General features: G+C 63.7%; 49 protein-coding genes, 1 other RNA gene and 1 riboswitch (1 of these 51 running past the window's edge). Of the genes, 31 read left to right on the forward strand and 19 right to left on the reverse strand.

The window, feature by feature from the left end; all coding sequences use genetic code 11:
* Positions 1-126 precede the first annotated feature (126 nt).
* The 4 genes from LMJ30_RS16615 to LMJ30_RS16630 all read right to left on the reverse strand — a co-directional run bounded on the left by LMJ30_RS16615 (position 127) and on the right by LMJ30_RS16630 (position 4,246).
* On the reverse strand, positions 127-1,260 hold the full coding sequence (locus tag LMJ30_RS16615; RefSeq protein ID WP_229433525.1) for a HupE/UreJ family protein: 1,134 nt from the start codon (positions 1,258-1,260) through the stop codon (positions 127-129).
* Positions 1,257-2,429, reverse strand: a complete 1,173-nt coding sequence (locus tag LMJ30_RS16620; protein ID WP_229433527.1) for a tetratricopeptide repeat protein — start codon at positions 2,427-2,429, stop codon at positions 1,257-1,259. The genes LMJ30_RS16615 and LMJ30_RS16620 overlap by 4 nt, the downstream gene beginning before the upstream one ends.
* A 67-nt stretch (positions 2,430-2,496) precedes the next feature.
* Positions 2,497-2,736: a hypothetical protein gene (locus tag LMJ30_RS16625; RefSeq protein ID WP_229433528.1), complete on the reverse strand. Its 240-nt coding sequence runs from the start codon at positions 2,734-2,736 to the stop codon at positions 2,497-2,499.
* Between the two features lie 10 nt (positions 2,737-2,746).
* Complete coding sequence (locus LMJ30_RS16630; RefSeq protein ID WP_371873035.1) at positions 2,747-4,246, reverse strand: DUF4331 domain-containing protein; 1,500 nt, start codon at positions 4,244-4,246, stop codon at positions 2,747-2,749.
* A gap of 185 nt (positions 4,247-4,431) precedes the next feature.
* On the opposite strand from LMJ30_RS16630, the gene LMJ30_RS16635 reads away from it, so the two are divergent.
* Together LMJ30_RS16635 and LMJ30_RS16640 are read left to right on the forward strand one after the other, a co-directional pair.
* Positions 4,432-5,586 carry a pyridoxal phosphate-dependent aminotransferase gene (locus LMJ30_RS16635; RefSeq protein WP_229433530.1) on the forward strand — a complete coding sequence of 385 codons (1,155 nt, stop codon included), beginning with the start codon at positions 4,432-4,434 and terminating at the stop codon, positions 5,584-5,586.
* 4 nt (positions 5,587-5,590) lie between these two features.
* Complete coding sequence (locus LMJ30_RS16640; protein ID WP_229433532.1) at positions 5,591-7,825, forward strand: ATP-binding protein; 2,235 nt, start codon at positions 5,591-5,593, stop codon at positions 7,823-7,825.
* Here the strand turns inward: LMJ30_RS16640 and LMJ30_RS16645 are convergent.
* The 3 genes from LMJ30_RS16645 to ssrA all read right to left on the reverse strand — a co-directional run bounded on the left by LMJ30_RS16645 (position 7,770) and on the right by ssrA (position 11,280).
* Entirely contained in the window at positions 7,770-9,485 is a 1,716-nt protein-coding gene (locus tag LMJ30_RS16645) for an asparagine synthase-related protein (protein ID WP_229433534.1), read from the reverse strand. The genes LMJ30_RS16640 and LMJ30_RS16645 overlap by 56 nt on opposite strands.
* Before the next feature lie 18 nt (positions 9,486-9,503).
* The gene (locus LMJ30_RS16650) at positions 9,504-10,472 is read right to left on the reverse strand and encodes a cyanophycinase (protein ID WP_229433536.1); all 969 of its coding nucleotides are present in this window, start codon (positions 10,470-10,472) and stop codon (positions 9,504-9,506) included.
* A 448-nt stretch (positions 10,473-10,920) separates the two neighbouring features.
* Positions 10,921-11,280, reverse strand: a transfer-messenger RNA (tmRNA) gene (ssrA, locus tag LMJ30_RS16655).
* Positions 11,281-11,460: 180 nt separating this feature from the next.
* Between ssrA and LMJ30_RS16660 the strand changes: the two genes are divergently transcribed.
* Positions 11,461-12,312: a class I SAM-dependent methyltransferase gene (locus LMJ30_RS16660; protein WP_229433537.1), complete on the forward strand. Its 852-nt coding sequence runs from the start codon at positions 11,461-11,463 to the stop codon at positions 12,310-12,312.
* A 21-nt stretch (positions 12,313-12,333) separates the two neighbouring features.
* On the opposite strand, the gene LMJ30_RS16665 is transcribed toward LMJ30_RS16660, so the two are convergent.
* From LMJ30_RS16665 to ompA, 4 genes are all read right to left on the reverse strand, one after another.
* Positions 12,334-12,915 (reverse strand): glycine zipper 2TM domain-containing protein, encoded by a 582-nt coding sequence (locus tag LMJ30_RS16665; protein WP_229433539.1) that lies wholly within the window; start codon positions 12,913-12,915, stop codon positions 12,334-12,336.
* A 144-nt stretch (positions 12,916-13,059) separates the two neighbouring features.
* Positions 13,060-13,746: an HAD family hydrolase gene (locus LMJ30_RS16670; protein WP_371873037.1), complete on the reverse strand. Its 687-nt coding sequence runs from the start codon at positions 13,744-13,746 to the stop codon at positions 13,060-13,062.
* Positions 13,747-13,785: 39 nt separating this feature from the next.
* On the reverse strand, positions 13,786-14,481 hold the full coding sequence (gene ubiG / locus LMJ30_RS16675) for a bifunctional 2-polyprenyl-6-hydroxyphenol methylase/3-demethylubiquinol 3-O-methyltransferase UbiG (protein WP_229433543.1): 696 nt from the start codon (positions 14,479-14,481) through the stop codon (positions 13,786-13,788).
* Between the two features lie 90 nt (positions 14,482-14,571).
* A complete protein-coding gene (gene ompA / locus LMJ30_RS16680; protein WP_229433545.1) occupies positions 14,572-15,282 on the reverse strand; it encodes an outer membrane protein OmpA in 711 nt (236 codons plus the stop codon).
* 393 nt (positions 15,283-15,675) lie between these two features.
* Here ompA and gyrA point away from each other — a divergent pair, with 393 nt between their 5' ends.
* The 15 genes from gyrA (at position 15,676) to cysM (ending at position 33,082) form a co-directional block, all read left to right on the forward strand.
* On the forward strand, positions 15,676-18,342 hold the full coding sequence (gene gyrA / locus LMJ30_RS16685) for a DNA gyrase subunit A (RefSeq protein WP_229433547.1): 2,667 nt from the start codon (positions 15,676-15,678) through the stop codon (positions 18,340-18,342).
* Between the two features lie 178 nt (positions 18,343-18,520).
* On the forward strand, positions 18,521-19,609 hold the full coding sequence (gene serC, locus LMJ30_RS16690) for a 3-phosphoserine/phosphohydroxythreonine transaminase (protein WP_229433549.1): 1,089 nt from the start codon (positions 18,521-18,523) through the stop codon (positions 19,607-19,609).
* 113 nt (positions 19,610-19,722) lie between these two features.
* Positions 19,723-20,793, forward strand: a complete 1,071-nt coding sequence (gene pheA, locus LMJ30_RS16695; protein WP_229433551.1) for a prephenate dehydratase — start codon at positions 19,723-19,725, stop codon at positions 20,791-20,793.
* A 21-nt stretch (positions 20,794-20,814) separates the two neighbouring features.
* Entirely contained in the window at positions 20,815-21,921 is a 1,107-nt protein-coding gene (gene hisC, locus LMJ30_RS16700) for a histidinol-phosphate transaminase (protein ID WP_229433553.1), read from the forward strand.
* A 1-nt stretch (position 21,922) separates the two neighbouring features.
* Positions 21,923-22,825, forward strand: a complete 903-nt coding sequence (locus tag LMJ30_RS16705; RefSeq protein ID WP_229433555.1) for a prephenate dehydrogenase — start codon at positions 21,923-21,925, stop codon at positions 22,823-22,825.
* 17 nt (positions 22,826-22,842) lie between these two features.
* Entirely contained in the window at positions 22,843-24,177 is a 1,335-nt protein-coding gene (gene aroA / locus LMJ30_RS16710; protein ID WP_229433557.1) for a 3-phosphoshikimate 1-carboxyvinyltransferase, read from the forward strand.
* Positions 24,178-24,213: 36 nt separating this feature from the next.
* The gene (cmk, locus tag LMJ30_RS16715; protein ID WP_229433559.1) at positions 24,214-24,879 is read left to right on the forward strand and encodes a (d)CMP kinase; all 666 of its coding nucleotides are present in this window, start codon (positions 24,214-24,216) and stop codon (positions 24,877-24,879) included.
* Between the two features lie 153 nt (positions 24,880-25,032).
* A complete protein-coding gene (gene rpsA / locus LMJ30_RS16720; RefSeq protein ID WP_229433561.1) occupies positions 25,033-26,715 on the forward strand; it encodes a 30S ribosomal protein S1 in 1,683 nt (560 codons plus the stop codon).
* Positions 26,716-26,733: 18 nt separating this feature from the next.
* Complete coding sequence (locus LMJ30_RS16725) at positions 26,734-27,039, forward strand: integration host factor subunit beta (protein ID WP_008446215.1); 306 nt, start codon at positions 26,734-26,736, stop codon at positions 27,037-27,039.
* 245 nt (positions 27,040-27,284) lie between these two features.
* Positions 27,285-27,590, forward strand: a complete 306-nt coding sequence (locus LMJ30_RS16730; RefSeq protein ID WP_229433563.1) for a LapA family protein — start codon at positions 27,285-27,287, stop codon at positions 27,588-27,590.
* A 36-nt stretch (positions 27,591-27,626) separates the two neighbouring features.
* Positions 27,627-28,802 (forward strand): lipopolysaccharide assembly protein LapB, encoded by a 1,176-nt coding sequence (gene lapB, locus LMJ30_RS16735; RefSeq protein WP_229433565.1) that lies wholly within the window; start codon positions 27,627-27,629, stop codon positions 28,800-28,802.
* 71 nt (positions 28,803-28,873) lie between these two features.
* The gene (gene rfaE1 / locus LMJ30_RS16740) at positions 28,874-29,839 is read left to right on the forward strand and encodes a D-glycero-beta-D-manno-heptose-7-phosphate kinase (RefSeq protein ID WP_267869702.1); all 966 of its coding nucleotides are present in this window, start codon (positions 28,874-28,876) and stop codon (positions 29,837-29,839) included.
* 337 nt (positions 29,840-30,176) lie between these two features.
* A complete protein-coding gene (locus LMJ30_RS16745) occupies positions 30,177-30,527 on the forward strand; it encodes a ComEA family DNA-binding protein (RefSeq protein WP_229433567.1) in 351 nt (116 codons plus the stop codon).
* A 148-nt stretch (positions 30,528-30,675) separates the two neighbouring features.
* The gene (locus LMJ30_RS16750) at positions 30,676-32,058 is read left to right on the forward strand and encodes a M28 family peptidase (protein WP_229433570.1); all 1,383 of its coding nucleotides are present in this window, start codon (positions 30,676-30,678) and stop codon (positions 32,056-32,058) included.
* Between the two features lie 121 nt (positions 32,059-32,179).
* Positions 32,180-33,082 (forward strand): cysteine synthase CysM, encoded by a 903-nt coding sequence (gene cysM, locus LMJ30_RS16755; RefSeq protein ID WP_229433571.1) that lies wholly within the window; start codon positions 32,180-32,182, stop codon positions 33,080-33,082.
* Positions 33,083-33,142: 60 nt separating this feature from the next.
* Here the strand turns inward: cysM and LMJ30_RS16760 are convergent, their stop codons facing one another.
* The 5 genes from LMJ30_RS16760 to LMJ30_RS16780 all read right to left on the reverse strand — a co-directional run bounded on the left by LMJ30_RS16760 (position 33,143) and on the right by LMJ30_RS16780 (position 39,103).
* Positions 33,143-33,469, reverse strand: a complete 327-nt coding sequence (locus LMJ30_RS16760; RefSeq protein WP_229433572.1) for a hypothetical protein — start codon at positions 33,467-33,469, stop codon at positions 33,143-33,145.
* Positions 33,470-33,979: 510 nt separating this feature from the next.
* Positions 33,980-35,191, reverse strand: coding sequence for a lytic murein transglycosylase B (gene mltB / locus LMJ30_RS16765; RefSeq protein ID WP_229433573.1), 1,212 nt, complete (start codon positions 35,189-35,191; stop codon positions 33,980-33,982).
* Entirely contained in the window at positions 35,188-37,182 is a 1,995-nt protein-coding gene (locus LMJ30_RS16770; protein ID WP_229433574.1) for a transglutaminase TgpA family protein, read from the reverse strand. Before LMJ30_RS16770 ends, mltB begins: the two co-directional genes overlap by 4 nt.
* Positions 37,179-38,174, reverse strand: coding sequence for a DUF58 domain-containing protein (locus LMJ30_RS16775; protein ID WP_229433575.1), 996 nt, complete (start codon positions 38,172-38,174; stop codon positions 37,179-37,181). The genes LMJ30_RS16770 and LMJ30_RS16775 overlap by 4 nt, the downstream gene beginning before the upstream one ends.
* Before the next feature lie 8 nt (positions 38,175-38,182).
* The gene (locus LMJ30_RS16780; RefSeq protein ID WP_229433576.1) at positions 38,183-39,103 is read right to left on the reverse strand and encodes an AAA family ATPase; all 921 of its coding nucleotides are present in this window, start codon (positions 39,101-39,103) and stop codon (positions 38,183-38,185) included.
* Between the two features lie 148 nt (positions 39,104-39,251).
* Between LMJ30_RS16780 and LMJ30_RS16785 the strand changes: the two genes are divergently transcribed.
* The 4 genes from LMJ30_RS16785 (at position 39,252) to ylqF (ending at position 43,467) form a co-directional block, all read left to right on the forward strand.
* Complete coding sequence (locus LMJ30_RS16785) at positions 39,252-40,184, forward strand: histone deacetylase family protein (RefSeq protein ID WP_229433577.1); 933 nt, start codon at positions 39,252-39,254, stop codon at positions 40,182-40,184.
* 183 nt (positions 40,185-40,367) lie between these two features.
* Positions 40,368-41,255: a hypothetical protein gene (locus LMJ30_RS16790; RefSeq protein WP_229433578.1), complete on the forward strand. Its 888-nt coding sequence runs from the start codon at positions 40,368-40,370 to the stop codon at positions 41,253-41,255.
* The gene (locus LMJ30_RS16795) at positions 41,245-42,489 is read left to right on the forward strand and encodes a hypothetical protein (RefSeq protein WP_229433579.1); all 1,245 of its coding nucleotides are present in this window, start codon (positions 41,245-41,247) and stop codon (positions 42,487-42,489) included. The genes LMJ30_RS16790 and LMJ30_RS16795 overlap by 11 nt, the downstream gene beginning before the upstream one ends.
* A 57-nt stretch (positions 42,490-42,546) precedes the next feature.
* Positions 42,547-43,467 carry a ribosome biogenesis GTPase YlqF gene (ylqF, locus tag LMJ30_RS16800; RefSeq protein ID WP_229434014.1) on the forward strand — a complete coding sequence of 307 codons (921 nt, stop codon included), beginning with the start codon at positions 42,547-42,549 and terminating at the stop codon, positions 43,465-43,467.
* Between the two features lie 81 nt (positions 43,468-43,548).
* Here ylqF and LMJ30_RS16805 read toward each other — a convergent pair whose 3' ends face one another.
* Positions 43,549-43,968, reverse strand: a complete 420-nt coding sequence (locus LMJ30_RS16805; RefSeq protein ID WP_229433580.1) for a hypothetical protein — start codon at positions 43,966-43,968, stop codon at positions 43,549-43,551.
* A 437-nt stretch (positions 43,969-44,405) separates the two neighbouring features.
* On the opposite strand from LMJ30_RS16805, the gene LMJ30_RS16810 reads away from it, so the two are divergent.
* The gene (locus LMJ30_RS16810; protein WP_229433581.1) at positions 44,406-46,391 is read left to right on the forward strand and encodes an alpha/beta hydrolase family protein; all 1,986 of its coding nucleotides are present in this window, start codon (positions 44,406-44,408) and stop codon (positions 46,389-46,391) included.
* Positions 46,392-46,421: 30 nt separating this feature from the next.
* Here the strand turns inward: LMJ30_RS16810 and LMJ30_RS16815 are convergent, their stop codons facing one another.
* The gene (locus LMJ30_RS16815) at positions 46,422-47,240 is read right to left on the reverse strand and encodes a DODA-type extradiol aromatic ring-opening family dioxygenase (protein WP_229433585.1); all 819 of its coding nucleotides are present in this window, start codon (positions 47,238-47,240) and stop codon (positions 46,422-46,424) included.
* A 55-nt stretch (positions 47,241-47,295) separates the two neighbouring features.
* Positions 47,296-47,528: riboswitch (cobalamin riboswitch) on the forward strand.
* 74 nt (positions 47,529-47,602) lie between these two features.
* On the opposite strand from LMJ30_RS16815, the gene LMJ30_RS16820 reads away from it, so the two are divergent.
* The 6 genes from LMJ30_RS16820 (at position 47,603) to LMJ30_RS16845 (ending at position 53,555) form a co-directional block, all read left to right on the forward strand.
* Entirely contained in the window at positions 47,603-49,579 is a 1,977-nt protein-coding gene (locus LMJ30_RS16820) for a TonB-dependent receptor (RefSeq protein ID WP_229433586.1), read from the forward strand.
* Between the two features lie 9 nt (positions 49,580-49,588).
* The gene (locus tag LMJ30_RS16825; RefSeq protein WP_229433587.1) at positions 49,589-50,614 is read left to right on the forward strand and encodes a FecCD family ABC transporter permease; all 1,026 of its coding nucleotides are present in this window, start codon (positions 49,589-49,591) and stop codon (positions 50,612-50,614) included.
* The gene (locus LMJ30_RS16830; RefSeq protein ID WP_229433588.1) at positions 50,611-51,387 is read left to right on the forward strand and encodes an ABC transporter ATP-binding protein; all 777 of its coding nucleotides are present in this window, start codon (positions 50,611-50,613) and stop codon (positions 51,385-51,387) included. Before LMJ30_RS16825 ends, LMJ30_RS16830 begins: the two co-directional genes overlap by 4 nt.
* A gap of 7 nt (positions 51,388-51,394) precedes the next feature.
* Positions 51,395-52,282 (forward strand): cobalamin-binding protein, encoded by an 888-nt coding sequence (locus LMJ30_RS16835; RefSeq protein WP_229433589.1) that lies wholly within the window; start codon positions 51,395-51,397, stop codon positions 52,280-52,282.
* A 131-nt stretch (positions 52,283-52,413) separates the two neighbouring features.
* Positions 52,414-53,100: a thiol:disulfide interchange protein DsbA/DsbL gene (locus LMJ30_RS16840; protein ID WP_229433590.1), complete on the forward strand. Its 687-nt coding sequence runs from the start codon at positions 52,414-52,416 to the stop codon at positions 53,098-53,100.
* Between the two features lie 137 nt (positions 53,101-53,237).
* Positions 53,238-53,555: a hypothetical protein gene (locus LMJ30_RS16845; RefSeq protein WP_229433591.1), complete on the forward strand. Its 318-nt coding sequence runs from the start codon at positions 53,238-53,240 to the stop codon at positions 53,553-53,555.
* Positions 53,556-53,703: 148 nt separating this feature from the next.
* On the opposite strand, the gene LMJ30_RS16850 is transcribed toward LMJ30_RS16845, so the two are convergent.
* Positions 53,704-55,014, reverse strand: a complete 1,311-nt coding sequence (locus tag LMJ30_RS16850) for an ATP-binding protein (protein ID WP_229433592.1) — start codon at positions 55,012-55,014, stop codon at positions 53,704-53,706.
* A gap of 289 nt (positions 55,015-55,303) precedes the next feature.
* Here LMJ30_RS16850 and LMJ30_RS16855 point away from each other — a divergent pair, with 289 nt between their 5' ends.
* Together LMJ30_RS16855 and LMJ30_RS16860 are read left to right on the forward strand one after the other, a co-directional pair.
* Positions 55,304-56,539: a protease complex subunit PrcB family protein gene (locus LMJ30_RS16855; protein WP_229433593.1), complete on the forward strand. Its 1,236-nt coding sequence runs from the start codon at positions 55,304-55,306 to the stop codon at positions 56,537-56,539.
* 67 nt (positions 56,540-56,606) lie between these two features.
* Positions 56,607-57,173: the 5' portion of a MipA/OmpV family protein gene (locus LMJ30_RS16860; RefSeq protein ID WP_229433594.1), read on the forward strand. It continues 300 nt past the right edge of the window; only the first 567 of its 867 coding nucleotides appear in the window; it begins with the start codon at positions 56,607-56,609; its stop codon lies off the right edge, out of view.

The following is a 57,173-nucleotide window of genomic DNA, read 5'->3' on the forward strand; positions in this document are numbered from 1 at the left end:
CTACATTGCAAGGTCAAGCCTTCAGGGCGGATCCAAGCTGGTCCTCACCTCAGTTAGTAGTAGCTAACCACTAACTCGAACAAGATACAAGGGCGGATAAGCGAAGCGCATCCGCCGAATTGGCATTTACAGCTGCGCGAGCAGTTCGACATCCAGTGCGCGCTCGCCCAGCCACACGACCGCCAGCGCGGCGATTGCCACTGACCCGCCGACCAGCACCACCCTCCGGTAGAACCAGCTCGCCCTGACAACATAAGCGAGCGGCAGGAACGCGGCCACGATGGCGACCTGCCCCAGTTCGACGCCAACGTTAAACCCGACCAGCGCCAATGCCAGCGACCCTTGCGGCAGCCCCAGGTCGGCCAGCACGCTGGCAAAGCCAAACCCGTGAATCAGCCCGAACACAAACGCGGCAACCCAGCGCCTGCCCTGGACGATTGGCACGATGTTGTTGAGCGCAGCGATGACGACCGACGCCGCAATCGCACTTTCGACCCAGCGCGATGGCAGTGAAACCAGTCCCAGCGCGGCCAGGCTCAGTGTCACCGAATGCGCCAGCGTGAATGCGCTGATAATTTTCAGCACATCGATTGCCGCGCTGCGAAAGTCCGGCGCCTTCTCCCAGCCCGCACCCGCGCCGCGCCAGACCAGCACCGCAGGCAGCAGCAGCGACAGCAGGAACAGGATGTGGTCGAAACCGATCCAGATATGCCACACGCCGTGCTTGACGTAGTCGACAAATTCACCCAGCCGGCTTGTCGATGCGCCCGCGACAGCAAACGATTGGACGGGCTGGTCGACCCCGAAAATGGCCGTCATGGTCGCGCCGTTCGCGCTGATCTTCACGAGTCCCTTGTGCTGGGGATCGGTATCGGCGAACAGGCGGTAATCTACGTCGAGCTGTTTCGGCGCCGTGCCGCAAGCGGCCGTAAAGCGCAGCACCGTGTACGCGCCGTCGGTATGCTTGTCGATCAGTTGTTCGCCGGCCGTGACGGGACAGCCAGCGATCGTGAGGCGGGCCAGCGCATAGGCCGCAATGGCCTGGTGCCGCGCGCGGATTTCATCCCATGTCAGCTGGCCATCGCCGTTACCGTCGACACCGATGGCAAATTCGAGGTCGCGCAGGGCGATGTCCCATTGCCCACGGACGGTTTCGCCTTCGACTGCCAGCGCCAGGTAGCTGTCGCTTGGCTTGTGTGCGGACGCGGGCAGGGCCGCGCCGAACATCAGCGCCAGCAAAAACAGCAGGCGGCCGGTCATGACGGCGTCCTCAGGCGCTGGATCAAGCCGGCGATCGCCACGTCCTCGAGCCGGTTCTTCTCAACCCATCGCACTATCGGCTCCGCAGCGGCGCGGTTGCCTGCGGCGAGCGCCGCTTCCAGCACCAGCCGCGTGTCGGCAGGCTCCTTCTGCACCAGCCAGTTCTGTTGTGCGAGGGCCAGCGCCGCTTTCGGATCGCGGCGCAGGTGCAGCGTGTAGCGCGCGTGTTCGCGCTCATGCACGCTGTCGCCGCGCTGAAGTGCCGCGCCGAAGCGGGCGTCAAGCTCCTTCATCGCCGCGCCGAACTGGTCTTTGCTTGCCGGCTGCTGTTGCAGTGCCAGCGCGTAGCGCAACAGCAGTGCGTCGATGCGCTGGTGCTCGCGCAGCAGGCCCGCAGCCTCGCGCGGGCGCTTCTGGTCGAGCAGGAAGTCGGCGTAAGCGCCTAACAGATAGCTGTCGCGCGGGCTGGCGGCAAGTGCGCGGCGGTAGCGGGCTTCTGCGCTTGCGGCGTCGCCTCGCCTGGTCGCCATTTCGGCGAGCAAGGTCAGCACCCACGCCTGTTCCTCGCGCGGCGCGTCGGCGTTGCGCGCGAGCGTTTGCGCGAGCAGCTGTTCGCCGGCGGCGGCGCGGCCGGTGACGCCGGCCACGTTGCCAAGGCAGGCGAAGCTGGCAAGTTGGGACGCCAGCGAGGATAGCCGCGCGCAGCTGGCGGTGGCCCCCTCGTAATCGCCGCGCACGGTCTGCACCGTTGCGCGGGTCAGCCAGGCCTGGGCGTTGGCAGGATCGGCGGCGGTGATCGCGTCGAGGTCCGCCATCGCCTCGGCAAAGTGATGGGTCGACTGCATCAGGGTCGCGCGCAGCAGGCGCACTTCATGCGGGGGCGCCTTGGCATGCCACCACGGCGCAAGCGCGGCCTGTGCGTAGCCGAAGTAGCGCGGATCGGTTTCGCTGCGTCCGATCTCGATGTAGCGGCGCGCCAGCGCGGTCGCCAGTGTTACGTCGTTGGGGGATGAGCGGACCTGCTTGCGCAACCGTCCGATGTCTTGTTGCGCAGGGTCGGAACGGCGCGGCATGGTCTCGATGACCTGCGCGCCGGAAGCCGGCAGGTAGGGCGCTGCCTGGGCGGAAAGCGCGGACAGGCACAGCGCAATGAGCAAGGGTATTTTCATGATATTCAAGCCTGGTGATGAACGAAAAAGCCGGGCCAGGCATGCGCCATGGCCCGGCTTTGACGGGTTACTGCACCGGTTCCGTATTGTCCGGCGCGGTAGCGGCGACGGAGTCGATGGCGACCGGCTCCGCATCCTCAGGCGATGACGCCACCAGCGACTGCACCGCTGCGAAGAACGAGTCAATCATCGACACCGGTGGCGGCGTCGGCGTTGGCGCAGGGGGCGGCGAGCTTTCTGTGTGGCTGCTGCCGCCGCACGCCGTGAGCGTCAGCGCGACTGCGGCTGTGAGTAGGAGCTTTTTCATGGCTTTCTCCTTATTGCTGCGGCGAGCCAGGCAGCGGCGTCTTCAGGTAGGGGAAGCCCGCTGTGAAGAAGGTCTCGTCCAGGTAGGCGCCGTCGGTAAAGCGGATGGTGCCGGCAGGTGCATCGGAAGGTGCGCAGCCCAGGTTCAGCGTGCACAGCTTGCCCATGACAACGCGCAGCGCGATATCGACCACGTCGTCGCCCGGACGGCGGCCGTTAGGGAAGCCTGCGTTATCGCCGTCGATGACGCCGAGGCGCTTTTGCGCGCCCGGTGCGGTCGGCGCGATCGAGGTATTCAGGCGCAGCATCTCCGAAGGCGTCACGGTGGCAGGCTGGTTGACGCCCTTGACGCCGGTGAGGAAGGCGGCAATGAGGTCGTTACGCGGGAAGTTGGTCGGGGCCTTGGCGCCGGCACTGCCGTAGAGGACTTCGATCAGTGCAGGAAGCGTCGGGTTGGTGACGTAGTCGGCAAACTGGCCGTCGGCCGATGGCTTGCTGTGGTTGAACTTGTCCTTGTCCTTCAGGCCGATCACGACTTCATTCACGAGTGGCATGCCGAGGCGCGAGACCTGGGTCCATGCGCCGCCTTCTTTCGATGGCGCGCCGGCGCCCGGGGCAGGGTTGAGCAAGCGGCCCTGGCGCATGCTGGCGGTGGTCCAGCCGCCGATGACCGGGTCGCCGCCCGTGGCGGCGGTCAGGCACGATGCCGCCACTTCCATCTCGATCGAGGTGACGTTTTTGCCGGCCAGGTCGTCGCGCGCGTTACGTTCGGCGTTGGCAAGGAACTCGACCGCAGGGGCCTTGATGTTGATCAGGTCGAAGGTCTCGCCGAGGTTGACCACGAACGGGTCCTTGCGCTGGCCGACGAACATGCGGGCAGGCGTCGAGCAGCCAGGGATGTTGACCGCGTAGACGTGCTTGGCCGCGTAGGCCTGGTAGTCGGGGATCGACTTCTTGCCGATGTTGTCGATCGGCTTGTCGAAGGTGGTGCCGCCGCCGGTGGCGTTGGTGACGGCCGCGCGGGTGCCGGAACGGCGGTCGCCGCGGACCACGGACACGGTGTAGGTCTCGCGCACATTGGTGCCAGCCGCGTTGACCTCGGAGATCGGGCCGCCGTTGATCACCAGCGGGATCGACACTTTTTTGCCGCCGACGGTGAACTGCGCGTCTTTCCCGGTATTGGTGAAGCGGAACTGGAAGGTCAGGTCTTCCTTGGCGTCGCCATTATTGTCGACGTGGATCTCGTACAGCGCGTCCGGGTCCATCTGGAAGTAGTTTGGTCCTGCGACCGGGTCTTGCAGCGGAATGTAGTTGGCGATCAGGGTCACGAACTTGTCGCGGCCGGTTTCATAGCTGCGGAACATGTAGAAGTCGGTGGCATCGATCTTCGGGCTCTTGGTGATAAACGGCGCTTCGCGGTGGCTCGAGGCCATCGCGCCCGGCGCCGCCACGGCGGCCAGCGCTACCCCGGCAAGCATTGCCCGCAAAGACTGCTTCATTATGTGTGACATGGTATCTCCCCCAAAAAAGGTTTATTTGCATATGCAAGGCCTTGTACGGGGGAGCCTGGCGTTCGGATTCATGCTTTTTTGGATTTTTTTTAAGCATGTTGCACGAGGGGGGCACACGATTCGACGGTGCGCCCCCGATAATGTTTCCCAAGTAAAATAAGGATCGCACTTCGAAGGCAAAACGCATGCGCATATCCAAACGAATCGCTTCGGCTTCCCCGCTCGCCACCACCGCGATGCACGGACGTGTCGACCAGATGAAGCTGAACGGTGAAGAGGTCATCGACTTCTCCATCGCCATCTCGCATTTCGCTGCGCCTGAGTCGGTACGCCGGGATGTGGCGGACATGGCCCTCAGGCAGGTGCTGCCCTATACGGCCGTGGGCGGCGCCCATGGCCTGCGCGCCAGGCTAGGCGAAAAGTTGCTAGCTGAAAACGGGATTGATGCTAGCCCTGCGGAAATCATCGTCACGAACGGGGCAAAGCAAGCGCTGTACGAGGCGATGTACGCGATGACCGATCCGGGCGATACGATCATTGTGTTCCGTCCGTATTGGCCGGCCTACCTTGCCACGTCGCGCCTGCTTGGACTTGAGGTCGTGCTGGTGGACCTGCCCGATGTGCTGGCCCGGGATGTGCTCGACGCGCTTCCCCCGGCCCGGCTGCTCATCTTGAACAACCCGCACAATCCGACGGGCAAGGTGTTCACCCGCGACGAGCTCGATGTGCTCGAAGATTGGCTGGCGCGTACCGGTTGCGGCGCCATTGTTGACGAAAGCTATGAAAAACTGTTGTTCGACCGGACTCACCACAGCCTGTCCGGCTCCGCGCACTGGCGCAAGTTGGGCATCGTGACGCTGTTTTCTGCCTCGCAAAGTTACGCCATGATGGGCTGGCGCTGCGGTTTCGCGGTGGGGCCCGCCGAGGTGGTCAGCGCGATGGAAACCCTGCAGGGCCCGATTACCGCCGCGCCATCGGCGCTGACCCAGGCAGCCTGCGAAGCGGCATTCTTCTCAGACGAACCCGGCCATCTGGTGGCCGACTACAGGGCCAGGCGCGACCTGCTCATGGACATGCTCTCGCCCGTCAAGTGGATGAAAGTGCGCAGCCCGGAATCGGGCCCGTATATCTGGGTCGACGTGAGCGCGCTTGGCTGCGATACCGTGCAGTTCGCCGAACGGCTGCTGGCTGAAAAAAAGGTTGCCATCATGCCGGGCGATGCGCTGGGCATGCCGGGCTTTATCCGCATGGGATTCATTTCTGATGACATCGCCACGCTGCGCAAAGGCATCGCTGCCATTGTCGCGTTCGGCAAGCAAATGTCAGAGAGCGGCGGGTAACAAAGTGCCAGCGTTCCGATGGTCCTTCCCAAGCTTTGACCCGGCGCGGCTGAACAGCCTGCGCTGGCGCCTGCTGCTGCTGGTCGGCCTGGCGATTGCGCCAATGGTCGCGATGACGGTGGCCGCCGGCATCCAGGAGCGCCAGAACGCGTTGGCCAACGCGCGACAGAACTTGCAGCGGCTGGCCAACCTTGCCGCGGCGAACGAGGCTCAGTCGCTGCAAGGCGCGCGGCAAATTTTGCGCGACTTGTCCAGCGTATCGGACGTGACTGCCGATCCGGCCAAGTGCAATGAGCTGATGGCGGACATCCTCTCCAAGAACACGATCTACGTCAACTTCGGCCTGATCGAAATGGACGGCAATGTCAGCTGCAGCGCCGTCCCCCTCGCGGCGCCCGTGAACCTGGGCGACCGCCGGCATTTCAAGCGCGCGGTCGCCGAAAGGCGCTTCATCGCCAGCCGCTACGTGTTCGGGCGCGTGATTCAAAAACACACGATCAACCTGACCTACCCGGTCATCAAGCGGGGCAAGGTCGTGGCGGTGCTGTTCGCGGCGATTGACCTCACTGAGCTCGACAGGTTTGTTGCCGATGTCAAGCTGCCGCCAGGTACGCTGATGTGGACACTGGATGACCAGGGAACAGTCATCAGCCGGCGTCCGGATTCTGCCGCCTGGCTGGGAAAGAAGACCACCCCGACGCTGCACCATGTGGCCCTCACGGGGCGTCCGCCCGTGATCGTGCGCGACTTCGACGGCGTCGAACGCCTGTATGCCTCGGCTGGCGTGGGGCAGGGCGACCTGGGCGAGTACCGGGTGCTGATCGGCGTGCCTGAAATCGATTTTCTTGCCGCGGCCGAACGCGACCAGCGTTTCGTGATCCTGGGGCTGGTGACAACGGTGCTGCTTGCCGGGCTTGCCGCCTGGTTCGGCGGCAATATCCTGATCGTGCAACGCATGCGCCGGCTTGCCGTGACCGCAAACCTGATTGCGTCGGGCTCGCTGGCCACGCGCACGGGCATGCGCTACGGGAATGAGGAGATCAGTGAACTGGCCCGTTCGCTCGACGAGATGGCCGCCGCGCTGCAGAAGAAAGACGCGCAGCGCGATCACAGCGAGGCGATGCTGGTGGCGGCCGACCGCCGCAAGGACGAGTTCCTGGCAATGCTGGCGCATGAACTGCGCAATCCGCTGGCGCCGATTTCGGCCGGCGCGGAGATTTTGAAGCGGACCGCCACCGATAATCCATCGATCTCCCAGGCCGCGCTGATCATCGCGCGGCAGGCCGAGCACATGACGCGGCTGATCGACGACCTGCTTGATGTGTCGCGCGTGAATCGCGGCTTCATCGAGCTGCATACCGAAGCGCTTGAACTGGGCGACATCGTCAATGACGCGGTCGAGCAGGTCAGGCCGCTGATCACGCGCAAAACCCAGCAGCTGGCGCTGGACGTCTCGCCTGCCGCATGTCCTGTGCAAGGTGACCGCAAGCGGCTGGTTCAGGTGGTGGCAAATTTGCTCACCAACGCGGCCAAATACACGCCGGTGGGGGGCCGGATCGAGGTCGGCGTGTCGTGCGCGCGAGATGTTGTCAGGCTCACGGTGGCCGACAACGGCATCGGCATGGCGCCTGACCTGCTGGCACGGGCGTTTGACCTTTTCGCGCAGGGCGAGCGGGCGTCGGACCGGTCGGACGGCGGCCTGGGACTGGGCCTGGCGCTGGTGAAGAAACTGGTCGGTTTGCACGGCGGTACGGTTTTCGCCGAGAGCGAGGGGCTGGGGCATGGCAGCACCCTGACGGTTGAATTGCCGCGCATTGCCGTTGATGCCCAGCGGCGTGACGAGGTGCATGCCGCAAGCATCGTGCCCATCGCGGCCGGAGCACGTTGCCTGCTGGTGGATGACAACAAGGATGCCGCGCAGATGCTATCCATGTACCTGGACGCCCATGGGTTCGAGGTGACGGTGGCGTATGGCGGCGAGCAGGGATTGCTGGCCGCGTGCGAGAAGCCGCCGGCGTTCTGCCTGCTCGATATCGGGCTGCCGGATATCGACGGCAACGAGCTGGTGAAAAGGCTGAGGGCGCTGCCTGAGGCGGCGTCAGCCGTGATGATTGCGATCAGCGGGTATGGCAGGGCGGAGGACCGGGAGCGGTCGTTGGCCGCCGGGTTTGATCACTATTTTGTTAAGCCGGTAGATGTTGAGGCGCTGTTGGCGTTGTTGACGTCGAAGGACCAGTGATCGTTGAAAGAACTATTTTTGCAAGCGACCAGCGCCAAAGGAAGAACAGCGTGCGAGCGGCCGCGTCATCGCCCGCGCGGCAGCGCTGGATCAAGCGCCCGACCTGTGGAAGATCGAGCGCACCGGTTGCTTCATTAAACTCATGGAACATTGACTCAGGCCCACCGGCGATGCTTGCCAGCCAGGTGGAAAAGTTCTGGTGGTCGAAACAGCGGTAATGCGGGCGGACAAGTGCGGTCGCGTAATCGTAAGCATGCGTCAATTGCCTGCGCAAGCGCGAGGCACCGATGCGTACACCGGTGTTCGAATCCGGGTAGCGACCGAGTTGACTGTTCGTCCGTGCAAGAAGATGGGCCACAAACCGGTTCGTCGTTTTTTGCTGCGGACGGACACGCAATATCAGGTCGATCAAGGGTGGGTAGGCGAACGGGAACGCGATAGGCGTGCTTTGCCGCCACATCTGGCCGCTCGACTTCACCACTTTCCCGATAAACTCATCAATGTAAAACATCTGGAGTACGCCAGCCGTGTCGAGCCCGCGCGCGTACTGCTTCACCTTATCGCTGAGGTGCTGCCGAGCAAAGTCGCCGATCCGTGATTGATAGGTTTCGTTGAATCCACTTTTGCGCAGCTGATAGGTTTTCCCGAAGCGCTGCCACAGCTGATCCGTGAGTGCTTCTCCTTTTTTCGACGCAGTCGCGGCATCGAAGGGATATTGATGCATCTGTCCAATCTTGTAGAGTTCGCCAAAAGCCCCGTGCAAAAGGATGCCACCGGGCTCCAGCTTTTGGCGCAGCCATAAGGCTTCAACTTCTGACGACAGGCTCATGCCCTGTGTAGCTTTGCTGCACTGAAGCATCAGTGCAGGCAGCTGATCAACAAAACTGTTGTCCAGTGGCCGAACGACGTGGGGAACGCCGCATCTGGCCGCCATATCGCTGGCATAGGACAAGGCGCGGCTGCCCGCGATACCGGTACTGTATGCCGTCGTTTCTTTTCCCAAGTGCAGGCTTGCGGCGAGCAGGCAACGCGAATCGGCACCGCCAGATAAGGTTATACGTACAGGGGTGGATCCCACGGCAAGTTCCACGCCCTCCAGATACAGGTCTACCAGCGCGTCTTTCACTTGGTCGAAATGTAGATCGGCATTTGCAAGCAGGGTCGCCGGATGCCAGGTCTTGCGTGTTTGCAAAGATAAGGTGTCGAGGTCGATCGTCAGTTCGACGCCCCCGCCCAGCGCTTCAACGGCGCTCAACGGTGTCCGGCGATCATACGGCACGTTGAATGCCAGAAAATCGCTCAGCGCTTCGTAGTTGCTTGCGGGCTTTCCGTTGAGCTGGTTTGCTATGTGGTGGAATTCAAAGCCAAGGTAGAGCCGGGTGTCCTCGCGCGCGATATACAGCGGATACAGGCCGAAGCGGTCGTTCAGGATCGTTAATGTGCGTGTGCGGAGGTTATGGCGCAGCACGACGAACTGGCCGAACAGGTCCGAGACGTTGGAAGTGTTAACGGCCGGTGGGGGGATCGGCTGGGCATAGGTCCCGGCGAGATAGCAAGCGACATCGGGGTCATCTGTTGGGCAATAGGCAAATGCGTCGTGTCCGCGGACCAGGACAACTTCTTTAAGCCCTTTAAAAGTTATTCCCGAAATGGAGTCCACAGCTGGCTTAAGGCGACTTTAATAGATCGCGCCGCCCGGCTGAGTCGACACAAGTGTGCCCTTCATGGCCGAGATTGCGTAGTTAACGGTGGATCCGTATCCCGCCCAGTTGCCCAGGTCGAACGATCCTCCGCCTGATAGCCGCTGGACGCCGACGTTTTCGTAGGTCAGTGGCGTTTTCGGCGCGCACACTTGCGGCAGGCCGACCGACCGAAGGAAGTACACGGACCCGAGGCCAACCCGCACAGCCTGGGCATTCTCGACGAGCAGCGCGGTCTCGACATCGATACCGATGCCGAGTGCTGAACTCGTCCACCCGTCGTTGACGACACGTGCCATGAACGTGATCAGGCGTCCCATCCGGTCGCGCGAGTCAAGGTGCGAATCGGTGATTGCCCTGGCCAATGGTGGCAAGGCCAGGAAATCGCGGTCGAGCGTGACGTTTTTATCGTAGGGATTGGCGAGCGCGGCCGCGGACGTCACCGACTGGTTCATGCCGGAGTAGATGAATTGTCCGAGCACGGCAAGGCCAGCGCTGGTGCCCCCCAGCGGAACGTTGCGGTTCGCCAGTTCCTGCAGGGCGCTTTCGAGCGGGGTGTCTTTCCAGTATTTCAGGTAGTCGCTTTGGTCTCCACCGGCGATAAACAGTGCGTCCGCGCCGCGGATGCGGCGCAGCACGAATGGGTCGCTTGCTGCCGTCCGGCCTGAGATCACGATGGTTTCGACTGAGCGCACGCCTCCCATCGCCAGGATATACGGATTGTAGGCGTCCGTTCCGCTGGCACGGATGACGACGAAGTTTCCGCCGCCACCCTTGCTGATCATCCATTTGAAGGCGGCGTCGACGTCGGGACCACCGCCCATCAGGACAAGTGCTGGATTGGCGGGCCGGGGCAGGGCGACGTCGGTGGTGTCGCCTACCGCGTAATACCTGTAGGGCTTTTCGGCATGGGCCAGCTGTGCAGCGCAGAGGGCGAGGGAAACCATTCCGAGCCGCCAGCTGCGGGAGATGAGCTGGCGAGCGGGTGTTAATGATTTCATGGACGTCCTCCTTGCGGGCAGCGTGGATGGGTCAGCGTTGTTGAATTATTAATTGAACAGCGTACTACAAAGATGGGGTGGGTTGGAGGTTGCGACGCAACACTTGTGGGGGATTTAATGGCGGCGTTGAAGGGCGGAAAGATTTTGGTGGAGTGAAATCGCCTTCGGCGATTTGAAGGAAAGGCGGGGGAGGCGAAGAGCAAGAAATCGCTTTCGCGATTTCCCTTTAGTCAGACGAATCGGAGAGCCTTGCGCTTGCAAGCGCAAGTCGCTCCGGCGGCGCCGAGCGGTGCTCGACGAAACCCCGCCTACGCCCCGCGGACGCGGGTTCGCTTCCCGCCGCCTGTTGGCGCAGACGAAAAAAAACCGCCGAAGGCGGTTTTTTAGCAAGCGGTGGTGGAGGCGGCGGGAATCGAACCCGCGTCCGCAAGCACTCTACAGACAGTTCTACATACTTAGCACTGCCATTTAATTTAACCCTGACAACGCGGACGTGCACGCTGTGCCAAGGCGAGTTACCTATTATTTAGTCTGAGGCTAAGTAACCCAACATCAGACGAGTCCCTGTAAATGACTCTAGAGCTTTTGACGGCCCACCCCAGGGACGAGGTGTTCTAGAGCTAGCAGCAATTAAGCTGCGAGTGCGTACGAGTTATCGTTTGCAGTTATTGATTTCTGGATGTATTTACGAGGTAACCAGTCCTCGGTATGCCCTGTTCTGCTTTGCAACCCACGTCGAAACCAGGTCGCCCCCAAACAGTTCGTATTGTAGCAAACTCCGGGCCCGCGCGCCGGTTTGCTACAGAGACTTACAAAGTTCCGCAAGCCCCATTGATCGCAGACAATGCTGTCATTCTGTAAATAATTAAGCTTCAACGCTGGCGCGCTGGCTGAAGCGAATTTTTCGCTTGCACGGGGCCCAGCGGGAGAAGCGATGAACTGCATTGTGTGCGGAAGCATGACGTCCAGCGGCGTGGCGCCGTGGCATACCACCTGCCGCTACTGCGATTACGAGAGCGCCGCCCTGGCGCCGCGCATCAATGACCTGGCCTCGCATGCGCAGCTCAATGAGCGCGACCGCGAAACGGCTTTGCGCGCACTGCGCGTCGAGAACTTCCAGGCGATCGTCGAGGAGGCTATCCATTTCGCGCAGCCGGGGGCGAGGTCGATGCTCGATGTCGGTTGCGCGCATGGCTGGTTCCTGGAAGCGGCGCGCGGGCATTTCGTGGTGCTCGGGATCGAACCGGATGCGGCGCTGAGCGAGCACGCGCTGGCGAAAGGGCTGCCGGTGCGCGCAGGTTATTTTCCGGATGCGCTGGAGGAGGGGGAGTGCTTCGACATCATCGTGTTTAACGATGTGATCGAACATATACCGGACATTCACGCAGCACTGGCCGCATGCCGCGAGCGGCTTGCGCCAGAGGGGCTGCTGATACTGAACCTGCCCAGCAGCCGCGGTTTCTTCTACAAGGTGGCGTCGTTGCTGGCGCGGCTGGGCATGCGCGGCCCCTTCGAGCGCTTGTGGCAGAAGGGACTGCCGTCACCGCATGTCCATTATTTCAACCACCGTAACCTCAGCCGGCTGGTGAGCAAGAACGGATTCTTCCCGGTGCACTTCTTCGAGCTGCCTGCCTTGCGCGTGCGCGGACTGATGGAGCGGCTGCGCTTTACCGGGCAGTCCAACCGGGCGATCCTGTGGGCCCAGTACGTGGCCATCGTGTGCGCCATTCCGGTACTGAGCATGTTCCCGAGCGATGCCGTGGTCTGCATGTTCCGCAAACGCTGACCGGCATCGCGCGGCCGCAGCTTAGCGGTTGGCTGTGCGGTTCTGGATCTCGTTGCCGATCATGCCGCCGCCGATGATGCCCGCCAGCGTGGCCAGCTTCTTGCCGTTGCCGCCGCCGACCTGGTTGCCGAGCAGCCCGCCGATGACTGCACCGGCGCCGATGCCGACATAGTTAGGCTGCCTTGGCGCTGGCTGCACCGCAGGCGCCTGGTAGGTCGGCGCATCGTTCTGCACCACGTGGTGGTGGTGAACTTCCTTCGGCTGCGGACGTGGGCGTGGCTTTGGTTTTGGCTTCGGCTTTGGCGCCGGTTCTTCTTCGTACACCGCGAGGCGCAGCGGCGCGGCTGGCTTGACTGCCACTGGCAGTGGCGCCGGTGCGGCTGCCACAGGGGCGGCGTAGTACGCAACCGGCATCGCGTTTGCTGGCAGCGGCATGCCGCTAGCCTGGACCATCGGCGCGGCTGCGGCGACTGGCGCATCGGCCTTGGAGGTTGGCAGCAGGCCGGTAATGGCCGCGGTGCCGGCGATGCTGACGGTGATGACGGACAGTGCCGCCGCTGCCATCAGCGGGTGAATGCGAGTCGCGGTTTTGATTGATTCCATGGTCTGCTCCTGTGACGTTTGTTTGTCGTGCAGGAGTAGATTAAGGGCGTTGCCTGTTCAGGGATAGACGCTGGGCTGTATCAATCGTAAGGATGTGTAAGCCACATCCGTCGCTCCCGCGCATGCGGGAGCCCATGCAGCGGATCAGGCCACCAGCGCGTTCATCTGCGCGGCGGTAGCTGCCTGGATCGCACGCAGCAGGTCGTGCGGGGTTGCGACCAGGTAGTCGGCGCCCCAGCCCAACGGCTCTTCCGCGCCGCAGTAGCCCCACGCGCACGCTACCGTCACCATGCCGGCTGCACGGCCGGCTTCGATGTCGCGCAGGTCGTCGCCGACATACCAGCACTGTTCCGGCGCGATGCCAAGGCGCTGCGCGCCTTCGAACAGCGGGGCAGGGTGCGGCTTCGAGTGTGGCGTGGTGTCGCCCGAGACGACGCAGCCAGCATGGGCAAGGCCGATCTGCGGAATCAGCGGATCGGTAAAGCGCGCAGGCTTGTTGGTGACAACACCCCACGCAATGCCTGCCGCATTGAGGCCTTCGATCAGTTCAGGCACGCCGTCAAAGAGGCTACTGTGCACCGCCATCGCAGACTGGTAGCGGTCGAACCATTCGAGGCGCAGCGTTTCGTAGCCCTCGTCGGCCGGCGTCAGGCCGAAGGCCGCGCCGATCATGCCGCGCGCTCCGGCCGAAGCGGTCGGGCGCAGGATGGCGTAGGGCGTCGGCTCCATGCCGCGCACCATGCGCAGGTGGTTGACCGCCGCCGCCAGGTCGGGCGCGGTGTCGGCCAGTGTGCCATCGAGGTCGAACAGAATGGCACGCGGTGCCTGCATAGGAATGGTGCGGGTCATGGGATAAAAGCGGTGTGATTTTTACAGCGGACGGCTGCAGGCAACCATGTAGTTAACGTCGGTGTCCTGGTTCAGCGCGTAGATCTTGGTGAGCGGGTTGTAGGTGAGGCCCTTGAAGGCGTCCACATTCAGCCCGGCTTCGCGCACGAACTGCGACAGTTCCGCAGGCGTGATGAATTTGGCATAGTCGTGCGTGCCCTTCGGGAGCATGCGCAACAGGTACTCGGCGCCGACCACGGCAAACAGGTAAGCCTTTGGATTGCGGTTCAATGTAGATAAGAACACATGGCCGCCCGGTTTGACCAGCGTGGCAGCGGCGCGCACGATCGATGCGGGGTCCGGCACGTGCTCCAGCATCTCCATGCAGGTGACAACGTCGTACTGCCCCGGCTCTTGCGCGGCCATCTCTTCGGCCGCGATGTGCTTGTAGCGCACGCTCACTTCCGATTCAAGGCTGTGCAGGTCGGCGACCTTCAGCGCCTTTTCCGACAGGTCGATACCGGTGACGTCGGCGCCTTTGCGGGCCATCGATTCGGCCAGGATGCCGCCGCCGCAGCCGATGTCCATGACTTTCTTGCCTGCCAGGGGCGCGCGCGCGTTGATCCATTCGAGACGCAAGGGGTTGATCTCGTGGAGCGGGCGGAACTCGGACGTCGGGTCCCACCAGCGGTGGGCCAGTTCGCTGAACTTCTGGATTTCGTGTGGATCTGCATTCATAGCGGGAATAATAGCGGGAAAATTGCGCACACGACGGACGCGTGCATAAAAAAACCCCGCCGCAGCGGGGTTCGGTAAAGCGCGCAGCGCTTATTTGGTGGTGGTGCGGGTACCCACAACTTCGATCTCTACGCGGCGGTTCTTGGCGCGGCCGGCGGAGGTCTTGTTGTCGGCAACTGGCTGCTTCTCGCCCTTGCCTTCGGTGTAGATGCGGTTCGCATCGATGCCCTTGCCACGCAGGTAGGTCTTGACCGCTTCAGCACGGCGGATCGCCAGCTTCTCGTTGTAAGCGTCGGTGCCGATCGAGTCGGTGTGGCCTACAGCGATGATGACTTCCAGGTTCATGCCTTCGAGCTTGGTGGTCAGTTCGTCCAGCGATGCCTTGCCGGCTGGCTTGAGCACTGCCTTGTCGAAGTCGAAGAACGCGTCAGCGGCGTACGACACTTTTTCGGTGGTCGGTACTGGCGCCGGCGCTGGCGCTGGAGCAGGTGCTGGCTCGGCTGGCGGCGGTGCTGGTGGCGGCGGCGGTGCGACGCACTTGCCGTTTTCGAGCTTTTCCGGCTCGACGCAGATCGGCAGGTCGCAGCCTGGCACCGCATCGGCAGGCGTCCAGTAGCCGGTGCGCCAGCACAGGCCGAACGGGTTGCGCGTGATGACGCCGCGGGAATCCTGAACGTATGCGCTGTATGGGGTCTTGGCCTGGATGTCGGTGGTGAGTGGCGCGAACGGAGGCGAGGACTGCGCGAATGCGCTGCCCGCAATCGCTACACAGGCCGCAAGCATGAGCGTAATTTTCTTCATTTCTGGTCTTCCTTTCGGGGGTGGTCTCCGCAGCTAGACTGCGCAACTGTTCGTTTAGATTGCGAAACAGGCAATTAACTTCTCAACCATTTTGCCACATGAGCACAAATAGCACGAATAGCGTTAAATCAAAGCCCGGCGCAATTGCCAGGCACGTTGTTTTCGTGCAACATATTGCCTAGGCGGCATAATTTTCCCTTGCGTATTGCAGAAATGCTCACGCCAGGCCGTCGGGAAGGAATTGCGCTGCCGCTATACGGCGCATGCTAAAATCCCTCTCTTGTCTGCCGGTCGTTTTGCTGGCCGCGTTGCGGCGCTCAAAGCACCCGGCAGGTCGTTCCGTGCAGTTTTGCGTATACCTATAAACAAAGCCTGAGAGCAGTCGACCCGCCAATGGATCAATTCGCCAAAGAAACAATCCCTATTTCCCTCGAAGAAGAGATGCGCAAGAGCTACCTCGATTACGCCATGAGCGTGATCGTTGGCCGAGCCTTGCCGGATGTGCGCGACGGCCTCAAGCCGGTGCACCGCCGGGTCTTGTTCGCCATGCACGAGATGAACAACGTCCACAACCGCCCGTACGTCAAGTGCGCGCGCGTGGTCGGCGAGACGATGGGTAAGTACCACCCGCACGGCGACGCGTCGATTTACGACACGCTGGTGCGTATGGCGCAGGACTTCTCGCTGCGCTACACGCTGGTCGACGGCCAGGGCAACTTCGGTTCCATCGACGGCGACAGCGCCGCGGCAATGCGTTACACCGAGTGCCGCCTCGACAAGATCGCCAGCGAAGTGCTGGCCGATATCGACAAGGACACCGTCGATTTCCAGCCTAACTACGACGGCAAGGAAAAAGAGCCGACCGTCCTGCCAACCCGCATTCCTAACCTGCTGATCAATGGCTCGTCGGGTATCGCGGTCGGCATGGCGACCAACATCCCTCCGCACAACCTGTCGGAAGTGATCAAGGGCGCGCTGCACGTACTGAACAACCCTGACTGCTCGATCGATGAACTGATCGAACTGATTCCGGCGCCTGACTTCCCGACCGCCGGCATCATCTACGGCGTTTCGGGTGTGCGCGACGGCTACCGCACCGGCCGTGGCCGCGTTGTCATGCGCGCCAAGACCCACTTCGAAGAGTACGGCAAGGACGGCGGCCGCATCGCGATCATCGTCGATGAGCTGCCGTACCAGGTCAACAAGAAGTCGCTGCTCGAGCGTATCGCCGAGAACGTGCGCGACAAGAAGCTCGAAGGCATCTCCGACATCCGCGACGAGTCCGACAAGTCGGGCATGCGCGTGGTGATTGAACTCAAGCGCGGCGAAGTGCCTGAGGTTGTGCTGAACAACCTGTACAAGCAGACCCAGTTGCAAGACACCTTCGGCATGAACATGGTGGCGCTGGTCGACGGCCAGCCAAAGCTGCTGAACCTCAAGCAGATGCTGGTGTGCTTCCTGCAGCACCGCCGCGAAGTGGTCACGCGCCGCACCGTGTTCGACCTGCGCAAAGCGCGCGAACGCGGCCACATGCTCGAAGGCCTGGCAGTCGCGCTGGCGAACATCGACGACTTCATCGCCATCATCAAGGCCGCGCCGACGCCGCCGATCGCGAAGACCGAACTGATGCAGCGCGCCTGGGACTCGTCCCTGGTGCGCGAAATGCTGAGCCGTACCGAAACCGGCGCCGCCGGCGGCATCGAGGCGTTCCGCCCTGAGCACCTGCCGAAGCACTACGGCATGCAGCAGGACGGCCTGTACAAGCTGTCGGACGAACAGGCGCAGGAAATCCTGCAGATGCGCCTGCAGCGCCTGACCGGCCTTGAGCAGGACAAGATCGTCAACGAGTACAAAGAAGTCATGGCGCACATCGCCGACCTGCTGGACATCCTGGCGCGTCCGGAGCGCGTCACCGCGATCATCACCGACGAAATGGGCCAGGTCGTCAACGAATACACGGCCAACGGCAAGGATGCGCGCCGCTCCGCAATCGAGCACAACGCAACCGACCTGGAAACCGAAGACCTGATCACGCCGCAGGACATGGTCGTGACCTTGTCGCACACCGGCTACATGAAGTCGACGCCGATTACCGAGTACCGCGCGCAGAAGCGTGGTGGCCGCGGCAAGCAGGCGATGATGACCAAGGACGAGGACTGGATCGACCAGCTGTTCATCGCGAACACGCACGATTACATCCTGTGCTTCTCGAACCGCGGCCGCATGTACTGGCTGAAGGTATGGGAAGTGCCACAAGGCTCGCGCAACTCGCGCGGCAAGCCGATCGTCAACATGTTCCCGCTGCAGGACAACGAGAAGATCACCGTGGTGCTGCCGCTGTCTGGCGAAAACCGCACCTTCCCTGAAGACCACTACGTGTTCATGTCGACCAGCCTCGGCACCGTCAAGAAGACCCCGCTGAAGGACTTCTCCAATCCACGCAAGGCCGGCATCATCGCGGTCGACCTGGACGACGGCGACTTCCTGATCGGCGCTGCGCTCACCGATGGCAAGCATGACGTGATGCTGTTCTCCGACGCCGGCAAGGCAGTGCGCTTCGACGAGAACGACGTGCGTCCGATGGGCCGTACCGCGCGCGGCGTGCGCGGCATGAACCTGGAAGACGGCCAGAACGTGATCGCGCTGCTGGTGGCGGAAAACGAGCAGCAGTCCGTGCTGACGGCAACCGAAAACGGCTACGGCAAGCGTACTCCGATTCTTGAATACACCCGCCATGGCCGCGGCACCAAGGGCATGATCGCGATCCAGACCAGCGAGCGTAACGGCAAAGTCGTCGCCGCGACCCTGGTCGAGCCAACCGACGAGATCATGCTGATCACGACCGGCGGCGTGCTGATCCGCACCCGTGTCGCCGAGATCCGCGAGATGGGCCGCGCAACCCAGGGCGTGACCCTGATTGCGGTGGAAGACGGCACCAAGCTGTCCGGCCTGCAGCGCGTGGTGGAGACTGACCTGGAAGAAGTCGAACTGGCGCCGGCAGATGGCAATGGTTCGGTCGACGCCGCCGATTCGGCTGATTCGTCCGACGCCGCAGAATAAGACTGCGACCTGAGAAGGCCAGGCCGTTTTCACCGGAAGGTGAGGGCGTCTGGCCTTTTTTATTGGCCGAAAAACCGTCGTTCCCGCTTTCGCGGGAACGACGGCTATAAATGACGATGTCGGCGGCAGTCTGCATTTCATGCGAAAATCTACCTGTTCAACCCACAGAGGACCGTCAGTGACCCAGATCTTCAACTTCTCCGCCGGCCCGGCCGTCCTGCCGAAGGAAGTACTCCAGCAAGCCGCCGACGAAATGCTGAACTGGCATGGCAGCGGAATGTCGGTGATGGAGATGAGTCACCGCGGACCCGAGTTCATCTCGATCTACCAGGAAGCTGTGCGCGACCTGCGTGAGCTGCTGAACGTCCCGGCCAACTACCGCATCCTGTTCCTGCAGGGCGGCGGACTGGCGCAAAATGCCGTCATCCCGATGAACATGGTCGGGCGCAGCGCGCAGCCGGCGACTATCGACTTCGTCCACACCGGCAGCTGGTCGGGCAAGTCGATCAAGGAAGCGGCGCGCTACGCCAACGTCAACGTCGCCGCATCCGCCGAAGCCGGCAAATTCACTGCGGTGCCGCCGCAGGAAAGCTGGAAGCTGTCGCGCGACGCCGCCTACCTGCACGTCTGCACCAACGAAACCATCGACGGGGTCGAGTTCAATTTCGTGCCGACGGTGCAGGGCGATACGCCAATCGTGGCCGACATGTCCTCGCACATCTTGTCGCGCGTGATCGATGTGTCCCAGTACGGCGTCATCTTCGCCGGCGCGCAAAAGAATATCGGCCCGGCCGGCCTGACGCTGGCGATCGTGCGCGAAGACCTGATCGGCCACGCGCTGCCGATCTGCCCGTCCGCGTTCGACTGGAAGCTGGTGGCCGATGCCGACTCAATGTACAACACGCCGCCTACCTACGGCATCTATATCGCGGGCCTGGTGTTCGCGTACCTGAAGCGCCAGGGCGGGGTGGCCGAGATCGAAAAGCGTAACATCGCCAAAGCCGAGCTGCTGTACGCTGCGCTCGACGCCGACGACTTTTACCAGAACCGGGTGGCGAAGGACTGCCGCTCGCGCATGAACGTGCCGTTCAACCTGCGCGACGAATCACTGAACGAGACATTCCTGGCCGGCGCCAAAGCGCGCGGGCTGCTGCAACTGAAGGGCCACAAGTCCGTCGGCGGTATGCGGGCATCGATCTACAACGCGATGTCGATCGACGGGGTGCAATCCCTGGTCGATTATTTGAACGAGTTCGCCGGCCGCTGAGGCGACCCCAGAACGTCGTTCCCGTGCAAACGGGAACCCATGCTGAGCATGCGAAGGATGGTTTCCCGCATTCGCGGGAACGACGGCATAGAGAGACGATACCGTAGCATACGATGACAGACAAACTAAAACCACTCCGCGAGCAGATCGACGCCCTCGACGTGCAGATCCTCGACCTGCTGTCGCGCCGGGCGCGGCTCGCGCAGGACGTCGGCCACGTCAAGGCAGAAACCAACGCCCCTGTATTCCGCCCAGAGCGCGAAGCGCAGGTGCTGCGCGGCGTCGCCGAGCGCAATCCGGGGCCGCTGAAAGACCCGGAAATCCAGACCATCTTCCGTGAGATCATGTCGGCCTGCCGCTCGCTCGAACGGCGCGTCACGGTGGCCTACCTCGGCCCCGCTGGCACCTTCAGCGAGCAGGCCGTGTACCAGCAGTTCGGCCGCGCCGTCGAAGGCCTGCCATGCGTGTCGATCGATGAAGTGTTCCGCGCCACCGAAGCAGGCACCGCCGATTTCGGCGTGGTCCCGGTCGAGAATTCTTCCGAAGGCGCGATTAACCGCACGCTCGACCTGATGCTGGCGACCACCACCGTCATCAGCGGCGAAGTCGCCATCGCGGTCCAGCACAGCCTGATGACCCGCACCGGCAACATGGATGGCGTCACGGTCGTTTGCGCCCACTCGCAGGCGCTGGCGCAGTGCCAGGCCTGGCTTAACCTGCACCATCCGAACCTCGAACGGCGCGCCGTGGCGTCGAACGCGGAAGCGGCCGTCATGGCCAGCAAAGATCCTTCGATCGCCGCCATCGCCAGCGAAATGGCAGGGCAGCAGTACGGCCTTGCCGTCGTTGCCGGCCATATCCAGGATGATCCGCACAACCGCACCCGCTTCGCCGTCATCGGCCACCTGCACACCAACCCGTCCGGCCACGACCAGACCTCGCTGGTGCTGGCCGTGCCGAACAAGGCGGGCGCCGTGTACAACCTGCTGGCGCCGCTGGCGACGCACGGCGTGTCGATGACGCGCTTCGAATCGCGCCCGGCGCGGATCGGCACCTGGGAGTACTACTTCTATGTCGACATCGAAGGCCACGAGCAGGACCCTGCCGTCGCCCGCGCGCTGGTTGAACTGAAAGATAACGCTGCATTCTTCAAAGTGCTGGGATCGTACCCGCTCAGCCTCTAACCACTTTTCATCGAGATTTACATGTCCAAGCATTTCGGTCCAGATTACGTACGCGCCATCGCTCCCTACCAGGCAGGCAAGCCAATCGCGGAAGTCGCGCGCGAGTTCGGCCTCGACGAGGCAAACATCGTCAAGCTCGCATCGAACGAAAACCCGTTCGGCGTGCCGGAGTCGAGCAGGAAGGCGATGGCCGAAGCCGTCGCCGACCTCGGACGTTACCCGGATGCGAACGGCTTCGACCTGAAGGCTGCACTGGCCAAGCGCTACGACGTGCCTGCCGACTGGATCACGCTGGGCAACGGCAGCAACGACATCCTCGAAATCGCCGCCCACGCCTTCGTGCAAAAGGGCCAGGCCGTGGTCTACTCGCAGTACTCGTTCGCCGTGTACGCGCTGGCGACGCAAGGCGTCGGCGCGCGCGCCATCGTCGTGCCTGCGGCTGAATATGGCCACGACCTCGACGCGATGGCCGCCGCCATCGACGCCGACACCAAGCTGGTCTTCATCGCAAACCCGAACAACCCGACCGGCACCTTTATCCCGGCCGCGCAGATCGAAGCGTTCCTGGACAAGGTGCCTGAAACGGTCATCGTTGTGCTCGACGAGGCCTACAACGAATTCCTCGCGCCCGAACACCAGTTCGAATCCGCGCAGTGGGTGCGCAAGTATCCGAACCTGGTGGTGTCGCGCACCTTCAGCAAGGCCTACGGCCTGGCCGGCCTGCGCGTCGGCTTCGCGATTGCGCAGCCAGCGGTCACCGACCTGATGAACCGTATCCGCCAGCCGTTCAACGTCAACTCGCTGGCCCAGGCCGCCGCGATCGCGGCGCTGAACGACACCGCTTTCCTGGAAGAGGGCGCGCGCAATAACGCCGCCGGCTACCAGCAGTTTGTCGAAGCGTTCGATGAACTCGGCCTCGAATACGTGCCGTCGTTCGGTAACTTCGTGCTGGTGCGCGTGGGCGACGACGACCAGGCTGGCGCGCGCGTCAACCTGGCGCTGCTCAAGCAGGGCGTCATTGTGCGCCCGGTCGGCAACTACGGCCTGCCACAGTGGCTGCGCATTTCCATCGGCCTGCCGAAGGAAAACGCCGTCTTCATCGCGGCGCTCAAGCAGGCGCTGGGCTGACGTGTCGGGCAAGGTCGTCATCTTCGGCGTTGGCCTGATTGGCGGCTCGTTCGCACGGGCCCTCAAAGGCGCGGGCGCGGCGGGGACGATCGTCGGCGTGGGCCGCTCGCCTGTCGCGATGGCGCGCGCCCTTGAGCTTGGCATCGTTGATGAAGTCGCCCAGTCGCCCGCGGAAGCGATGCGCGGGGCAGACCTGGTGTTGATCGCGGCGCCAGTCGCGCAGACCGGTGCGATCCTCGCATCGATCCTGCCGCACCTGGAGCCGGGAACGGTCGTCACCGACGCCGGCAGCACCAAGTCCGACGTCGTGCAGGCCGCGCGCGAGGCGCTGGGCGGCCGGATCGGGCAGTTCGTGCCCGGCCACCCGATTGCCGGCCGCGAGACCAACGGCCCGGACGCAGCCATTCCCGACCTCTACATCGGCAAGAAGGTCGTCCTGACGCCGCTGCCGGAAAATGCGCCTGCCGACGTCGAAAGAGTCGCAGCCGCATGGGGCGCATGCGGCGCGGTGATCCACAAGCTGTCAGCAAGCGAGCATGACAAGGTGTTCGCCGCGGTCAGCCACCTGCCTCACCTGCTGGCCTACGCGCTGGTGGACGACATCGCCAATAAACCCCACGCAAAGCAGCTGTTCCAGTACGCGGCCAGTGGCTTTCGCGACTTCACCCGGATTGCCGGCTCGTCGCCTGAAATGTGGCGCGACATCAGCCTGGCCAACCGGGAAGCCCTGCTGGGCGAGCTTGACGCATATCTGGCACAATTGACCGGACTGCGCGCAATGCTGGCCGCAAACGACGGCGCCGCGCTGGAATCGGTATACGCCAACGCGCAGCACGCGCGCCGCGAATGGATCGAAGCCATCGAAGCCGCCGAAGCGCCGGCTGACCACGACAGCGCAGAATAACCCCCAAGGAACCTTGCATGACGCAGCAGAAGCAATACCCGCATTTCACCGACCTCGAACCTGTCATGCACGTGGAAGGCGTGGTGCGGCTGCCGGGATCGAAGAGCATTTCCAACCGCACCTTGCTGCTGGCCGCGCTGGCGGAAGGCGCCACCACCATCCATGACCTGCTGGCGTCCGACGACACCCTGGTGATGCTTGGCGCGCTGCGCTCGCTGGGCATCCGCTGGGAGCAAATCGACGAGCGCACCCACATCGTGCACGGCCAGGGCGGCACGCTGCCCGTGCACGAAGCAGACCTCTTCATGGGTAACGCGGGCACCGCGATCCGCCCGCTGACGGCGGCGCTTGCCGTCATCGGCGGCGACTACACGCTGCACGGCGTCTCGCGCATGCACGAGCGCCCGATCGGCGACCTGGTCGACGCGCTGAACGCGGTCGGCGCGCAGATTGAATACACCGGCGTCGAAGGCTTCCCGCCGCTGCGCATCCGCCGCGGCCATATCCACGCACAGCAGCGCATGAGCGTGCGCGGCGACGTGTCGAGCCAGTTCCTGACGGCGCTGCTGATGTCCGCGCCGCTGATGGCGAAGGAACACCCGGTTGTCATCGACGTCGAGGGCGAGCTCATTTCGAAGCCGTACATCGAGATCACCCTGAACCTGATGCGCCGCTTCGGCGTGACGGTGGAGCAGGACGGCTGGCAGTCGTTCACCGTGCAGCCGGGCCAGCGCTACGCCAGCCCTGGCAGCATCCACGTCGAGGGCGACGCTTCGTCGGCCTCCTACTTCCTGGCAGCTGGCGCGATTGCCGGCGGGCCGGTGCGGGTCGAGGGCGTGGGGCGCGACAGCATCCAGGGCGACGTGCGCTTTGCCGATGCGCTGGAGATGATGGGCGCGACCATCACCCGTGGCGACAACTGGATCGAGTCGACGTCGAATGGCGTGCTGACGGCGATCGACGCCGACTTCAACCACATTCCCGACGCGGCGATGACGCTTGCGGTCGCTGCGCTATACGCCGAAGGCACCACCACCTTGCGTAACATCGCCAGCTGGCGGGTCAAGGAAACCGACCGCCTGTCCGCGATGGCGACCGAGCTGCGCAAGCTGGGCGCGACGGTGGAGGAGGGGCCGGACTACATCAGCGTCACGCCGCCGGCCGAAATCCAGCCGGCCAGCATCGACACCTACGACGACCACCGCATGGCGATGTGCTTCTCGCTGGCGACCCTGGACGGCAAGGCGCGGCGCGGCAACCGGATGCGCATCATGGACCCGAAATGCGTCGCCAAGACTTTCCCTGATTATTTCGAGGCCTTCGCCGGCATCGCGCGCAACGAGCTGTTCTGAGCGTACGCCCCTGCAGCACATAACCAATAAAAGACCATGCCAAACTCGCATATTCCCGTCATCACCATCGACGGCCCGACCGCATCGGGCAAGGGCACGGTGGCCCACAAGGTCGCCGACAAGCTGGGCTTCCACTTCCTCGATTCGGGGTCGCTGTACCGCCTGACCGCCTTGACGGCGCTGCGCCGCGGGGCCGACCTGCGCGACGAGCACGCCATCGCCAAGCTGGCCGAGCACCTGCCGGTCAGTTTCGCCGGCGGCGAAATCTTGCTGGCCCACGAAAACGTCACCCAGGCGATCCGCGCCGAAGAAGTTGGCAACCTGGCATCGCAGATCGCCGCCTTGCCGACCGTGCGCCAGGCGCTGTACGCGCTGCAACTGGGTTTCCGCAAGGCCCCCGGCCTGGTGGCGGACGGGCGCGATATGGGCACGGTGATCTTCCCCAATGCCCAGCTCAAAGTGTTCCTCACCGCAAGTGTTGAAGCAAGGGCACAACGCCGATATAAGCAATTGATTGACAAGGGGTTTTCTGCTAACATGGAAGACCTCCTGTCAGATTTGCAGGCGCGCGACGACCGTGATACTCACCGGGCGATCGCCCCGCTGGTACCGGCAGAAGGTGCGCATTTCCTCGATACATCCAATATGACGGCTGACCAAGCCATCGAACAGGTGTTGAAATGGTATGCACAACTGAAGTAACAGGCTGCTTTCTGGGCCTATAAGGTGCCCGGCTCCGGCATGTGTCGGGGACGGGTGTTGTTTTAACTTAACCCAGTTCAGGTCGCATTTGTGACGATCCTGCTGGCTAACTCTATTAATCCTATGTCTACTGCAACAACTGAAGCAACCGGTATGGAAAGTTTCGCAGCGCTCTTCGAAGAGTCGCTGTCACGCCAGGATATGCGTTCGGGCGAAGTTATTTCCGCTGAAGTCGTTCGTCTCGACCACAACTTCGTGATCGTTAACGCCGGCCTCAAGTCCGAAGCTTTCATTCCTATCGAAGAATTCAAGAATGACCAGGGCGAGCTGGAAGTTCAAGTCGGCGATTTCGTTTCCGTAGCGATTGAGTCGCTGGAAAACGGCTTCGGCGACACCATCCTGTCGCGTGACAAGGCGAAGCGCCTGGCATCGTGGCTGGCACTGGAAAAAGCAATGGAATCCGGCGAGATCGTCGTCGGTACCGTCAACGGCAAAGTCAAGGGCGGCCTGACCGTTCTGACCAACGGCATCCGCGCATTCCTGCCGGGTTCGCTGGTTGACACCCGTCCAGTCAAGGACACCACCCCATTCGAAGGCAAGACCCTCGAGTTCAAGGTTATCAAGCTGGACCGCAAGCGCAACAACGTGGTGCTGTCGCGCCGCGCTGTCATCGAAGCATCGATGGGCGAAGAGCGCCAGAAGCTGATGGAAACCCTGAAAGAAGGCACCGTGGTTACCGGCGTCGTCAAGAACATCACCGACTACGGTGCGTTCGTTGACCTGGGCGGCATCGACGGCCTGCTGCACATCACCGACCTGGCATGGCGTCGTGTGCGTCACCCATCGGAAGTGCTGACCGTTGGCCAGGAAATCACCGCGAAAGTCCTGAAGTACGATCAGGAAAAGAACCGTGTTTCGCTGGGCGTGAAGCAGCTGGGCGACGATCCATGGACCGGTCTGTCGCGTCGCTACCCACAGGGCACCCGTCTGTTCGGCAAGGTCACCAACCTCACCGACTACGGCGCGTTCGTGGAAGTCGAGCAGGGCATCGAAGGCCTGGTACACGTTTCCGAAATGGACTGGACCAACAAGAACGTCGCTCCTAACAAAGTTGTCCAGCTGGGCGACGAAGTAGAAGTGATGGTCCTGGAGATCGACGAAGAGCGTCGCCGTATTTCGCTGGGCATGAAGCAGTGCAAAGCGAACCCATGGGACGAGTTCGGCATGACCCACAAGAAGGGCGACAAAGTCCGTGGCGCGATCAAGTCGATCACCGACTTCGGCGTGTTCATCGGCCTGGCTGGCAACATCGACGGCCTGGTACACCTGTCCGACCTGTCGTGGACCGAAGCTGGCGAAGAAGCTGTTCGCAAGTTCAAGAAGGGCGACGAGCTGGAAGCAGTTGTGCTGGCAATCGACGTTGAGCGCGAGCGCGTGTCCCTGGGCGTCAAGCAGCTCGAAGGCGACCCATTCAACAACTTCGCGGCAATGAACGACAAAGGCTCCCTGGTAACGGGTACGGTCAAGTCGGTTGAGCCAAAAGGCGCTGTCATCCAGCTGTCCGAAGAAGTTGAAGGCTACCTGCGTGCATCCGAAATCTCGCGCGACCGCGTTGAAGATGCCGGTACCCACCTGAAAGTCGGCGACAGCGTTGAAGCACTGGTCATCAACATCGACCGCAAAGCTCGCAGCATCCAGCTGTCGATCAAAGCGAAAGACAATGTTGAAACCCAGGAAGCAATGCAGAAGATGGCATCGACCTCCGACAGCAGCGCAGCATCGGGCACCACCAGCCTGGGCGCACTGCTGAAGGCCAAGTTCGACAACAAGAACTAAGACCTTCGGGACTGCCAGATGACCAAGTCCGAGTTGATCAACCGCCTGGCTGAGCGTTACTCTCAGCTGGTGGCCAAGGATGCGGAGTATGCTGTCAAGACCATTCTCGATGCAATGACCAACGCCTTGGCGACCGGCCAGCGCATCGAGATCCGTGGTTTCGGCAGTTTTGCCCTGAACAGCAGGCCGCCACGCATTGGACGCAATCCGAAGTCCGGCGACAAGGTGATGGTTCCCGAAAAACGGGTGCCGCACTTCAAGCCGGGCAAGCAATTGCGCGAGCGCGTAGACGCGATGGTCGGGCAACCGATCATCGAAGATTAAGTCGTCTGGCGATACAGAAAACGGCGTCCTCGGATGCCGTTTTTTTATGGGTGAAGCGTTTGTGCGCTCTGCCCCGTACCGCATGCACGTCGTTCCCGCGCAAGCGGGAACCCATGCTGAGCTGGCTAGGTAAGCTCAGTATAGGTTCCCGCCTGCGCGGGAACGACGGCGCTGGCTGCCTCGGCAGCCCCTACTTATAATGGTAAGATGCCACACCCGCGAACCCTTCCATTTGGACCCCGCTGATGAAATTTGTATCCACCATTGTTGGCATTATCCTGTTCGTGCTGTTTTTCGGTTTTGCGCTGAAAAACACCCAGGAAGTCGACCTGCATTTTTTCCTGAACTATGAACTGCGCGGCCCCCTGGTGCTGATGCTGCTGGCCTTCTTTATCGCCGGCGCCGCCCTGGGCATCCTCGCCGTCACGCCGACCGTGTTCCGCCACCGCCGCCTCAGCTCGCAGCACCAGAACACCATCGAAGCGCTGCAAAGCGTCGCGCGCACCAGTACCGTGCAACCGCAGCCGGACAGCGTCAACACCCGGCAATAAGCCTCCGGCGCCAATCAAACCAACAAAAAGAACCGCATGGAATTCGAATTCTGGATGCTGCTTGGCATCCCACTCTTCTTCAGCCTTGGGTGGATCGCCGCCCGCGTCGACATCAAGCAACTGGTGTCCGAATCGCGCACCCTTCCGCGCGGCTACTTCAAGGGCCTGAACTTCCTGCTCAACGAGCAGCCCGACAAGGCCATCGACGCCTTCATCGAGATCGTCAAGCTTGACCCTGAAACGGCCGACATGCACTTCGCGCTCGGTAACCTGTTCCGCCGCCGCGGCGAGGTCGAACGCGCGATCCGCGTGCACCAGAACCTGCTCGCCCGTCCCGACCTGCCGCTCGAACAGCAGCACCACGCCGGCTACGAGCTGGGCATGGACTACCTGAAGGCCGGCCTGCTGGACCGCGCCGAAGAAACCTTCAACGGCCTGGTCGACTCGCAGTACGGCGTGCAGGCGCAGCGCGCGCTGCTTGAAATCTACCAGCGGGAAAAAGAATGGAAGCGCGCGATCACCGCCGCGCAAGGCCTGCAGGCATCGGGCGCGGGCACGCGCCAGAAGGAGATCGCCCAGTTCTACTGCGAACTCGCGCAAGACGCGCTGGTGCACCTGCACACCGACGAAGCGATGGAGCTGCTCGAACAAGCGCTGCACGCCGACCGCACCAACGTGCGCGCCACCATCCTGATCGGCGACGTCCAGATGGCCAATGGCGACGTCGAAGGCGCGCTGATGACGTGGCGCCGCGTGGAGCAGCAAAGCGTGCCGCACGTGGCGCTGGTCGCCACGCGCCTGATGGACGGCTACCGCAAGGTAGGGCGCCCGCAGGAAGGCGTCAACCTGCTGCGCGCCTACCTGGCAGAAGCCTCGTCGATCGACCTGATTGAAGTCGTGTTCAAGGCCGTGACCGAACTCGATGGCGCGCAGGCGGCCAAGGACCTCGTGGTTGAAGAGCTGCGCCGCACGCCGACCCTGCTCGGCCTCGACAAGCTGCTGGAAGCGCGCATGATGGACGCGCCGCCGGAAGTCTTCGACGAACTCTCGATGGTCAAGAACCTTGTGCACGGCTACACCCAGAAGCTCGCGCGCTACCAGTGCAGCCACTGCGGCTTCAAGGCGCGCCAGTTCTACTGGCAGTGCCCGGGCTGCAACCGCTGGGACTCGTACCCGCCGCGCCGCACCGAAGAACTGAACGTGATGAACTAAGGTTCGCAATAACATCAGCAGCGGGACCGGCCGGTCCCGCTTCAAACACCAGCTACTTCCGGTACAGACAAATGATCAGTCGCCTGCTCTCCGCGGACACCTACCCGCACATCGCCACCCCCAACCTTGAAAACGTCCGCATCCTCGTGGTCGGCGACGTCATGCTCGACCGCTACTGGTTTGGAGACGTCAGCCGCATCTCGCCGGAAGCGCCGGTACCGATCGTACGCATCGAAAAGCGCGAAGAGCGCCTTGGCGGCGCCGCCAACGTCGCGCGCAACGCGGCGGCGCTGGGCGCCTACGCGGGCCTGCTGGGCGTGGTCGGCGCCGACGAAGCGGGAGCGCAGGTAGAAGCGCTGCTGCGCGACTCGCAGATCCACAGCTTCTTGCAGCGTGACGAAGCGATATCGACCATCATCAAGCTGCGCGTGATCGGGCGCCAGCAGCAGCTGCTGCGGATCGACTTCGAAGAAGCGCCGACCGACACCGTCTTGCGCGACAAGCTCACGCAATTCAACGCGCTGCTGCCTGACTACAGCGTGGTGATCCTGTCCGACTACAACAAGGGCAGCCTGGTCAACGTCGCGCACATGGTCGCTGCGGCGCGCGCGGCCGGCAAGATCGTCATGGTCGACCCGAAGGGAGACGACTTCACGCCGTATGCGGGCGCCAGCGTCCTGACGCCAAACAAATCCGAGCTCAAGCGGGTAGTAGGCAGCTGGTCGAGCGAAGAACAGCTGACGACGAAAGCCCAGGCGCTACGCGAAGAACTGCGCCTCGACGCCCTGCTGCTGACGCGATCGGAGGAAGGCATGAGCCTGTACACGGCGGACGAAGTGCTGCACGTACACGCCGACGCGCGCGAAGTGTACGACGTCTCGGGTGCGGGCGACACGGTGATCGCCACGATGGCCGCGATGTTAGGCGCCGGCATGACGATGTCCGACGCCATCATGACCGCCAACCGCGCCGGCGGCATCGTGGTCGGCAAGCTGGGCACCGCCACGGTCACCCGAGCCGAGCTCTTCGGCAACTGAATTTCCCAAATCGGGGTCAGACCCCAGCGTTGCTTCGGCAACTAAATTTCCCAAATCGGGGTCAGACCACAGTCTTTTTGGAATATTCCAAAAAGCCTGTGGTCTGACCCCGAATTTGCAAAAAACCTGTGGTCTGACCCCGAATTTGGAAACAAAAAAGGCTGTGGTCTGACCCCGATTTTGGAAACATAACGATCGGACCGATCGTGTTGATGGGCTATGCCGCACGGTTGATTCCGGTCAAGCGGATGAGGTCAACGGTGGCCCACGCTTGAGCCGTTAAGCGCGAGGGATCGCATCCGCTGTCCCCGCTTAACACCTCACGGAGAAAATCAACATGATCAAGAATCTGATGCTTGCTGTCGCAACGCTGTGCGCTACGATGGGCCTCGCTTTCGCCCAGGTCGACGTGAACAAGGCCGATACCGCCGCCCTCGATGGCGTCAAGGGCGTCGGCCCCGCGATGTCGAAGGCTATCCTTGCCGAGCGCGAGAAGGGCGGCGAGTTCAAGGACTGGGCCGATTTCCAGAAGCGCGTCAAGGGTGTCGGCGACAAGAAGGCCATGAAGTTGTCCGAAGCTGGCCTCCAGGTTAACGGCAAGCCCATGGAAGGCGTCGCCGCCGCCAAACCAGCCAGGGCTTCGGCCAAGCCGGCCAGCAAGCCCGCCGCCGAGCCAGCCAAGATGTAAGCCCGGCCGCCTTCGCGCGGCTGCCCCCATGGACCCCGCAGGCGCTTGCCGCGGGGTTTTTTTGCGTGTATGGACAGACGAATCGTGGTTCGCCGTGAGAAGATACAGCGCTTCACCGGACAACTGTTTTTAAGAAAGAGGACCATTCATGCCCACCGTTCGTTCCGCTACCGCCCTGATCGCAGGCGTATTGGCCGTTGCCGCCGGCGCCGCTTCCGCCGCCGCGCCGGTCTCGCCTGATGTCACCCGCCACCAGGCGCAGATCGACAAGATCGTCAGCGAGATCTCGCCCCAGCGGATCGAAGGCTATGTGCGCAAGCTGGTCAGCTTCCAGACGCGCCACACGATGTCGGAAACGGAATCGGATACGGTCGGCATCGGCGCCGCGCGCCGCTGGATCAAAGCCGAGCTGGAGCGCTGCGGCGCCCAGTCGGGCAACCGGTTGCAGGTGGCCTTCGACAGCCACATCGCCCCGGTGTCGGCGCGCATCTCGCGCCCGACCGAAATCGTCAACATCGTCGCGACCTTGCCGGGCAGCCAGCCGCAGGCGAAGGAGCGCATCTACGTCGTCAGCGGCCACTATGATTCGCGCAATACCGATGTGATGGATGCCAAGGGCGCCTCGCCAGGCGCCAATGATGATGCTTCCGGCACCGCAGCCGTGATGGAGATGGCCTGCGTGATGTCGCGCTATCCGTTCGACGCCACCCTCGTGTTCATGGCAGTCGCCGCGGAAGAGCAGGGCCTGATCGGCGCAACCCACTGGGCCGAGCAGGCAGTACAAAAGAAACTGGACATCGCCGGCATGTTCACCAACGACATCATCGGCAGCTCGCGCGCGGACGATGGCCGTATCGATGACAAGCAGGTGCGCCTGTTTGCCGAGAGTATTCCTGCCACCAAGGAAATGAGCGAGGCAGTGCGCGCGCTGATTGCAACCGGCGGCGAGAACGATTCGATCTCGCGCCAGCTGGCGCGCCACGTGAAGGAAGTGGGCGAGCGCTACGTGCCGGACTTCAAGGTCAGCATCGTGCACCGCCGCGACCGCTACCTGCGCGGCGGCGACCACATGCCGTTCCTGGCGCGCGGTTTCGCCGCGCTGCGTTTCTCCGAGCCGAACGAGGACTTTGCGCACCAGCACCAGAACGTGCGCAAGGAGGGCGCGATGCAGTACGGCGACCTGCCGGAGTTCAACGACTACAATTACATCGCCCGCGTCGCCCGCGTCAATGCGGCCGCGCTCGCTTCGCTGTCGCTGGCGCCAGCGGCGCCGAAGCAGGTGCAGGTGCGTACCGACAAGCTGGATAACAATTCCACGCTGCTGTGGCTGCCGAATACCGAGCCGGACCTGGCCGGCTACCGCATCGTGTGGCGCGAGACCACCGCCTCGCAATGGCAGGGCGCGATGTACGTCGGTAACGTGACCGAGGCCACGGTCCGCCTGTCGAAGGATAATTACTTCTTCGGCGTGCAGTCGGTCGACAAGGATGGCAACGTCAGCGTCGCCACCTACCCGGCGCCACTGCGCTAAGCGGCCCAGCATGGGGAAGTCGGCGGATGAGTCCGCTACTTTCCCCATGCCTGACAGCCCTCATACGCGGATGCGCGCCGTGGATTAGAATGGCGTTTTGTCCATCTGCAAAAGAGTTCCCATGCCTTACATGACCATCGAAGATACGATCGGCAACACCCCGCTGGTGCAGCTGGTGCGCATTCCCGGCGCCGAAGCGCGCGAGCGCAACAACATCATTCTCGGCAAGATGGAAGGCAACAATCCGGCAGGCTCGGTCAAGGACCGCGCCGCAATGTCGATGCTCAAGCGCGCCGAGGAGCGCGGCCAGATCAAGCCGGGCGATACCCTGATTGAAGCGACCAGCGGCAACACCGGCATCGCGCTGGCAATGGCGGCTGCCATCCGCGGCTACAAAATGCTGCTGCTGATGCCAGACAACCTGTCGATCGAACGGCGCCAGAGCATGGCTGCCTATGGCGCCCAGATCATCCTGACCCCGAAAACCGGCGGCATGGAATATGCGCGCGATATGGCCGACCAGATGCAGCGCGACGGCAAGGGCATCATCCTCGACCAGTTCGGCAACTACGACAATCCGCGCGCCCACTACGAAAGCACCGGCCCCGAAATCTGGCGCGACACCGAAGGCCGGGTCACCCATTTTGTTTCAGCCATGGGCACCACCGGCACCATCATGGGCGTGTCGCAGTACCTGAAGGAACAGAATGAGGCCGTGCGCATCATCGGCGCCCAGCCGGAAGAGGGCTCGTCGATTCCCGGCATCCGCAAATGGCCGGAAGCCTACCTGCCGAAGATTTTCGACAAGGCGCGGGTGGACCAGGTGGAAAGCGTGAGCCAGGCGGCTGCCGAGCACATGGCGCGCCGGATGGCGGCGGAAGAGGGAATTTTCTGCGGCATTTCCGCAGCGGGCGCGTGCGAGATTGCGCTGCGCATCTCACAAACGGTGGAGAACGCCACCATTGTCTTCATCGTCTGCGACCGTGGCGACCGCTACCTGTCGACAGGCGTGTTTCCGGCATAAGCAGCCCGGACATGGACGACATGTCCCGCCACGCGGCGGGACATCATCAACAACGACCGATCAGGACTGCTGTTCGCTGCTCGCGCCGGGCGTCGCGCCTTCTTTCGGCTTGAACTGCTTGTCGCTGATGCGGAACTTGTTGCGGCGATCGCCCATCAGGTAGCGCAGGTCACGGATCGACAGGTCGCTCACTTCGTGCATGCGGATCAGCAGCGAAGCGCCGACCGGCAGGCGGTGGTGACGAATCTTCGAGATGACCGGCGGAGCGACTTCCAGGGCGCGCGACAGGGCTGCGTCATTCTTCAGGCGCAGGTTTTCGATCAGGGTGTCCAGCAACCGGTTCGGGTTGTACTGGAGCAGTTCGTCGGAATCCGAATCGCTGTTCATATCAATGCCAACTTGGTTTGTCATGATGTTAAATATTCCTATTGTGAGTTGTGTTGCTTATCAAACCCGCGGAGCTCGCTGTAGTTGCGACTACTTCACCATATGACGACGGATTCCGTTTGAAACAACTTTTTATAAAATATACACAATTGTACAAGTTATTCCAATCTTATTCTTGCAAGCAATTAGAACCGTTTCATATTACTTGCATATCATGTTGTCGAATCGCAACATAGCCTGAATGCAATTCTCTCACAAACTCACCGAAAAATTAATTGTTTTTTCAGAAAACTTAAGTGTAATGCAATCGCCTAAGCAGTGCAGCACATTACCTTTAACACCTGTCGGCGAGACAACTTTTAGCGGAGTATGTTGAAATGATGACTATTTCTCTAGTGCATCGATGACAATGCCGCGCATACCCCGTAGGGGTATCAGGCGCGGCACCGGTGAAGCGCTGCAACATCGGGAATGTTGCAGTTACATTACATTACAATTATTTTGCGCCTTTCAGGCGCTGGTGAGCCGTTTGGCGCGCACTGCCTTGCCGAGCTCGATGACCGACATGGCGTAGAAGTAGCTGCGATTGTATTGGGTGATAGCAAAAAAGTTATTTGTCGCGAGCCAGTATTCTGTCGGCTCGGCACCATTTTGCAGGTCCACCAGGCCGAACAGCGCCGACTGCGGCAGGCTGCCACTGCTCACCACGCCCGCAGCTTCCAGCTCATCCTGGCGGAATTTTGCTTCCAGGCCCTGGTTGATGAACTTTTCCCACACATTGCCCGGCGAGACATTCGCCGAGTACACCAGCGGCCCCTGCTCGTCGCGGCGCCAGCCGTGGTTCTGCAGGAAGTTCGCCACGGAACCGATCGCGTCGGTGGTGGAATTGAGCAGGTCGACCTTGCCGTCGCCGTCGAAGTCGACCGCATGCGCCAGGATACTGCCGGGCATAAACTGCGGAATGCCGACCGCGCCCGCAAACGAGCCGGTCAGGCTGAGCGGATCGGCGTTGGACTGGCGCGCCAGCAGCAGTGTATTTTCCAGCTCGCTGCGGAAGAAGGCCATGCGCGCTACGCGGTTCGGCGTTTCCGGATACGCGAAGGCGAGGGTGGTCAGGGCGTCGAGCACACGGAACTTGCCGGTGTTGCGGCCGTAGACCGTCTCGACACCGATGATGCCGACGATGATTTCGGCCGGCACGCCGAAGCGCGCCTCGGCGCGCGCCAGCGCCTCGGCGTTCTCGTTCCAGAATTTGACGCCGCCATTCAGGCGCACCGGTTCGATGAACAGTTCACGCACCGCGGCCCAGTTTTTCGGCTTGCCCGGTGGCGCCGGCTTGACCAGTTGTACCGCCGAGTCGATGAAGTGGAGCTGGCCGATCAGGCCGTCCAGCCACGCAGGCTCGAAGCCATGCTTGGCCACCATCTCGCCGGCGAACTGCTGCACCGCCGACCACTCGCGGAAGTTGACCTGTTCGCCCACGTGGTTGACATTCGACGTGCGCTTGATCGCTTCCCTGGCCGCCTTCGATGCGGCAGTGAGCGGCGCGGCCTTGCGCGCGGCGGGCTTCTTCGCCTTCGCTTTCGCTTTCTTCGCCGCGGCGGCTTTTGGTTTGGATGTCTTGGACTGGGGCGCGGCGTAGGCCGCGGGCACGCTGGCGACAGCCAGCGCTAACAGCAAGGAGGACAAACGGCGTGGTACAAACAGCTGCGAAAATTTCATCGTGACTCGTTTAACAAACTCTTCAAAGTGGCGGCCAGCCGCGCATCAGGCGCTGCGGGTGCGTACTTGTAGGCGCTGTACAGGGCAAGGAAGCGCGCAACGGCGGCCTGCTTGGCGGGCGCCATGCCTGAGCCCTGCAAGCGCTGTGCATACGCGCTCGGGCCTTCGTCCGGCGCACGCGGCAAACCCTGTCGGGCAAGCTGCAGGCACATGGCCGAGTATAACGCATCGATCGGGTCGCCTTGCCTCTGACTACGCCATGCGCGTCCTATAAACAACAGCATGAGCAGAAGGACAATGACTGTAATGACGCGCCAGTCGGACAGTGCTGCGTGCATGCTTGATAACAGCGCGTGCTGCCGCTGCGGCGTGTAATTCAGTATCCACTGGTTCCAGTCGTTGTTCAAGGCGCTCCACTGGTTGCGCAGCTGCGTGAGCAGGGTGTTTTCGCTGACGCCTTCCATCAGGCTGCCAAGGCCGGCAATGCCGAATGGGTCCTGCGGCGGTATCGCGCCTGCGAGCCCGCGCTGCACGCGCTCGGGCGCCACGGCCGACGTGGGGTCTACCCGAACCCAGCCGCGCCCGGCAATCCACACCTCCGCCCACGCGTGCGCATCCGATTGGCGCACCGTCATGACGCCGTCGACCGGATTCATTTCGCCGCCCTGGTACCCGGTCACCACGCGCGCCGGCACGCCAGCTGCACGCATCACGAACACAAACGAGCTGGCGTAGTGTTCACAGAATCCGGCGCGGGTCGTGAACAGGAATTCGTCGACCGAATCGCGCCCGAGCCGCGGCGGCTCCAGCGTGTAGATGTAGTTCTCGGTCCGGAACATCGTCAGCAACGTGCTGACCCGCCTGGCCGGGTCGGCAATGCGGCGCAAGGTGTCGCCCAGCTGCCTGGCCTGCGGGTTGAAGCCCCAGGGGATCATGAGCGACTGCACCAGTTCACCCATTTCCAGCTTCGGCTGCACCCGGTAGCTCAGGTAGGAAGTCACGTCGTAACGCACCCGCTGGTCGATCGGGCGTGCTGCGCTCAGTTCCAGCTCGGGCGTTACCGACACCGTGTTGGCCTCCAGCTGCGGCAGCGCGGCCGGTACGTCGAGCGCAAACAGCCAGCGCTTGCCGGCAGGTTCCAGCGTGACCTGCTGGCGCAGCGGACGCCCCGTCACCGTCATGGCGATGCTGGAAGTTGCGCCCTGGCCGCGCAGGCGCGTCCAGGTGCGGCCATCGAATTCGCCCAGCACCAGGCCGCGCCAGTACAGCTGGTGGGGCGCCGGCGCCGGGCCATCGAACCTTACGCGGAACGCCGTCTCGCCCGACTTGGCAAGGCTCGACAGGTTACCGGGCGCCATGCTCTCGGACAGCCCGCTGCGGCCATCGCTGGCGTCGCCCGGCATGCCCCACAGCGGCCCCTGGATGCGCGGGAAGACGAAGAACAGCAGCAGCGCCAGCGGCAATCCCATGCCCAGGATCCTGGCGCCGATCAGCAGCCGCCGCCCGAACGACGGCACGGCGCCGGTGAACTGGAACGACAGCTGCGCAGTCAGCAGCGCAATCACCGACACGACCATCATGATTGCGGTGGCGATGCTCTGCGAGTAGAAGAAGTTGGTCAGCACCAGGAAGAAGCACAGGAAAATCACCACGAACAGGTCGCGCCGCGCGTGCATCTCCAGCATCTTGAAGGCCACCAGCAGCACCAGCATCGCCACGCCTGCGTCGCGGCCCAGCAGCGTGTGGTAGGTGGCGAACACCGCGCCCATCGCCGCCAGCGACACCGGCAGCAGCAGGAAGCCCGGCGGCATGCGGGTGCCGCGGAAGGTAATCGACGCGCGCCACAGCAAGGTCGCGCCGCAGGCCACCGACACCCACAGCGGCAGGTGGGCCGCATGCGGCGCCAGGACCAGCAAGGCCGCGCCCAGCAGCAGCAGGGTGTCGGCCTTGTCGCGGGTCAGGCGCTGCGAGATGGCGGCCAGCTTTTTCATGCGGCCTCCGGGAGGCCGTAAAGGGCGAGGGCGCGCAGGCAGGCGGCGCGGTGCGCGTCGCCGCTGGACGCCGCAAACTGGTGGGCGCCCATCCGAAAGCCGTAGGGCAGGCCGCGCTGCTCGGCGTCGAGCACCCAGCGCGCCATGCGCGACAGGCGCAGTTCAAGGTCGATATAAACCGGCATGGCGTCGAAGTCGAGCACCAGCTCCTCGTTGGCTCCGCCTTCGAAATGCTTGGTCACCAGCTGTCCGCCAAAAGCCGGATCGACGCGGGCGATCTGCCGCCACGCGAGGTGGCGCATCTGGTCGCCCGGCTGGTAGCTGCGGATGCCGGCAAAGTTGTCGTCGCCGGCGTGGCCGGCGCCATCGACGCTGGCGCTTGCGCGCATCGGCAGCGGCGGCGCCTCGGTTTCAGGAAAAGGGTAAACCAGGACCCGCGCATCGGGCTGCCAGTAGCTCCATGCGGTAAACAGGCCGAGCGGGAAGCGGGTCGACAGGCGCACCCGCGGCGCCGGCAGCCAGCCGCGCTCCTGGCTTGGCATCGACAGGCGCGCCACGGTTTCGCCGCGCGCGGCGACATCGACCGCATGGCGCGGCGCATCCTGCGACGCAAAGTCGATCCATACCGCGTAGCGGTCGAGGCGGGTGCGGTTGATCAGGTGCAGTTCGAAGCTGGCTTCCTCGCCCGCGAACACCGGCTGGGCGCGGCCCGGGCGCAGGCGCAGGTGGGCCAGGTTTTTATACGTGAGGTACATGTCCGCCACCGCGCAGGTGGCGGCGAGGAAGGTCAGGCCGAAGCCCAGGCCCAGGTTGTAGTTGATCGAGCCGATCAGCAAAACCAGCAACAGCGCGAAGAAGCCCATGCCGGGGCCGGTGGGCAGGATGAACACGCGGCGCTGGCTCAGCACCACTTCGCCCTGTTCGGCACCCTTCATCCGGAACAGCCACTTGTCCGTCTTGCGGCGTACCAGTCCTTTCAGTGCCGCCAGCATCGCCGATCTCAGACCGGTACCGATTTCTGCAGCTGCAGCACCAGGTCGCGGCTGGCCAGCGCGGTGCCGTGCGTCGATTTGAGGGGGCGCAGGCGGTGCGCGCACACCGGCACCAGCACGGCCTGCACGTCCTCCGGTATCACGTGGTCGCGGCCTTCCAGCGCGGCCCATGCGCGCGCTGCCTGCAGCAGCGCAATGGCCGCGCGCGGCGACAGGCCCTCGGCAAACAGGCCGTCGCGGCGCGACGCCTGCGCCAGCGCCTGCACGTAGTCGACCAGCGAAGCGGATGTGTGGATCTGGCGCAGCGCCTGCTGCGCGGCGGCCAGTTCGGATGGCTGCATCGCCGGCGCCAGGGTCTTGAGCATGCTGCGCCTGTCCTCGCCCATCAGCAGCGCGCGTTCGGCCGCGGCATCCGGGTAGCCCAGCGACAGGCACATCAAAAAACGGTCCAGCTGCGATTCGGGCAGCGGGAAGGTGCCTACCTGGTGGGTCGGGTTCTGGGTGGCGATCACGAAGAAGGGCTCGGGCAGGGCGCGGGTGACGCCGTCCGCCGTCACCTGGCGTTCCTCCATCGCTTCGAGCAGGCCCGACTGGGTCTTCGGCGTGGCGCGGTTGATCTCGTCGGCCAGCAGCACCTGCGTGAAGATCGGGCCGGCGTGGAACACGAAGCCATTCTTCTCGCGCTCGTACACCGAAATGCCGGCCACGTCGGCGGGCAGCAGGTCGCTGGTGAACTGCACCCGGTTGAAACGCAGGCCGAGCGAGATGGCCAGCGCATGCGCGAGCGTGGTCTTGCCGACGCCTGGCACATCCTCGACCAGCAGGTGGCCGCCGGCCAGCAGGCAGGTCAGGGCCTGCCGTACCTGCCGGTCCTTGCCCACGATGACCGTGCCAACCTGGTGCGCGACGGCGTGCAATTTTTCAAACATGTGCATCCCTGTGTAGCGTAAAGACAGTCGCCGGCGTGTTAGATTAGCGCCATCGAACCACTTATTCATCCGTCATCCGTTTCGTCGATTCTATGCGAGAACGGCCGAGCCGTGCGGGATTGATGACAGCGTTACAGAAGCCGAGAACATGAGTACAGCAATTTACAGCCACATCGACTGCCGCATGCACGAGATGGGCGACTGGCATCCGGAATCGCCGGCGCGCCTGCAGGCGATCGAGGACCAGCTGATTTTGGCGCGCATGGACGGCCTGGTGGAACACCGCGAAGCGCCGCTGGCCGAGCTGCCTATCGTCGCGCGCAACCACACGCTGGAAGCCATCGCGCGCGTGCGCGAAAATGTGCCCGCCGAGCCGGGCGAGTACTATCCGCTCGACGGCGACACCTTGCTCAATTCGTGGAGCTACAAGGCCGCGCTGCGCGCCGCCGGCGCCGCCGTCGCGGCCACCGACGCCGTCATCGCCGGCAGCATCGACAACGCCTTCTGCGCGATCCGCCCGCCGGGCCACCACGCGCGCCCCGGCGAAGCAATGGGCTTCTGCCTGTTCAACAACGTCGCCATCGCCGCGCGCCACGCGATGGAGTCGCATGGCCTCGAACGCATCGCCATCGTCGACTTCGACGTCCATCACGGTAACGGCACCGCCGAATCGTTCCGCGACGACCCGCGCGTGCTGATGGCCAGCTTCTTCCAGCATCCGTTTTACCCCTACAGCGAGGTGGAACCGGTCAGCGCCACCCACGTCAACATCCCCGTGCCGGCCTACAGCAAGGGCGACGTGGTGCGCCAGGTGGTGCTCGACCACTGGCTGCCCGCGCTGCACGCCCACCGCCCCGAGATGATCTTCATTTCGGCGGGCTTCGACGCCCATGCCGAAGACGATATCGGCCAGATGGGGCTGGTCGAGGCCGACTACGCCTGGATCACGCAGCAGCTGATGGCGGTCGCGCGCGAACATGCGCAAGGGCGCATCGTCAGCTGCCTCGAAGGCGGCTACAACCTGTCGGCGCTCGCCCGCAGCGTCGTTGCCCACATCAAGGTGTTAGCCGAGCTCGACTGAGTTTGGCTTTTTGTCTCGTTAAACGCACAGTTGGGTCATTCCCAACCGTGCGGATTGACATGCATATATCCCCTCGGTAAATTTGTTGCTGGACGTCCAGCACGGTCGTTCTATTTCCACCTTGTCCTTCACACCCGTCTCACCCGATTGTTTCATCCGTAGTTCCCACACTAGGAGAAATAAATGAGTCGATTCACGCGCATTTTCGTCACGCTCTTCGTCCTCTCGCTGGCCGCCGCATCCGGCCTGGCCAGCGCCGCCAACTACACGCTCTGGATCAACGGCCGCACCGGCGGCGGCGTGGTCGGCAACTACAACAGCTTTACCTATTGGGGGCCAAGCACCACGGCCGCGGGCGTGAACAAGAAATCGGTGAACTGGGACGGCTACAACAGCATCTCCTCGCAAAACGGCAAGATCCGCGACGCGCTCGACTGCTTCTGCACCGGCACTAACTGGTGCTATGTCGCCACCCACAGCGCGGGCGACCTGATGATGGGCTACACCCTCGCCAACTACGGCAGTTCGGCGCGCCTGAAAAAGAACGCGACGCCCAATTCTGCCGGCGTATGCGGCAATTCGGACGGCAGCTCGCAGACCGGCTGGAACATCAAGTGGGTGCGCGCGGCATCCGGCGCGGGCGGCGGCTCCGAGCTGTCCGACGCCGGTTCGTGGACCACGACCGAGCCGCTGGTCAAGGACCTCAAGACCACCACGGCGCGCGCCATGTACAACCACAACGCCACCGCCAACGTCTGGTTCTACATGTACGCGGGCGCCAAAGGCACCGCCTACTCGGGCATCCTGCCGGGCCAGGACGATGAAGCCGTTGCCTACCACAGCACCGGCGGGGTATCCGGTTCATCGGGCGGCTCCTGGTGCAACCCGAGCGACTGGTTCTGCAACGACCTCACCTTGGGCACCGCGGCCAACGAAGGCGGCAGGACCAAATGGAGCTACCACTCGGTCTCGTTCAGGGACGATAACGAAGCCTACAACCACTACGCCAACGGCAACTGGGGCGGCATCGTGGGCGTAGTGCGCAACGCGGTGGTCAACAGTGCCTACTAAGCACAGCAAGCTGGCGCTGGTCGGCCCGGCCGTCGCCGTGGCGGCGGCGCTGGCCGTCGTCTTCTGGCCCGAACAGGGGCAGGAGGCGGCGGCAGGCAGCGCCGCCGCACCGGTACGCACGGCCGCGGCCGTGCAGGCGGCCGGCCAGCCTGGCGGTCCGCCTCCCATACCAGCCGGGCTGGAACGGGCCGAGCGTAAGCGCCTGCTGGACGAGCAGTACCAGCACGCCGACCAGACCTATTGCAGCTACCTGGCCAGTACAAAATACCCGGTGTCATCGCGGCCGATCGCCGAGCACCCGGACCAGGTTTATCCGAACCAGCCGGTGGTCGAGACCCAGCCGATGCGCGGAGAGGGCGGCCGCGGCGGGGATCCCGATGTGCTGCTCCAGACCTCCCAATCGCGCGTATTCATGGTCGCCGGCGAAGCGGTGGCGTTCTCGCTGCGCGCCGTCAACGCGCAGGGCGGGGCACTGCCGCTGGTGGTCACGCGCGCGGTTTCCGGCGGCCTGACCTTTGGCGCCACCCGGCCTGCGGCCCAGGTGTCGCTGCCGTTTTCGGATGACGGCTCCGGTGCCGACCCGGTCGGCGGGGACAGCCATTTCGCCGCCGTGCTGGCGCCGGCGCAAACCTCGCTGGCGCAGTTCAATGGCACCATCCGCACCGAAGTGCGCTACACCGTCAACGGCCGCGCCGGCGTCGCGCTGTTCGACGTCATCTACAGCCCGGAGGTGCCGGCCACGTGGACGGGCCAGCCGCGCGAAGTCATCGACGACGGCTCGCTGGCGTATGTGCTCAGGGCCGACGTGCGCCAGGCCGGCCGCTACATCGTCACCGGCCGCGTCGACGATGCAAAGGGCAAGCCGTTCGCGCTGGCCACCTTCAACGACGTGCTGCGCGCCGGCCCGAACGAGATCAGGCTGACCGTGTTCGGCAAGCTCCTGCGCGACAAGGCCCCGGCCATGCCACTCACCCTGCGCGACGTCGACGGCTACCTGCTGAAGGAGGACGTCGACCCCGACCGCGCGCTGATGCCACGGCTCGAGGGCAGGGTATTGGCCGGCAAGGCGCACCCGCTGCGCAGCTTCTCGGACGCCGAGTACGCGGGCGAGGAGCGCACCCGCCACCTGGCCGAATTCTCGAAGGACGCCAGCCGCGCCAGGCAGGCGCTGGCTGCCTTCGACCCGGCCCAGCCCGTGCCGGCCAGCCAGTGCGCCGCCAGTACCGTAAAATAGCGGTTCTACAGAGGATTTTGAAAGCGCAGCATGTCGATACAATGGTACCCGGGCCACATGAACGCCGCCCGCAAGAAGGCGGCGGAACAGATGGAGAACACCGACCTGGTGATCGAAGTGCTGGACGCGCGCCTGCCGGAAGCGAGCTGCAACCCGATGGTCGAGGAACTGCGCCTGTTCCGCCAGCGTCCGTGCCTGAAAATCCTCAACAAGGTCGACCTGGCCGACCCGGAAGCGACCAAGGCCTGGAGCGCCTTCTACGACGCCCAGGAAGGCGTGACCGCCTATCCGATGACCACCAAGAAGCCGGCCGACGTGGCGCGCATCCCGGACCTGTGCCAGTCGCTGGCGCCGCACCGCGGCGTGCCGACCAAGCCGCTGCGCATCATGATCATGGGGATTCCCAACGTCGGCAAATCGACCCTGATGAACGCGCTGCTGAAGAAAAAGGTGGCCAAGGTGGGCGACGAGCCGGCCGTCACCAAGATGCAGCAAAAGCTCTACCTCGGCAAAAACACCATCCTGGTCGACACGCCCGGCATGCTATGGCCGAAAATCGCCATGGCCAGCGACGGCATGATGCTGGCCGCAAGCCACGCCATCGGCTCCAACGCGCTGATCGAGGAAGAAGTGGCGGTGTTCCTGGCCGAGGTGCTGCTGGAACGCTATCCGCAGCTGCTGACGGCGCGCTACGGCCTGAAGCTCGACGGCATCGACGCGATCGGCGTCATTGAAGGCGTGGCGGCGCGCCGCGGCTTCCGGCAGAAGGGCGGCGACCTCGATTTCGAAAAAGCGTCGCACACCTTCTTGCAGGACTACCGCAGCGGCGCGCTGGGCCGCATCAGCCTGGAAACGCCGGAAACCCGCGCTGCGCGCCTGATGCAGCATGAAGCCGAGATGGCGGCGAAGGCGGCGAAGGCAGCTGCCGCCGCCGCCGAAAAAGCCGAGCGCAACGCGCGCGGCAAGCGCGGCACCTAAGGCCTTCCCAAGCATTCAAAGAACCTCAGCGAACTCCAACCGGCGGTTGGCGTTCCACCTTGAGCGCTCGATGCGCGGCGCTCAGCGCTTGGCCTTCTGCGCGGGTATCGACACCATGGACGGCTTGCTGGGGTCAGGTATATAACTCAGCTTCATGTCGTCGCCCGTGCGTTGGTTGAATTCCATGATCACATTGCCGTCGCCGGAGACGAACTTATTCTTCGACACGGGTTTGAGCCGCATCGGCTTCTCGTTGTCGATTGTCGCATCGATGTATTCTGGCCTGCCGCGCACGTCCAGCCGCCAGCCATTCGCCATGTCATAGGTTCCCGCGATTTGCTTGACTTCGTCCGTCCTGAGCCGGATCGTCTTGCCTGGGGCGGTTACTGTCACGGTCGAGATCGGGGCAGTATCGGGCAGCGGGTAGGGTTGGGTTTGCGCACCGACGCCGGTGGCAAGCACGAGCAGGGATGCGGGAATCAGGAGAGATAGGGGTCGCATGATCGTTCCTTCACAAAGCAGAAGCCTTTGGACAGGCGTCACGCCGAATCAGCCTCGTGGCGGGCGTCGGATGCCGCAAAGCCGGCATGGCGCTTGCGGGTACTTCAGTCTAGGTCAAGTGCCATCCAGGACAAGGGATGCGGCGCGCACATCACGAAACTGTCTCGAAATGGAAAAAGTCATATCCGCGCGAAATGAGACAAGCCGAACGGCAGTTCGACGTCGGCTTACGATGCCAAGCATCGGCGGGCATCCAACCGACGCGCCCTGGACTAGGCGGCAAAGTGAGCAGCGAGGCGGCAACAGACACCTGGCTACGCCCTACCGGTCGTACGTCATTTTGGACAGGTCTATGCAATAAGGATATTGTTCAAAAAACAATCACAAGACGTGGTTTGTCGGCTATCGTAAGCGCTTTACTCGCTATCGGCCACGCCATGCGCATATCCTTCCCTACCCTGATCCTGCTGGCGTGCGCGTTCTGCGCCAGCGCGGCGCCGGCGGCCGAGCATGCTTCCCCTGCGTCGATTCCGGTCGAGCAGTTCTTCAAGAAAGCCGCTCTTACCGGGGCCAGCATGTCGCCTGACGGCCGCCATGTCGCGTTGCGCGGCATCTCGCGGACTGGCCGCGTCATGCTGTCGGTGCTGGACGTCGAGAACTTGAAGGGCAAATCGGTGGCCAACTACGGCAATGCCGATATTGATAAGTTCTTCTGGCTCAGCGATGACCGTATTGCCTTTACCGTCATCAATGTGGACCAAGGCGGCGACGTCGGCGATCCCGGTCTCTACGCAATTGACCGCGACGGAAAAAATCTGAACGGACTTTCGGTAACGCTTCCGCGTAGCCGATCGTTCGCCGACAGCGATGTGGGCGACCAGGCCTACCTGGCCGAGCCCAGCATTGCCGGCTTCCCCTCAACAACGACGGACGAGATGCTGGTGATCGAGCAGAGCGACGGCGAAAGCTGGCTCACGCGCTTGAGCACGCGCTCCGGCCGCACGTCGTCGATCCGCGTGCCGAGATACACCCGGCGCTGGCTGGTCGATCCAGACGGGCAGGTCAAGGTCGCGATGACGGGGGGCGTAGGCCGCCAGGCCGTGTATTTCCGCGCCGACGACAAGGAGTGGGTCAAGATTTACGAACAGGAAGACGAATCCGCGGAGGACTTTATTCCCCTGCTCTATGTGAACAACAAGTTGTATGTGCGAGCTCACAAGGGCAAGGACAAGGCAGCGATCTATCTGTTCGACCTGGCCACCAGGACCATCGACGCCACGCCCCTGATTGTGTCACCCGACTTCGACGTCAACGGCTACTTTGTGGTCGACAGCAAGAAAATGCTGGGCTTCCGTTTCCACATCGATGCCGAAGTAACGGTCTGGTTTGATGCGGCCATGAAGGCAATCCAGGAAGAAATTGACCAACTTCTGCCGGGCACGATCAATACCTTGTCGGTCGGCAGGCGCAGCGAAACGCCATACGTCCTGATCGATGCACATTCCGACCGCCAGGACCATATGTACCTGCTCTTTAACCGCGAAACGAAGAAGCGGACCATGCTCGGCGAACGGCGGCCCGGCATCGACCCGGCCCAGATGGCCAGCATGAACCTGGTGAACTTCACCGCGCGCGACGGCTTGAAGCTGCCCGCGTATGTGACCCTGCCCAATACCAAGGTCCAGAAGAACCTGCCGATGGTCGTGCTGCCGGGCGGGCTTCCATGGACACGCAATGGCATGTGGGACTGGGATGCGGAAGTGCAGTTCCTGGCCTCGCGTGGCTACGCCGTCATTCAGCCGGAGCCGCGTGGCGTGCCCGGCTTCGGCGTGCGCCACTCGAAGGCCGGCAACAAGCAGTGGGGCCTGGCTATGCAAGACGACCTTGCCGACGCCGTCAAATGGGCGGTGGCCGAAGGTATCGCCGACCCACGCCGTGTCTGCATCGCTGGCGGCGGTTACGGCGGCTATGCCGCCATGATGGGCCTGATAAAGACGCCGGAACTGTACCGTTGCGGTGTGAACTGGTCCGGCATCACAGACATACAAGCGATGTTCGACCGGCACTGGGAACATATCGCCGAAGCCGACGCAGGCCTGGAGCTGCGCAAACTTGTCGGCGATCCAGACAAGGATGCGGTGCAGTTCAAAGCTACTTCACCGCTGCACCATGCCGCGCGCCTCAAGTCGCCGTTGCTGCTGGCGTATGGGGAGGGAGACCAGCGCGTTCCGTTCTCGCATGGTCGCAAGCTATATGAAGCGCTCAAGCCGGGCAATCCGCACATCGAATGGCTGCCCTACAAGTCGAGCGTGGAAGACTGGCGCACGCGCGCCAACCGGATCAACTTGTGGACCCGGATCGAAGCCTTCCTCGGCAAGCACATCGGCGAACAGCGCCCCCCGGCCGTCGCTGATAGCAAGTGAACGTCCGCGGTTGGCCGAAGTGGAAGTGGTTCAAGGCTGAGCGGCCTGGCCGAAGCGGAAGCTCGACACCGCCAGGCTGCCGAAAAATTCATCTTCGTGGTACACGCAGGCCGCCGCTTCCTGCGCGGCCGCGCCATACGCCACCAGCAGCGGCATCAGGTGCTCCTCGCGCGGATGCGCCATGCGCGCGTACGGCGCCTCGTCCCAGTGCAGCAATGCGCTGGTGCGTTCAGGCGGCGGCAGCTCCAGCAAGGCAAAGCGCAGCCACTCGTCGAACTTGTGCGACGCCAGCCGCCCGCCCGGGCCGAACTGGTGCAGGTTGTGATAACTGAGCCCACTCCCGATAATCAACACGCCTTCATTGCGCAGCGGCGCCAGCGCGCGCCCCGCGTCAATGTGCGCCTGCGGGTTGAAGCCGTGGCGTAGTGACATCTGCACCACCGGCACGTCGGCCCGCGGGTACACCGGGTACAGCATGCTGAAGGTGCCGTGGTCGAAGCCGCGGTTGGGATCGAGTCCCGCATCGAACCCCGCCTGCGCCAGCAGGATGGCCGCGCGCGAGGCCAGCTCCGGGTCGCCGGGGGCTGGGTACTTGACCTGGTAGGTGTGCGACGGGAAGCCGCCGTAGTCGTAGATCATCCCGGGCGCGGCGCTCGACGACAGCGTGAACTCGCGTTCCTCCCAGTGCCCCGACACCACCAGCACCGCGTTGGGACGGACGCCGAGCTGGCGCGGGATGTCCGCCAGCGACGCTTCAAGCACGTCGTAGGTGGAGCCGTACTGCTCCTTCATGAACGGCCACGGGCCGCCGCCGTGCGACAGGAAATAGGTGGGTAGCGCGTTGTCCATGCTGCCTCCGCTGGGGTTGGTGTCGATGGCTATTCAGGCACAGCGGCCCTTGCGTTTATAATATCCCTGTTTTGGTGCCCGCCGGCGTGATCACGCTGGCAGTTAAACGGGAAACACGACGCTGCCCGCGCAAACCGCGAACAGCCAACGTGTGCTGCCCCCGCAACGGTAAACAAGCGTCGCCGCATGCCGGCGACTGGCCGCCCCGAACACCACTGTGCCGCGGCATAGGAAGGTGGGGCGGTCTGACTTGCGAGCCCGGATACCGGCCAGGACAGGTGGAAGCGGGCTCAGTGCCCGCCTTCCGTTGAATCCGGCTTGCGGGGACGCAGGCCGGATGCTCACATTCTAAAAAAAGCACCATGAACATTCACGCAGCATTTCGCCGCGCACCGGCTGCCAAGCCGCTTGCGCTCGCCCTCGCACTTTCCGCCTGCTTCAACAGCTTCTCCCACGCCCAGCAAACCATGCCATCGGTCGTCGTGACCGGCGCGCGCTTTGCCAGCGACCCGTCGCTGTACCCGATCGCCGCCACCGTCATCGACGCCGGCCAGATCCGCCGCGCCGGTGTCACCGATGTCAACCAGGCGATCCGCAAGATCGGCGGCGTCTACGGCCGCCAGAGCCTGGACGGCTCGCCCGACTTCAGCCTCGACCTGCGCGGCTTCGGCTCCAACAGCAGCCAGAACATGGTCGTCGTGCTCGACGGCGTGCGCATGTCGGAAAATGAACTGAGCGGCCCGATCCTGTCGACTATCCCGATCGACACGGTGGAGCGCATCGAGATCGTGCGCGGCGGCGCCAGCGTGCTGTATGGCGAAGGCGCGACCGGCGGCGTGATCCAGATCGTCACCAAGCGCGCGGCGAAGAACGAAGGCCGCGGCATGGCCAGCGTGGAGGCAGGCCAGTTCGGCCTGCGCGAAGTGCGCGCCAGCGCCGCGCGCAGCTGGGACGCATTCGCGCTCGACGCTTCCGTCAGCGACCTCAAGACCGACAACTACCGCGACCACAACCGCTTCGACAGCCGCAGCTTCAGCGGCGGAGTGCAGTGGACCACGGATGCCGGCCGTGTCGCCGTCCGCGTCGACAGCGCGCGCCAGGATGCCGAGTTCCCAGGCTCGCTCAGCCTGCTGCAGTTCGAAGCCAATCCCGGGCAGGCCAGCACCCCCTTTGACTTCGGCGGCCTCGAATCAGACCGGGTAACGGCGCTGTTGGAGCACCGCATCGGTTCGACCGACTTCGCGGCTGAACTGTCGCACCGCGAGAAGACCGTGTCGGCGACCTACTACTTCACCTTCGGCGGCGTCACCAGCCCGTCGGCTGCAACCTACGACAGCCGCCAGACCCAGTTTTCGCCGCGCCTGCGCCAGCTGACCCGGTTCGACGGCAAGCTGAACGAATTCGTCGCTGGGGTGGACCTGATCCGCTGGAGCCGCGACACCACGTCGATGTTCTCCGCGGCCGACGCCAGCCAGGACTCGAAGGCCTTGTACCTGCGTGACGAAATCCGCTGGAACGCCCCGCCTAACACCCGCGTGGCGGTGGGCGTGCGGCGCGAGTCGTTCGACAAGGAGACTGTCGATGCGCTGGCGTTTGTGCCTGTGGACGAGCGCGTCAAGCAGTCGCAGACCGCGTGGGAAGTCCAGGCCAGCCAGGACGTGATGCCGCTGCTGAACGTGTACGCCAAGGCGGGCCGCAGCTATCGCATGCCTAACTCGGATGAGAACGCGTTCCGTCCCGGCGCGCCGCTGAAGGCGCAGACCTCGCGCGACCTTGAACTGGGCGCGGCCTTTGGCCCGTCCGACCGCCAGTTGGGCGCGCGCGTGTTTCGCCACAAGATCAGGGACGAGATCTTCTACGACCCGACCATCAACTTCGGCGTCAACACCAACCTCGACCCGACCCGCCGCCAGGGCGTGGAGCTCGACGCCAAGGCGCGCATCGCCACCGACTGGCGCCTGACCGCCAGCCTCCAGCACGTCAAGGCCGAGTTCACCGATGGCCCGAACGCGGGACGCGAAATGGTGCTGGTGCCGGAAAATGTCGCCACCGCGCGCCTGTCGTGGGCGCCGGCCGGCGGCCATAGCGCCGACATCGGCGTGCAGTGGGCCGACAGCCAGCGTTACGGCAGCGACTTCACCAACAACTGCGGCGCGCGCATCCCCGCCTACACAACGGTCGATGCACGTTATGCGCGCAAGGTCGGGCAGTGGGAGTTCGCGCTGGCGGGGCTGAACCTGGGGGACAAGCAGTACTACAGCAACGCCTTCGTCTGCCGTGGCGGCATCTACCCAGCCGACGGCCGCCAGTTCCGGGTCTCGGCGCGCTACGACTTCTAAGGCTGCCGCATGATCCACACTGCGTCCCGCCACCGCACCTTGCTCGCGCTGCTGTCGTCGGCCGCGCTGCTGGTGCTGCTCGGGTCGAGCATGGTCGGCTCGGTCAGCATTCCGCTGTCCGGGCTGCCGTCTGCGCTGGCCGGGTTGTTTGGGAGCGGGGAGGGGGGCATCGCCACGACCTTGCTCGACCTGCGCCTTGGCCGCGCCTGCGCCGCGTTCGCCACCGGCGCCGCGCTGGCGCTGGCCGGCGTGATGATGCAGGCGCTGCTGCGCAATCCGCTGGCCGACCCCTACGTGCTGGGCATTTCCAGCGGCGCGGCAGTCGGCGCTCTGGCGGCGCTGCTGGGCGGAGCCGCACTGTGGATGGTGGACCTTGGCGCTTTAGGCGGCGCGGTCGGCGTATCGGCCGTGCTGTACATGCTGGCGCGGCGCGACCTGGGCGGCAGCGCCCTGCGCGACGCGCCGGCTGACCCGAATACACTGCTGCTGACCGGCGTGATCCTCGCTTCGGCGTGCATGGCGCTGGTCACGCTGATGCTGTCCATCGCACCCGAATCGCGCCTGCGCGGCATGGTGTTCTGGATGATCGGCGACCTGGCCGGAGCAGGGTGGCGCGTGCTGCCCTGGCTGATCCTGGCAGGCGCCTTGCTGTTTGCGCTGCGTATCGCGCGCCAGCTCAACGTGATGGCGCTGCATGCCGACACCGCCGCCACCCTTGGCGTCGACGTGGGCCGGTTGCGCCGTTCGCTGTTTATCTGTTCCGGTATTTTGACCGCCAGCGCGGTCACCACCGCTGGCAGCATCGGTTTCGTCGGCCTGATCGTGCCGCACGCCTGCCGCCACGCTTTCGGCCCGGACCACCGGGTGCTGCTGCCCGCCGCCGCAATTACCGGCGGCGCCTTCCTGGTGCTGGCCGATACCCTGGCGCGCACGGTGCTGGCGCCGCAGCAGCTGCCGGTCGGCGTGCTGACCTCGCTGATCGGCGTGCCGGTGTTCCTGTTCCAGCTCCATCAACTTAAACTGCGCCGTCCATGATTGAAACCGCATCCCTCACACTGCGCGCCGGTGAGCGCACCCTGGTCGAGGGGTTGTCGTGGACGGCGTCGCCGGGCCAGCTGTGGTGCGTCATCGGCCGCAACGGGGCCGGCAAGAGCACTTTGCTGCGCACCCTGGCCGGCCTTCGCGCGCCTGACGGCGGCCATGTGGCCATCGGCGGGCGCGCGGTCAGCGGGCGCGATCCCGTGGAGCTGGCGCGCGAGCGTTCGTTCCTGGCGCAGTCGCGCAGCGACGCCTTTGCCTACCGGGTGATCGAAACGGTGCTGATGGCGCGCCACCCCTACCACGCCGACCGCTACTGGGAAGGCAGCGACGACCACCTGGCCGCGCAGCAGGCATTGGCTTCGCTCGACGTGCTGCACCTGGCCCAGCGCGACGTGCGCACCTTGTCCGGCGGTGAACGCCAGCGCGTCGCCATTGCCGCGCTGCTGGCCCAGGACACGCCGCTGATGCTGCTCGACGAACCAGCCAACGCCCTCGACCTGGCGCACCAGGTGTCGGTGATGCGGCTGCTGGCGCGCCTGTGCCGCGAGCAGCGCAAGACGGTGGTCATGGTCGGCCATGACCTGAACCTTGCGCACAGCGTCGCCACCGATGCGCTGCTGCTGATGGGCGAGGGCAGCTGGCTGGCGGGCAGCGTCGGCGAGGTGATGCTGCCGCCAATACTAAGCCGCTGCCTGGGCCACCCGATCGACATGCTGCGCCATGGCGAACGCACCGTGTTCGTCGCCGGCGACGTCACTACCACCTGACATCGATATGACCAAGACACTCAAGATCATCCTGCTTGCTTTCACCGCATGCGCATCCGCGGCCAATGCGGCAGTCAGCGTTGTCGACGACGCCGGCAACCGCGTCACCTTGCAGCAGCCTGCGCGCCGCATCATCTCGATGTCGCCGCATGTGACCGAGCTGCTGTTTGCCGCGGGCGGCGGCAGCCGCATCGTCGGGGCGATGAATTTCAGCGACTATCCGGAGGCGGCAAAGCGCATCCCGCTCATCGGCAGCAATAGCCAGATCGACATGGAGCGCGCGGTGGCGCTGAAACCGGACCTGCTGATCGTCTGGCAAAGCGGGAACACCGCGCGCCAGCTGGAGCAGATCCGCCAGCTTGGCGTACCGGTGTTCTTCAGCGAACCGCGCAAGCTTGACGACGTGGCCACCAGCCTGACGCGCTTCGGCCAGCTGCTCGGCACCGAAGCCGCGGCGCGGCAGGCCGCTGCGGCCTACCGCGCGCAGGTCACCGCGCTGGGGGCGCGCCATGGCAAGCGCCCCACGGTGCGCGTCTTTTACCAGATCTGGGACAAGCCGGTGTACACGCTCAGCGGCGACCACATGGTGAGCGACGCCATCAGGCTGTGCGGCGGCGAAAACATCTTCGCTAGCCTGAAGGTCAAGGCGCCGTCGGTCAGCATCGAGGCGGTCTTGCAGGCCGACCCCGAAGTGATCGTCGGCGACGAGCAGCATGGCCCGGATGACGCCGGCATCACGATCTGGAAGCCCTACAAGACCATGACGGCGGTCGCGCGCGGCAACCTGTTCACGCTTAACAGCGAACTGCTGACGCGCTCGGGCCCGCGCCTGCCGCAGGGCGTGGCCCAGCTGTGCGAGCGGCTGGAGACGGCGCGCCAGCGGCGCCCGAAATAGGCGCCTGTAACGACAGCTGCATGCGGCGTTACAGAGGTAAGCAAATGCAAAAAGCAAGCTGCATCACTGTCGGGAGGCCAAAAAAGTGGTAACCTCCGTTCCGTTGCTTAACCACACTACGAAGGATAATTATGCGTTCCCTGCGTTTTGCCCTTGCCGCCGCGAGCCTCATCGCCAGCACGGCCTTTGCTTCGCCAACCGCGCCAACCAGCGGTGTTGAATACATCACCCTGGCCCAGCCGCAGCCTGCGCAGACCGTTGGCAAAAAAGTGGAAGTCATCGAATTCTTCATGTACCACTGCCCGGCCTGTAACGCACTGGAGCCTTCGCTGGCGGCGTGGCTGAAAAAGCAGGGTGACAACGTCAATTTCAAGCGCGTGCACATGCCGATGCAGGGTGCTAACGATCCTGAAGCGCACCTGTACCTGACGCTCGAAGCGATGGGCAAGCTGGAAGAGATGCATCCGAAGGTCTTCCGCGCCTTCCATATCGAGCGCCAGCGCCTGAACCGCGATGACGCGATCATCGAATGGGTTGCCAAGAACGGCGTCGACAAGGCCAAGTTCCTCGAATACTGGAACTCGTTTGGTGTGCTGTCGAAGCTGCGCCGCACCCAGCAGGTGCTCAATGCCTACAAGGTGGACTCGGTACCGACCCTGATCGTCGACGGCCGCTACATGACCTCGCCATCGGTTGTCGGCGCTGCGGTCAAGGGTTCGACCAACGCCAACGTCGCCCAGTCGACCTTCCAGGTGATGGACGCGCTGGTGGCCAAGGTGCAGAAGGAAAAAGGCCTGGCGCCAGCGGCCAAGAAGTAAGCCGTAGCAAAGTGCAAACGACCCCGCCGCGGCGGGGTCTTTTTTTGCCCGTCCCGGTCGTACTGGAATAACTGGCGGCGATTGATTAAAATGGAAGCGTCTGGCGCCCCCTGGCGGCATATGAAAAGGCGACCGAAATGAGCAACGTAGAAGAAAAATTATTGAAGATGTACGACGGCTCCCGGCCGGTCGAGGAAGACCTGTTCGAGATCCGCTACATCAACCAGCTGGCGTGGACCCTGGTGGTGGTGCTGGCCGGTGTCGTGATCTGGCTGTCGATCGCGCTGATCAACGCCGAGAACCAGCGCAACGCGCTGATGACCAAGCAGTGCGCCGACCCTGTGTTCAAGGGCGAGGTGGACCGCAAGTGCCTGGAACTGGTGTCTTCGCGCGAGCACTGGTGGCAGCACCTGTGGTACGGCGTGACGCATCTGAGTCCCGAAGAAGTAAAGTAAAAACGAACTCCGCTGCGGCGGAGTTTTTTTTTATGGTGCGTCGTTCCCGCGCAGGCGGGAACCCATGTGCCTGATACCAGTGAGGATGCGCCCGTGGTATGGGTTCCCGCCTGCGCGGGAACGACGGTATCTGGTGATGGAGCTCTTTTTAGCCCTGCGCCGGCAGCGTCATGACAAAGCGCGCGCCGCCCAGCGGCGACTCGGCCACCGCGATGGCGCCGCCGTGCAGGGCCAGCGCTTTCTGCGCGATCGACAGGCCCAGGCCAAAGCCGCCGGTGGCGCGGTCGCGGCTGCGGTCCAGCCGGTAGAACGGCTCGAAGATCTTGTCGCGCTCGTCAAGGGGGATGCCCGGGCCGTCGTCGTCGACCATGATCGCGATGCTGCCGTCGCCAAGGCGCCTTGCCGCCAGCTCAACCCGGCCCTGCGCATACTTCTGCGCGTTGCGCATCACGTTGCAGATGGCCCGCGCCAGCAGGCGGCGGTCGCCCGTCACCTCGCCCAGGCCATCCAGTGGCCCGAACGCCGGGGCAGGGCCGCCCGGGTCGAGCGAATCGCGGCAGCCCTCCAGTGCCTGCGCCAGGTCGAAGGTCTCGGGCTGCAGCGCCTGCGGGCTGTCGAGCCGGGTCATGCTGAGCAGCTCCCCTACCAGGGTATTCAGTTCGTGCAGGTCGCCTTCCATGGCGGCGATGCGGCCTTCCAGCGCCGGGTCGCCGGCGGCGCCGCGCAGCAGTTCGAGCGCGAACTCCAGGCGCGCGATCGGCGTGCGCAATTCGTGCGACACCGAGTGCACCAGGTTGCGCTGCGCGTCCAGCAGGCCTTCGATGCGCGCGGCCATGTGGTCGATGCGTTCGGCCAGCGGATAGATGCTGGCGCTGGGCTGCATGCGCGCCCGTGCCGACAGGTCGCCGGCGCCGAAGTCGTCGGCCACCTTCGACAGCGCCTGCAAGCCGTTCCAGTGCGAGCGCGACCACATCAGGATCGGGATCAGCAAGGCCAGGGCGACGATCACGTAGCGGACCGCTTCCATTTCAAGCGCCAGGCCGACGTCGATCGGCAGGTCCTGGGCGTGGATCACGTCCACCTCGCTGCCGATGTACTTGTGGCCGGTCAGGTCGACCCGGCGGAAAAACGCCTTGCTGTCGGCGTCGAGCACGACGTCGCCGCGGTCGAGGGCGCCCAGCTGGGCGCCCTCGAGCAGCGAGCGCGCCTGGTTCAGGGGAATCAGGTCGAGTTTGACGCCGGATACCTCGCGCACCTTGTTCAGGCGCTCCAGCCATTCATCGGTGGGGGCCTTGTCGACGTACTGTTCGAGCAAAAAGATCTGGGCGGCGGCCTGGCGGCGCGCGATGTCTTCCAGCGGATCGCCGAACAGGCGGCTCATCGCGAAGTAGATGACGAAGGTGGCGGCGGTGATCGACAGCATCACCAGCAGGAAGAAACGGAAAAAAATGCGGTTCACAGGCGCCTGCCTTTGCGTTTCCCGCTATCTCTGGCGTGTAACAAACTTGCCGAAAACATAGTTTTTCTCCCTGACGCGCATTGTATAAGAGCAGGGGCTTCCGTGGGGAATTACAAATTCATGACAATTGCCGTACATCTCCAGGGTGAATGGAAACCCGGCTGTGCCTAAGATAGGTACATGGATTTTTCCGTTTGCCCACTGATACGACAAGTGTCGTGGGCTTTTTTTATTCTTATTCAGTCGGGGCGTCACAAGCGCTGGCCGGTCTAAGGGGAGCGTTGGTACCATGGGATTTCTGGATCGCCTGATTCGCACGATGGCGCTGGCCGGCCTTGTGTTGCTGTCGAGCTGCGGAGGCGGGGGCGATGTCGCCGGCCTGCCAGACCAGCAAGCCAGTCCAGGCGTCACCGTGGGACAACCGGCCCCTGCCGCCAGCACCATTCCGGCTGAACTGTTCTTCACCCGCGCCCGCGAGGAAGAATGCGCCAATGTGCGCAACCGCCTGTTCGTCATCGACGGCAAGCAGGTGTTCTGGGACCGCGCCGGCAGCTGCGGCGACAATGCCTACGCCCAGCGCCTGTACGGCGCCACCCCCGAAGCATTGCTGTGCTCCGCGTACGATTCGATCGCCGGCCCCCAGGTCCGCTGCGATGATACCGGCGCACGCGCCATGTTCGACACTATTTTGAAGAACCTTGACAGCCCCGACCTTGGCCTGGGCAGCGCCCACAAGGTCGAATTGCTGAGCTTCCAGCCCGAGCACCGCGAGCCGGTCGCCTTCACGGTGGTGGCCGAAGACGCGTTCTCCGGCATCCATGACGCCAGGAACGTGGTGGTGCGCGACGCGGCCGCCTGGGCCAGCCTGTGGGCGGCGCACAGCAGCGGCCGCAGCCCGGCCCCGGAGATGCCGCGCGTCGACTTCAGCACGCAGGTGCTGGTGGCGGTGTTCGCCGGCCAGGGCGGCAACGGCTGCCGCCAGGTCCGCATCGACAAGGTCAGCTCTGGCGCGGGCAAGCTGGTCGTCAGTTTCGAGGAACGCGACCTCGCCACCTTCGCCATCTGCACCCAGGCCGCCAGCTCGCCGATGGCCGTTGCCGCCATCCCGCGCAGCGACGCGGTAGTAGAGTTTGTCAATATCAACCCGGTCCAGCTCGGCTTCAAGGAGCTGGACCGCAGCAGCCGCTCGCTGGTCGCCCAGCCGAAAAACGTGGTGGTGCGCGATGCGGCCGGATTCGCCGCCCTGTGGGCCGAGCACGGCGGCGCCATGCCCTTGCCGCAGGTGGACTTTGCGCGCCACATGGTGATCGGGGTCTTTTTGGGCAGCCGCCCGAATGGCTGCCATTCGACCGCGATTGACAGCGTGGTGCGCGCCAACGGCAAGGTTACCGTCGCGCGCACCGACACCGAGCCCGGTGCTGGCGTCATGTGCACGCTGGCGATCGTTCATCCGGCCCATATCGTGATGGTCGAACGTTCCGAGGCGCCTGTCGAGTTTACGTCACAGATAAAGGCCCTCAAGTAAGGCAATTGTTGGGTTGCCGGGCGGTACACCGTAAAATGGCGTCCACCCGAACCTGACACGATGAAAAATGGATAAGCTTCTCGCCCTCGCCCTGGCCGGCGCATGCAGTGCAGCTGCTGCCCAGACGCCCGCCAATAACCCGATGCCCGATGGCAGCCGCGACATGTATGTCGGGCTGGGCGCCGTCTCGGCCCCGGTGTACGAGGGCTCGGGGCAGCGCCGGGTGCGCGCGCTGCCGGTGCTGCAGGCGGCGTTCAGCAACGGCTTGTTCATCTCCGGGCTAAGCGCGGGCATCCACCTGTCGAACCAGCCATCGGTCGAATACGGCCCCCTGCTGGCGGTCCACCCGCGGCGCAGCGAATCGGGGCTGTCGGGCGACGTCGGCATGGTGGTCAATGGGTCGGACTGGACGCTGGCGCCGCCGGGCGTGACATCGCCATTCAGGTCGGAAATCGGCGACGGCCACCGCCTGATGGGCATGGACGTGCAGCGCGCACGGCTGCAGGCTGGCGGTTTTTTCAATTACTACCTGACGCCGCAAGTCCGCCTGACCAATAGCGTGCTATATGGATCTGGTAATGAAGGCAATGGCGCGCTGTGGCGTGTCGGGATGCAGCACTTCAGCAGCCGCCTT

Source organism: Massilia agrisoli, assembly GCF_020831365.1.
Classification (GTDB): Bacteria; Pseudomonadota; Gammaproteobacteria; order Burkholderiales; family Burkholderiaceae_D; genus Telluria_A; species Telluria_A agrisoli.

Bases quoted from the DNA above. Each gene is read 5' to 3' on its own strand.
- LMJ30_RS16615 (WP_229433525.1), bottom strand. From the start codon at position 1,260: ATGACCGGCCGCCTGCTGTTTTTGCTGGCGCTGATGTTCGGCGCGGCC.
- LMJ30_RS16620 (WP_229433527.1), bottom strand. From the start codon at position 2,429: ATGAAAATACCCTTGCTCATTGCGCTGTGCCTGTCCGCGCTTTCCGCC.
- LMJ30_RS16625 (WP_229433528.1), bottom strand. From the start codon at position 2,736: ATGAAAAAGCTCCTACTCACAGCCGCAGTCGCGCTGACGCTCACGGCG.
- LMJ30_RS16630 (WP_371873035.1), bottom strand. From the start codon at position 4,246: ATGTCACACATAATGAAGCAGTCTTTGCGGGCAATGCTTGCCGGGGTA.
- LMJ30_RS16635 (WP_229433530.1), top strand. From the start codon at position 4,432: ATGCGCATATCCAAACGAATCGCTTCGGCTTCCCCGCTCGCCACCACC.
- LMJ30_RS16650 (WP_229433536.1), bottom strand. From the start codon at position 10,472: ATGGTTTCCCTCGCCCTCTGCGCTGCACAGCTGGCCCATGCCGAAAAG.
- LMJ30_RS16660 (WP_229433537.1), top strand. From the start codon at position 11,461: ATGAACTGCATTGTGTGCGGAAGCATGACGTCCAGCGGCGTGGCGCCG.
- LMJ30_RS16665 (WP_229433539.1), bottom strand. From the start codon at position 12,915: ATGGAATCAATCAAAACCGCGACTCGCATTCACCCGCTGATGGCAGCG.
- LMJ30_RS16670 (WP_371873037.1), bottom strand. From the start codon at position 13,746: ATGCAGGCACCGCGTGCCATTCTGTTCGACCTCGATGGCACACTGGCC.
- ubiG (WP_229433543.1), bottom strand. From the start codon at position 14,481: ATGAATGCAGATCCACACGAAATCCAGAAGTTCAGCGAACTGGCCCAC.
- ompA (WP_229433545.1), bottom strand. From the start codon at position 15,282: ATGAAGAAAATTACGCTCATGCTTGCGGCCTGTGTAGCGATTGCGGGC.
- gyrA (WP_229433547.1), top strand. From the start codon at position 15,676: ATGGATCAATTCGCCAAAGAAACAATCCCTATTTCCCTCGAAGAAGAG.
- pheA (WP_229433551.1), top strand. From the start codon at position 19,723: ATGACAGACAAACTAAAACCACTCCGCGAGCAGATCGACGCCCTCGAC.
- hisC (WP_229433553.1), top strand. From the start codon at position 20,815: ATGTCCAAGCATTTCGGTCCAGATTACGTACGCGCCATCGCTCCCTAC.
- aroA (WP_229433557.1), top strand. From the start codon at position 22,843: ATGACGCAGCAGAAGCAATACCCGCATTTCACCGACCTCGAACCTGTC.
- cmk (WP_229433559.1), top strand. From the start codon at position 24,214: ATGCCAAACTCGCATATTCCCGTCATCACCATCGACGGCCCGACCGCA.
- rpsA (WP_229433561.1), top strand. From the start codon at position 25,033: ATGGAAAGTTTCGCAGCGCTCTTCGAAGAGTCGCTGTCACGCCAGGAT.
- LMJ30_RS16725 (WP_008446215.1), top strand. From the start codon at position 26,734: ATGACCAAGTCCGAGTTGATCAACCGCCTGGCTGAGCGTTACTCTCAG.
- LMJ30_RS16730 (WP_229433563.1), top strand. From the start codon at position 27,285: ATGAAATTTGTATCCACCATTGTTGGCATTATCCTGTTCGTGCTGTTT.
- lapB (WP_229433565.1), top strand. From the start codon at position 27,627: ATGGAATTCGAATTCTGGATGCTGCTTGGCATCCCACTCTTCTTCAGC.
- rfaE1 (WP_267869702.1), top strand. From the start codon at position 28,874: ATGATCAGTCGCCTGCTCTCCGCGGACACCTACCCGCACATCGCCACC.
- LMJ30_RS16745 (WP_229433567.1), top strand. From the start codon at position 30,177: ATGATCAAGAATCTGATGCTTGCTGTCGCAACGCTGTGCGCTACGATG.
- LMJ30_RS16750 (WP_229433570.1), top strand. From the start codon at position 30,676: ATGCCCACCGTTCGTTCCGCTACCGCCCTGATCGCAGGCGTATTGGCC.
- cysM (WP_229433571.1), top strand. From the start codon at position 32,180: ATGCCTTACATGACCATCGAAGATACGATCGGCAACACCCCGCTGGTG.
- LMJ30_RS16760 (WP_229433572.1), bottom strand. From the start codon at position 33,469: ATGAACAGCGATTCGGATTCCGACGAACTGCTCCAGTACAACCCGAAC.
- mltB (WP_229433573.1), bottom strand. From the start codon at position 35,191: ATGAAATTTTCGCAGCTGTTTGTACCACGCCGTTTGTCCTCCTTGCTG.
- LMJ30_RS16770 (WP_229433574.1), bottom strand. From the start codon at position 37,182: ATGAAAAAGCTGGCCGCCATCTCGCAGCGCCTGACCCGCGACAAGGCC.
- LMJ30_RS16775 (WP_229433575.1), bottom strand. From the start codon at position 38,174: ATGCTGGCGGCACTGAAAGGACTGGTACGCCGCAAGACGGACAAGTGG.
- LMJ30_RS16780 (WP_229433576.1), bottom strand. From the start codon at position 39,103: ATGTTTGAAAAATTGCACGCCGTCGCGCACCAGGTTGGCACGGTCATC.
- LMJ30_RS16785 (WP_229433577.1), top strand. From the start codon at position 39,252: ATGAGTACAGCAATTTACAGCCACATCGACTGCCGCATGCACGAGATG.
- LMJ30_RS16790 (WP_229433578.1), top strand. From the start codon at position 40,368: ATGAGTCGATTCACGCGCATTTTCGTCACGCTCTTCGTCCTCTCGCTG.
- ylqF (WP_229434014.1), top strand. From the start codon at position 42,547: ATGAACGCCGCCCGCAAGAAGGCGGCGGAACAGATGGAGAACACCGAC.
- LMJ30_RS16805 (WP_229433580.1), bottom strand. From the start codon at position 43,968: ATGCGACCCCTATCTCTCCTGATTCCCGCATCCCTGCTCGTGCTTGCC.
- LMJ30_RS16810 (WP_229433581.1), top strand. From the start codon at position 44,406: ATGCGCATATCCTTCCCTACCCTGATCCTGCTGGCGTGCGCGTTCTGC.
- LMJ30_RS16815 (WP_229433585.1), bottom strand. From the start codon at position 47,240: ATGGACAACGCGCTACCCACCTATTTCCTGTCGCACGGCGGCGGCCCG.
- LMJ30_RS16820 (WP_229433586.1), top strand. From the start codon at position 47,603: ATGAACATTCACGCAGCATTTCGCCGCGCACCGGCTGCCAAGCCGCTT.
- LMJ30_RS16825 (WP_229433587.1), top strand. From the start codon at position 49,589: ATGATCCACACTGCGTCCCGCCACCGCACCTTGCTCGCGCTGCTGTCG.
- LMJ30_RS16830 (WP_229433588.1), top strand. From the start codon at position 50,611: ATGATTGAAACCGCATCCCTCACACTGCGCGCCGGTGAGCGCACCCTG.
- LMJ30_RS16835 (WP_229433589.1), top strand. From the start codon at position 51,395: ATGACCAAGACACTCAAGATCATCCTGCTTGCTTTCACCGCATGCGCA.
- LMJ30_RS16840 (WP_229433590.1), top strand. From the start codon at position 52,414: ATGCGTTCCCTGCGTTTTGCCCTTGCCGCCGCGAGCCTCATCGCCAGC.
- LMJ30_RS16845 (WP_229433591.1), top strand. From the start codon at position 53,238: ATGAGCAACGTAGAAGAAAAATTATTGAAGATGTACGACGGCTCCCGG.
- LMJ30_RS16855 (WP_229433593.1), top strand. From the start codon at position 55,304: ATGGGATTTCTGGATCGCCTGATTCGCACGATGGCGCTGGCCGGCCTT.